The sequence below is a fragment of the Rubrivivax gelatinosus genome (assembly GCF_004340905.1).
GTDB classification, from domain to species: Bacteria; Pseudomonadota; Gammaproteobacteria; order Burkholderiales; family Burkholderiaceae_C; genus Rubrivivax; species Rubrivivax gelatinosus.
Genome location: NZ_SLXD01000010.1, coordinates 1 through 57,061, shown reverse-complemented (window position 1 = coordinate 57,061; position 57,061 = coordinate 1). Strand labels below are relative to the sequence as shown.

Sequence of the window (57,061 nt, the reverse complement as noted above, 5' to 3'; positions counted from 1 at the left end):
CCCAGGCGCGCATCACGACCACGATGCTCGCGGTGCGCCTGCTCGCGGCCTGGGCCGTGCACCTGGGCCCCGGCGGCCTGTCGGCCGAGGCGGTGCTGGTGATCTCGATCGCCGGCAACCTCGTCCAGACCGGGCTGGTGCGCTGGCTGGCGGTGCGCCCGGCGCTGGCCGCGGCCTTGCCGGCCGCGGGAGGCCCGCGCTACGAGGCGCCGCCGATCCGTGCCCTGGCAGCGGCCTCGGGGACCAACTACCTGTCCTACCTCTTCGGCCTGCCGTGGCAGGGGCCGACCGCGACGCTGATCGTCGGCGCCACCGCGGGGGCCGCGGAGACGGCGCTGTTCGCGCTGCTGATGAACCTGATGGAGCGCACGCGCCAGTACCTGCCGCTGCAGCTGCTGCAGAACGCCGTCGAGCCGGCGCTGATCCGGCGTTATGCCGTCGATGGCGACCACGCCGCCGTGGCGCGCCAGGTGGAGCTGCTGCGCCGCGCCAACTTCGGCCTGCTGGCGCTGGTCGCGGTACTGTGCCTGGCCTTCGGCGATCAGGCGATCGGCGCGCTCACCGCGGGCAAGTACGCCGGCGGCGGCACGCTGGCGGCGCTGATGTTCGCGGCGCTGGCGGTGCGCGGCGTCAGCGGCGGCCTGTTCATCAGCGCCAACGTGCTCGGCGAGATGCCCGCGCTGACGCGCATCTACGGCGTCGTCACGCTGGCGGCGCTGCCGCTGCTGGCCTGGGCGGCGCTGCGCTGGGGCGGTTCCGGCGTCATCGTGGTCTCGGTGCTGCCTTCGGTGCTGCTGTGGGCCGGGCTGCGCCTGCGCGGCTGGCGCTGCGCGCTGGGCGTCTGGCGCGTCGACAAGGACCTGCTGTTCGTGCTCTCCGGCGGCCTGGCCTTCGGCGCCGGCGAGCTGGCGCTGCGCGCGCTCGCCGCGCCCTGGGCGCTGCCTTGCGGCGCCTCGGCCTCCACCGTCGCCTACGTCGCGGCGTCGCGCCTGGCGCGTGCGTGGCGCGGCGTCGACCTGCAACGCCTGCGAGAAGGCTTGAAAGGACATGCCGCATGAGCCGGCCCAGTGTCTGCGTCGTCACCTGGTTCTACGACCACCAGCCGGGATTCCTCGACTTCCGCTACCGCATCGAGTGCCTGGCGCGGCGCTTCGACACCACGCTGGTGCTGCGCAGCGCGCGCTTCGTGCCCGAGTTCCAGGATCTGCCGCTGACGCTGCGTATCGTCGAGGAGTCCGGCAGCGGCACGCGCTCGCTGCTGCGCTACCAGTGGCGTGTCGCGCGGCTGCTGCGTCGCGACGTGCCCGACCGCGTGCTGCTGCTGGGCGCGCAGCTGGCGCTGGCCGCCTGGGGCCTGGACCCGGCGCGCACCGCGCTGTACTGGAACGAGCACCCCACGCACACCTTCCATGGCGGCCGCTGGGGCGCGCTGTCGCGGCTGGCGAACGCGGTGCTGGTGCGCGCGGCCTTCGCCGGCGCGCGCCGTGCCGGCACCGTGATGCCGATCGGCGAGGCGCATCGCGAGGACCTGCTGCGCCGCCGCGTCGACCCGGCGCGCTGCCGCCTCGTGCACATGGGCGTGCACGAGCGTTTCGCCGCCGCCGCCGCGCGGGCCCCGGCCCGCGTGCCGGGCCGGCCGCTGGCGCTGATCTACACCGGCACCGTGGCCGAGGACCGCGGCCGCGACGTGATGCTCGAGGGCCTGGCCCTGGCGCGCCGCGCCGGCATCGATTGCACCCTGACCCTCGTCGGCGCCGGGCCGGCCGAGCAGGCCTTCTGCCTGGCGCGCGGACGCGAGCTCGGCATCGCCGGGGCCCTGACGGTGCTGGGCCGGGTGCCGGGCGACGCCATTCCCGGGCTGCTGGCCGCCGCCGACGCCGGGGTCTGCCTCTGGAGGGACCGCGTGTGGTGGCGTTTCAACCCGCCGACCAAGCTCTTCGAGTACCTCGTCGCCGGGCTGCCGGTGCTCGCCAGCCGCATCCGCACCCACACCGACTACGTCGAGGACGGGGTGCACGGCCTGATCTTCGACTACGCGCCCGAAGGCTTTGCCGACGCCATCGCGCGCCTGGCCGCCGACGCGTCGGCGCTGGCGCGGCTGTCGGCCGCGGCAGCGCACGCCGGGGCGCGTTTCCGCTGGCAGGCCATCGAGCCCCAGTTCCTCGAGGCGCTCGACGCCGCCTGACCCGGGCACGACCCCGAAAGGACCTCATGAACCCGACCCAAGACCCCGCCCGCCTGTCGCCCGCCGAGTTCCAGCGCCTGCTCGCCACGCTGCTGGGCGGACGGCGGCGCATCGAGTTCATCGCCAACCCCGGCAATGCCGGCGACGCGCTGATCAATGCCGGCGCCTGGCAGGTGTTCGAACGCCTGGGCCTGGCCAGCCGCGTCGTGCGGCCCGACCCGGCGCGCCGCGGCGACGCCGTGCTCTATCCCGGCGGTGGCAACCTGATCCCGCGCTACGACAACGCCCGCCGCGCGATCGAGGCGCGCATGGCCGCGCCCTTCGACGTCTTCGTCCTGCTGCCGCACACCATCCGCGGCCACGAGGACCTGCTGCAGCGCCTGGACGCGCGCTTCCACGTCTTCTGCCGCGACCTGGAGACCTACGCGCATGTGCGCCGTCACGCCCCGGCCGCACGCGCCTACCTGGCCGACGACCTGGCGCTGCTGCTGGACCCGGACTGGCTGCTGTCGCCGCGACGCCGGCTGGCGCGCTTCGCGCAGCTGCTGTCGAGGCCGTCGCGCGCGCGCGCCTACGGCCACTGGCGCTGGCGCCTGCGGCCGATCCGCCCGGTCGACGGCACGCTGCAGATCCTGCGCGTGGACGTCGAGTCCGCCGGCCATGCCGGCGCCGATCCGCGGCTGGACCTGTCGGCCTGCTACGGCTCGTACTTCGACGCGCCGGGCGAGGCCGAACTCGTCGCCGGCGACTTCCTGCGCGTGCTGCAGGCCGCCGATCGTGTCGTCACCGACCGGCTGCACGTGGGCATCGGCGCCAGCCTGCTCGACAAGGAGGTCGTGCTGCTGGACAACGACTACGGCAAGAACCGGGCGCTCTACGAGCTGTCGATGCGCACGCGTTTCCCGCGCACGCGCTTCGCCGAGCACCGCCCGGCGGCGGCCGCCTCCCCGCTGTCGGTGGCCCATGGCTGAGCCGCGCGCCGTCTCGCGCCGGCTGCTCTACGTCGTCGCCGAGAGCTGGCCGACCTTCCGCCAGGACGTCGCGGTTCTCTTCGGCCGCGCGCTGCCGCGCCTGGGGCTGGAGTCCGACCTCGTCGCGCTGCACGAGGGCCGGCCGCCGCCGCCGCCCTGGGGCGGCGGCGCGGCCTTGTTGCGTGCGGCGCCCGCCGGCACGGCCCGGCGCCGGCTCGGCGCCTTCTGGCACGCGCTGCGTGCGCTGGGCGGCGCCCGGCGCGAGCGCTACGCCGCGTTGCAGGTGCGCGACCTGCCGGTCGTCGCGACGCTGGCGCTGGCGGTCGGCGCCTGGAAGAAGCTGCCGGTGTACTACTGGATGTCCTACCCGATGCCCGAGGGCCAGATCGCGCTGGCGCGCGAGCGCGGGCTGTCGGCTGGCTGGATGAAGTGGGCCTACCCGATGGCCAGCGGCCTCGTCGGCCGGGCGCTGCTGCGCCACGTCGTGCTGCGCCGCGCCGACCATGTCTTCGTGCAGTCCGAGCGCATGCGCGAGGAACTGCACGCGCTGGGCGTGCCCTGGCAGCGTTTGACGCCGGTGCCGATGGGCGTGGACCTGGAGGCCGTGGCCGCGCTGCGCGGGGTGGCGGCGCCGCGCGCCGACGGCGTGCGTGTCATCGGCTACCTCGGGTCGCTGGACCGTCCGCGGCGCATCGAACGGCTGTTCGAGATGCTGGCCAGGGTGCGCGAGCGCCTGCCGCAGGCGCGGCTGCTGATCGTCGGCGGCACCGAGGACGCGGTGCACGAACGCTGGCTGCGCCAGCGCGCGCAGGCGCTCGGCGTCGACGCGGCGATCGACTGGGCCGGCTGGCTGCCGACGGCCGAGGGCTGGGCGCGGCTGGCGGCCGCGGAGGTCGCGCTGTCGCCGTTCCCGCGTGGCCCGCTGCTCGACTCGGCCTCGCCGACCAAGGTGCCGGAGTACCTGGCCCTGGGCCTGCCGGTGGTCTGCAACGACAACCCGGACCAGCAGGCGGTCATCGCCGCCTGCGGGGCCGGCCGCTGCGTGCCCTACACGCCCGAGGCTTTCGCGGCCGCGGTGCTCGAGCTGCTGGCGCTGCCGGCGCAGGAGCGGGCGGCGATGGCCGACGCCGGCCGCCGCTGGGTCGAGCGCCATCGCGACTACCGCCGCATCGCACGCGACGTGGCGGCGGCCTACGCCGCGCTGGGCGTCGGCAGCGCGGCGGCGGCGCTGCCAGCCGGCCGCACGCTCGGCGAGCGCGGGGGCTGAGCGCCTTGAAACCCCACGTCATCCGGACCTTCTACCCGGCCGACCCCGCAGGCGTCGTGCCCGGCGGCGTCGACACCTTCATCCGCGGCCTGGCGAAGTGGGCACCGGACGATCTCGCGTTCGAACTCGTCGGCATGTCCACCGACACCGCGGCGCGGCCGCTGGGGCGCTGGACCGAGTGCGACCTGGGCCGCCGGGCCCTGCGCTGCTTTCCGGTGGTGAGGGTGGCCTCGGCCGGCCAGCGCACCCGCGTGCCGCTGTCGCTGCGTTACGTCTCGGGGCTGCTGGCGCACGGGCGCGCGCTGCGCCGCGGCTTCGACGTCTTCGAGTTCCACCGCATCGAGCCGGCGCTGCTGTTCCTGGCCGATCCGCGGCCGAAGAACGCCTTCTTCCACCAGGACATGGGCGTCATCCGCCACCAGGCGGCCGACATCCTCTGGCGCCGCCTGCCGTCGCTGTACTTCCGTCTCGAGCGCCGCGTCGTGCGTGCGCTGGACTCGGGCTGGTGCGTGCGCGAGGAGGGCGTGCGCGCGATGCGCGAACGCACGCCGGAGAAGGCCCAGGTGCTGCGCTTCGTGCCCACCTGGGTCGACGACGAGACCTTCGTGCCCGCCGACGACGCGGCGCGTGCGGCGCTGCGAGCGGAACTGGCCGCCGCCGACGGGCTGGACCCGGCCGCGGCCTGGGTCGTGACGGTCGGCCGGCTGGACCGGCAGAAGGACCCGCTGCTGATGCTGCATGCCGTCGCCCGTCTGGCCGCGGCCGGCCAGCGGCTGCAGTGGCTGGTGGTAGGCGACGGCGTGCTGCGCGCCGAGCTCGAACGCGGCGCCGCGCAGGCCGGCATCGGCGATCGTGTCGTCTTCCTGGGCATGCGGCCGCCGGCGGCGATCGCGCGCATCCTGGCGGCCAGCGACCTGTACGCGCTGTCCTCGGCCTACGAGGGCATGCCGATGGCGTTGCTGGAGGCGCTGTCCTGCGGCCTGCCGGCCGTCAGCACGCCGGTCGGCGAGGTCGCGCGCGTGCTGCGTCCGGGCGTCAACGGCGAGCTCTGCGAGGCCCATACGCCCGAGGCGCTGGCGCAGGCGCTGGCGCGTGCGCTGGAGCGCCGCGAGCACTACCGCGGCGCGCCGGCCGTCGCCGCGGTGCAGGCCTACCGCCCGGCGCGCGTGCTGGAGCCGGTCTACGAGGGCTACCGGCGGCTGGCGCGGCGTTCAGCCGGTGGCTGAGCGGTCGCCGCGCCAGACCTGGCGCGCGACGCCGGCCAGGAACAGCGTGTTCGTCACCAGGTAGCGTTTCCACAGCCGCCGCGGCTCGCTGAGCAGCCGGTGCAGCCATTCGAGACCGCCGTGGCGCATCCAGGCCGGGGCACGCTGGATGGTGCCGGCATGGAAGTCGAAGGCCGCGCCGACGCCCAGCATCACCGCGCCGATGCGCCCGCGATGGCGCGCCATCCACTGCTCCTGCTTGGGGCAGCCCAGGCTCACCCAGACCGTGCGCGCGCCCGAGGCGTTGATGCGCTCGACGATCGCCGCCTCCTCGTCGGCATTGAGGGCCCGGAACGGCGGCGAGCAGGTGCCGGCGATCACGAGCCGCGGCAGGCGTTCGTGCAGGCGCTCGACCAGCCGCTGCAGCGTCTGCTCGCTGCCGCCGTAGAGGTAGACCGGCTCGCCGCGTCCGGCCGCGGCCTGCAGGTACTCGAGCATGAAGTCCGGCCCGCTGACGCGGCGCTGGCCGGGCAGGCCGGCGCGGCGCATCGCCCAGGCGACCGGCGCACCGTCGGGCGCCGCCAGGTCGGCCCCGGCGACGACGGCGCCGAACGCGGCGTCGCGCGAGGCGGTGACCACCGAGTGCACGTTGCAGAAGCAGACGTAGCGGCTGTCGCCGGCGTCGGCCCAGGCCGCGACGCGGTCCAGGGCCTCGGCCGGCGACAGCGCGTCGATCGGAACGCCGAGCACCGCCTGGCGCCGGCGCTGTGCCGGCGGGCAGGGCGGTGCATGATCTTCGGGGCGGTGGGGCATGTCGGTCCTCGCGGGCCGGCGGGCCGCCGCCCGCGCCTCACTGGCTCAGCGAGCAGCCGGAGGCGTTGACGCTCGACCCCGTGCCGGTGTCGGTGCACAGGTCCTGGCTGTCGGCGATGCCGTCGCGGTCGCTGTCGATCAGCGAGCGATCCAGCGTGAAGATCACCTCGCTGGAGCGCGGCCCGAGCACCCGCGGCCAGGTCACCGCGGCATTGTCACCGAGGCGGAAGAATTGCCCGCACAGCGTGGGGGCGGACGACGTGGTCGGGCATTCGAGCGAGGCGTCCGAGCCGGTGGTGTTGACCAGGATCTCGGTGCGCGAGCTGGCCTCCGACAGCGTCACCGGCACCATCTCGACGTTGGCGATCGACAGCGTCTGGCCGGGCTGGATCTGGGCGAAGTCGATGCGTGCGCCGCGGTCCAGCGTCACCGGGTCGTTGGCCTGCACGCTCTGGGTCACCTTGACGGTGTAGCTCAGCCGCGTCCAGCCGCGCGAGATCGGCACGTAGGCATAGAGCGCGCTCAGCGGCTCGTAGCCGTTGCTGCCGCCGCCGCCGCGGCGCAGCACGAGGTTCAGGATCTGGCCGTCGTAGGCGCCCTGGACGTCCACGCTGATGCGGTACCACTGGTCCTTGGTGACCGAGAAGTAGGGCGTGGACACCAGCCCCGGCGTGCCGCCGGCGACGTAGCGGGCGCAGAAGCCGCGTTCGCAGCTTTCCCTTGTCAGCGTGCCCTTGGGAGAACCGTCGTTGTAGGCCGCCCAGCCGTCCAGAGAACTCGCGAGCTTGCCGTTGGGCACCAGCGTGGCGCCGGCGATGCGTGCGGTGGCGTAGTTGACCGAGGACGCCGCGATCGCCGTCTGATCCTGGCCACGTGCGCTGCCGTCGGGGTAGGTGGCGGCCTGCCAGGCGCCGATGCCGTATTCGACGACGCTCGACGGCGTCTTCTCGGTGCCGATGCGCGAGTACAGCCGGTCGTAGTAGACGTTGGCGTCGTACTGCGCAAACAGCGTCGTGTTGGCGATCGTCGTCTCGTGCAGGAAGCCGGTGGCGTCGGAACTGGTCGGCACGACGCGGTTGCCCTGCACGACGTTGTCGTAGACGTCGCCGCTGGCGCGCGTCGAGTTCTCGTTCTCGTGGAACATGATCTGGCTGCGCCGGTTGCCGTAGAGCGTGTTGCCGACGAGATGGTTGTGCGAGGAGATGTGGACCTTCAGCCCGTGGTCGGCGTTGACGACGGTGTTGCCCTTCACCAGCACCCCGGTCGTGTGTTCGTCCAGGTAGATGCCCTTGGCCTCGCTGACGACGGTGCTCGAGCCCTTGCCGTCGGGCGCGCCGCGCACGTCCGTCACGACGTTGCCCTCGATCGTGCTGTTGTTGCCGCTGCCGCTGGTGTAGATCCCCGCCCCGTCGTCCAGCGTCGTGCAGGCGCCGGTCACGGTGTTGTACGAGGCCTGCGTCGCCGACGCGAAGGTGATGCCGTTGTAGCCGGTGTCGGCCACGGTGTTCTGCGTGATGACGGCACCGGTGCCCGCCGAGATGCCGCCCAGCGTGCGCCGCGGCAGGCTGAGCACGGTGCTGCCGGACATCAGCACGCCGGCCTGCACGACGCGGTTGCCGCTGATCGTGAGGTTCTGGCTGCCGGTGCCGGCGATGCCGTCGCGCTCGGTGCGTGCGATGACGTTGCTCGTCACCGAGGCGCCGACGGCGTTGTAGACGTCGATGCCGATGCCGGCGATGTCCTCGATGCGCATGTTGCGCAGCACCACGTACTTGGCGGAGCGGGCCGACACGGCGGTCCCGGTGTTGCGCAGGTTGACGCCGTCGATCGTCACGTAGGCCAGCGAGTCGAGGTTGATGCCCACCTCGCGCGTCGTCGCACGCATGTTGGCGGCCGGGCTGCCGGAGTCGGGCATCCAGGCGTACAGCACTTTGGTCAGCGGATCCCAGTACCACTCGCCGGCGGAGTCCAGCATCCACATCTGGCCGGCGAGGTAGAAGCCCCAGCCCTTCTTCACCGGGTAGGAGGTGGCGGCCGACAGCGTCAGCCGCGTGCCGCTGACCGAGGCGACCGTCGTCTCGTCCATCGACCAGGCGTTGGGGCGGATGCGGATCGTCGTGCCGGCGGCGATCGACGCGCCGGAGGGCAGCACCAGGTCGCTGCCGGTCGTCACGAACGTGCTGCCGGTCCTGCCGCCGGAGACGACGCTGTTGGCGTCGGCCGCGTTGCGCAGATAGACCGAGTTCGGCGCACTGGCGTCGAAGCCGCGGTTGGGGTGATGCGCCCAGGTCATCGCGCCGGCCGTCGACAGCAGCTGCGTCGGCTTGAGGGCCAGCGTCGTCTTGTAGACCTTGCCGGCGTGCCGCGTCCAGGCACTGGTGGCGATGTAGTTCGCACCGTCGATCGCCGCCGGCGTCGAGCAGCCGGCCGGGTACGAGGCGAACGTGATGCGCGCCGCGGAGCTGCCCGACTTCGCCGGGCGCAGCGTCTCGTTCCACGACGAGCCGCAGGCCAGGCGCACCGTGTCGCCGGGCTGCACGCTGGCGTTGACCTTGGCCAGCGTCTGCCACGGCCCCTTGCCGCTGCCGGCGCTGGTCTGGCTCAGGCCGTCGTTGGCGTCCTTGCCGCTGCGTGCGTCGACGTAGAAGACGCGGCCGGTGCCTTCGCCCGCGATGACCGCCGTGTCGGCGATCACCGCGCCGTAGGTCTTGTCGAGCGTGGTGTCGTCGGCGGCGGGCTCAGGGGCTGCGGGCTGCGGGGCCGCGGCTTCGGGCGCGGGGGTCGCGGCTTCGGAGGACGGCTCGGCTTCGCCGCCGCCGCCACCGCCACAGGCGGCGAGGAGGGCGAGGACCAGGGGGGAGAGGGCGGCCAGGCCGCGAGAGGACTGCGTGTTCACGGGGAGCCTTGAAACTGACGGCCCGCGCTCAGGAGTGGGCGGGTCGTGGGGATGTGGGATCGGTCTGCGCCGCAAGCTCGTTCAGCTGGGCACGTCTTCGGTTTCGGTCTGTGCACCGCGCCGCGTGAGCGAGGGCGCCGTAAGCAACCGTGACGCGCGGTAACGACGGCATGGCGTCGCGTCCCGGCGGTGGCCCAGGCGGCTTGTCAAGTCACGAGTTGCAGCGTGCGTCGCGGGCACCGATCGCGGTGGCCGGCGCGGCGAGCCGGTGCCGATGTCCCTGGGCCGCTGAAGGCTTCCGGCGGCGAGGTGAAACGTTTTGGCTCAGGTCGGCAGCGCTGCGCGATCTACGCTTTGCGCATATCAGGAGAAGCAGATGGCATATCCCGCGAGCACGCCCGCGCGCCCCGACAACGCCCGCCCGCATGCCCCGGCTCAAACCAGGCCACAGAAGTTGCAGAGCGCTGACGCTCCGACCGTGGTCTTCATCAGTTCGGCCGGGCATTCCGGCTCCACGCTGCTGGACATGATGATCGGCAACCTGAGCTACGCCGAGTCGCTCGGCGAGCTGATGGTGATGCCCGGGGAGATCGCGCTGGGCTCGCCCTGCACCTGCGGCGCGTCGCTGCTGGAGTGCCCGCTGTGGTCGCGCGTGCTGGCACGCTGGTCGCAGCGCCACGGCCGCCCGCCCGGGGACATCCGGCTGGGCTGGATGGCGCACTCCCAGCACGCGAGCCGGGCGTTCCGCCTGGCGCGGGCGGCCAGCCACGGCTGGCGCTGGCTGCAGCTGCGTGCCGGCGTTCCGGCACTCGGCCTGGCCGAGCCGGTGTACCGCCGCGGCCTGGAGCAGACGCTCGAGCTGTACGACGACGTCGCCGAATGCAGCGGCAAGCGCGTGCTGGTGAACTCGTCCAAGCCGTACCTGGTGGCCGTCGACCACGCCCGGCTGCTGGGGGCACGCTGCCGGGTCATCAATCTCGTGCGCGACGGCCGCGCCGTCTACGCCAGCTTCCTGCGCCACGGCTTCGCGCCGCGTGCGGCGTTGCACGCCTGGCAGCACCACTACGACCGGGCGCTGCCGCTGTTCGAGCGCTACGTCGGGCCCGGGCAGCTGCTCACGGTGCGCTACGAGGACCTCGTGACGCGGCCGCAGGAGACGATGTCCCGCGTCTGCGGCTTTCTTGGCGAGCCGTTCGAGCCCTCGGCGCTGGAGTTCTCCGCGCCGCACCACAACGTCAACGGCAACGACATCCGCTTCCGCCCGCGCCACGAGCTGCGGCTGGACGAGCGCTGGCGGCGCGAGCTGTCGGCCTCGCAGCTGGAGTTCTTCATGCAGCACGCCGGGCGCACGATGCTGCGCATGGGCTATGGCGCCGACGTGACGCCGCCCGCGGCGCCACGCGCGGCCTGACTCACTCGGCGGCGATCTCGAAGAACAGCGCCGGGCCCTCGGGCAGGCGCGCGGTGTCGATGGAGAGTTCGACCCCGCCGTCGACGCCGCGCAGCGGCAGCGCCGTGCGGCGCTGGCCGTCCAGGCCCAGGGGCCAGGCCTTCAGGCCGGCGGCTGCCAGCCCGTGCAGGCGCAGCGTCGCGGCCACCGGCTGCACGCGCGGCGGGAAGCTGCCGATCGCCTGCAGCGTCGTGCGCTGCGCGTCGCTGAAGCGCATGCCGGTGTTCAGGGCGTCGGTCACGGCCCACAGCAGCAGCCGGCGGCTGCGCACGATCGGCTGGCCGTCCAGCGACGCGGCGGCGAACAGTGCCGGCGCGCTGGCGTCGCGGACCTCGAGCGCCCCGGCCCTCGCCGAACCGCCGTCGAGCACCACGGCGGCGCTGCGCGGCGTGTTCACGACGATGCGGCGCGCCGGCGCGTCAAAGCGCAGTTCGCCGGTATCGCTCTCGAAGACGCGGGACGGCGGGCGCGAGGCGTTGTCCGGCGCGACGACGCCGGCGCGGCGCAGCGCGCCCAGCGGGTCTCGCAGTGCCCCGGCATCGTCCGCCGCGCGTTCGCCGACGGCCAGCGGCAGCGTCAGTTCTCCGGCCGCGGCACGCGCCGGGCTGCCGAAGTCCAGCCCGATGGGCGCCACCAGCGCCAGGCTGCTCAAGGCTTCGGGCACCTGCTGGCGCCACAGGCCGCGTTCGAACACCGCCTCGGCGTCCAGGCGCAGCCGCACGCGGTGCGCCGAGGCGGAGACGTCGCCGCGCCGGTACAGCAGCGCGGCCAGCCTCTCGCCGGCGCGGGCGACCGGGTCGGCGCCGATGCCGAACGGATAGATCGCGCTGCGGCGCGAGAAGCGCGAAGCCTCGTAGCGCGGCTGGATCGGCGTCTCCCCGAACTGGCACAGCGCGCTCCAGCCCTGGTGCGCCGCCACGGCCGGCACGAGCGCGGCCGCTTCATGGCGGTGCCGGTTCCAGAACGGCTGGCCGTATTCGGAGACGATCATCGGTTTGCCCCACTGGCGCGCGACCGCCAGCGAACGCACCATGCGCGCCCCGTTGTCGAACAGGCTGTCCTGCCGAAGCTGCGAGCCGGCCTGACCGTGGCGCGTCGGAACGCCCTGGTAGGCGTGCATGTCGATCGTCGCCAGCGCCTGGCGCGTGAGATCGCCGCCGTAGAAACTCCAGCTGTCGTAGCCGGTCGTCAGGCCCTTGAAGCCGCGCTCGCGCACGTGTTCGTCCATGCGGCGGAAGGCCCGCTGCTGCAGTTCGGTGATGAAGCGCGCGAAGTCGCGCGCACGGGCACCGGCGCCGCGCGCGTCGGCCGGCATCTCGATGCCCGCGTCGAGCGATTCCGCCGGGCCGGCTTGTGCGCCCCAGGCCCGGCGCAATCCGGTGTCGCTGCCGTAACGCTCGCGCAGCCAGGTGCGAAACGCGGGCTGCAGTGCCTCGGGGTAGCGCGCGCGCCGCTCGGCCGCGGCCATGAAGTCGGCCTCGCCCTCGTTGACGAGGATGACGCCGAGCATCGCCGGGTCGGCCAGCGGCACGGTGCCGGTGTAGCGGTTGCGCACGCCCCACAGGCGGTCGACGACCGTGGCCCAGTGCTCGAAGCCGGCGTCGCCGGTCAGCACGTCCCACTTGGCGTGGTGGCGCGACTGGTAGCGGTTGGCCGGCGCGTCGCCGTAGGCGGCGTTGTTCGAGGTCAGGCCGTCGACCAGCCAGTAGATGCCGGCGGCCTTCAGCTCGGACATCAGGTACTGCAGACGGTCGAACTGCTCCGGATCGAAGTCGAAGTCGCGCGTGCGCCGCGTCATCAGATGGGCGTCGACGTAGTGCAGCCGCACCAGGTTGTAGCCGGTGCGCCTGAGTTGCGCGGCCAGCGCGCGCGCCTCGTCCTTGTCGGGCACGCCGCCGTTGTCGGGGTTGAACACCATCGACGCGCAGAGGAAACGCTGAGGCTCCTCGACGCGCTCGAAGCGCAGGCGCCCCTGGGCATCGGCGCGCACCCAGCCGTCGCGGCCGGCCGGGCCCTCGCGAACCAGGGCGCTGAAGTCCAGCGCGCTGCCGGCGCGCACCTGCAGGTCGACGTCGCGAAGCGCCGGCCAGTCGTCCTGGGCGCAGGCGCCCCAGGCGGCCAGCCAGAGCAACAGGCCGGCTGCGGCGCGCGGCCGTCGCGAAGGGGGCAAGGGCATCGGGCACGTCCTCCACGGGCGCGAAGGCGCCGCGAGCCGGACTATCGGGCCGTCGCCCCGGTGCCGTGTGACGACCTGTCCGGCCTGGCGTCATCCGTGCGCAAAGTCGGTGTCGGCGCAAGCCTGCGACCGGCGCGGCGACCATAATCGCGGCCGCGAAAGATCCCAGGAGCCCGGAGTGAAAGTCACCGTCGTCGGTACCGGTTATGTCGGCCTCGTCACAGGCGCCTGCCTGTCCGAGATGGGCAACCACGTCGTCTGCCTCGATGTCGACGAACGCAAGATCCGCATCCTCAACGAGGGCGGGATCCCGATCCACGAGCCCGGGCTCGAGGAGATCGTGCGCCGCAACGTCGCCGCCGGCCGGCTCCAGTTCACGACCGACATCCCGAGCGCCGTGGCGCACGGCACGCTGCAGTTCATCGGTGTCGGCACGCCGCCCGACGAGGACGGCTCGGCCGACCTGCAGTACGTGCTCGCCGCGGCGCGCAACATCGGCCGCCACATGACCGACCACAAGGTCATCGTCGACAAGAGCACGGTGCCGGTGGGCACCGCCGCCAAGGTGCGCGACGCGGTGCGCGAGGTGCTCGCCGAGCGCGGCGTCGACATCGAGTTCTCGGTCGTCTCCAACCCCGAGTTCCTGAAGGAAGGCGCGGCGGTCGAGGACTGCATGCGCCCGGACCGCATCGTCGTCGGCGCCGACGACGAACGTGCGGTGCTGCTGATGCGCGCGCTGTACACGCCGTTCATGCGCAACCACGACCGCCTGCTGGTGATGGACCTGCCGAGCGCCGAGTTCACCAAGTACGCCGCCAACGCGATGCTGGCCACGCGCATCAGCTTCATGAACGAGCTCTCGCGCCTGGCCGAGAAGGTCGGCGCCGACATCGAGAGCGTGCGCAAGGGCATCGGCAGCGACCCGCGCATCGGCACCCACTTCCTCTACGCCGGCACCGGCTACGGCGGCAGCTGCTTCCCCAAGGACGTGAAGGCGCTGATCCACACCGGGCGCGAGAACGGCATGCGGCTGGAGGTGCTCGAGGCCGTGGAGTCGGTCAACGACCGCCAGAAGCTGGTGCTGGTCGACAAGATCGTCGCGCGCTACGGCGAGGACCTCGCCGGCCGCAGCTTCGCGCTCTGGGGCCTGGCTTTCAAGCCCAACACCGACGACATGCGCGAGGCGCCCAGCCGCGTCATCGTCGAGGCGCTGCTGGCGCGCGGCGCGCGTGTGCGCGCCTACGACCCGGTGGCGATGGACGAGGCGCGCCGCGTGATGGACGGCCTGCAGGGCATCGAGTTCGTCACCACGCAGGCCGAGGCGCTGGCCGGTGCCGACGCGCTGGTCGTCGTCACCGAGTGGAAGGAGTTCCGCAACCCCGACTTCGACGGCATCAAGGCGGCGCTCAAGCAGCCGGTGATCTTCGACGGCCGCAACCTCTACGACCCGGCCTACATGAAGTCGCTCGGTTTCGAGTACCGCGCGATCGGCCGCGCCGGGGCCTGACCCCGGCCGTCGGGCCCGGCGCGGTGCCGGGCCCATGCCGGATCAGCCGGCGGTGCGCCCGTAGGTGTCCTCGAAGCGCACGATGTCGTCCTCTCCGAGGTAGCTGCCGGACTGCACCTCGATGATCTCCAGCGGCAGCTTGCCGGGGTTGCGCAGCCGGTGCGTCTCGCCCAGCGGGATGTAGGTGCTCTGGTTCTCGCTCAGCAGGATGACCTTCTCGCCCACCGTCACCTCGGCGGTGCCGCTGACGACGATCCAGTGCTCGGCGCGGTGGTGGTGCATCTGCAGGCTCAGGGACGCACCCGGCTTGACCATGATGCGCTTGACCTGGTGGCGCGGCCCCGAGTCGATGCTGTCGTACCAGCCCCAGGGGCGGTGCACCTTGCGGTGCAGCGTGTGCTCGCCGCGGCACTGGCTGCCCAGCTGCGACACGATCTGCTTGACCTCCTGGCTGCGTTCGCGGTCGGCCACCAGCACCGCGTCGGGGGTCTCGACGATGACGACGTTGTCCAGGCCGACGGCGCCGACGAGCCGGCTGGTGGCGTGCACCAGCGTGCCGCGGCTGTCGCGCACGATCGCGTCGCCGACGGCGGCGTTGCCGTGTTCGTCCTTGGCCGCGACCTGCCAGACGGCTTCCCAGGCGCCGAGGTCGTTCCAGCCGGCGTCGAGCTCGACCATGCGGATGTCCTGGCCGCTGCCGGGGCACTTCTCCATCACCGCGTAGTCCACCGACTCGGCCGGCACGGTGGCGAACTCGGCCTTGCCTGGGCGCACGAAGCGCTGGTCGGCGCTGCGTGCCGCCCAGGCGGCGCGGCAGGCCGCTGCGATGTCCGGCCGCCAGCGCTCCAGCGCCGCCATCCAGACGCTGGCCTTGAGCACGAACATGCCGGCGTTCCAGAAGTAGCCGCCGTCGGCGAGGTAGCGTGCCGCGGTCCCGGCGTCGGGCTTCTCGACGAACTGCGCGACGACACGCGCGCCGGTGCTGCGTTCGGTTCGGATGTAGCCGTAGCCGGTCTCGGGCCGGTCGGGCGTGATGCCGAGGATGACGATCGCGCCCTGCGCCGCGACCTCGATCGCGCTGCCCATCGCGGCGGCGAAAGCGGCTTCGTCGGCCAGCGTCTGGTCGGCCGGGGTGACGACGAGCACCGGGTCGGCGCCGCCTTCGAGCGCCTGCAGCGCCGCCAGCGTCAGCGCCGGGGCGGTGTTGCGGCCGGTCGGCTCCAGCAGCACGGCCGCCGGATCGAGGCCGAGTTCACGCAGCTGGTCGAGCACCAGGAACCGATGTTCCTCGTTGCCGACGACCAGCGGCGCCGAGGCCTTGATGCCGCCCTGGCCCAGCGCCTGCAGCCGTGCGACCGCCTGCTGGAACAGGCTGGTGGCGCCCGACAGGACGAGGAACTGCTTCGGATAACCGGCGCGCGACAGCGGCCACAGCCGCGTGCCCGAGCCGCCGGCCATGACGACCGGCTGGACGGAGATGCTCATGCTTCGAAACCCCGAGGATTGTTCTGTTGCCAGCGCCAGCTGTCCGCACACATGCGGTCCAGGCCGTGGCGGGCCTCCCAGCCGAGCAGGTCACGGGCGAGCGAGGGGTCTGCGTAGCAGGCCGCCACGTCGCCGGGCCGGCGCGGCACCACCCGATAGGGTATCGCACGGCCGCTGGCGCGAGCGAACGCGGCGACCACTTCGAGCACCGAGTAGCCCCGGCCGGTGCCCAGGTTCACGGTGAACGAGCCCGTCGTCTCCAGCAGCCGGCGCAGCGCCGCGACATGGCCTTCGGCGAGGTCGCAGACGTGGATGTAGTCGCGCACCCCGGTGCCGTCGGGCGTCGGGTAGTCGTCGCCGAAGACCTGCAGCGCCTCGCGCCGGCCGACGGCGACCTGCGTCACGTAGGGCATCAGGTTGTTCGGGATGCCGCGCGGGTCCTCGCCGATGCGCCCGCTCTCGTGCGCGCCGACCGGGTTGAAGTAGCGCAGGCAGGCGGTCTGCCAGGACGGGTCGGCGGCGCCGAGGTCGCGCAGGATCTGCTCGCCGATCAGCTTGGTCTGGCCGTAGGGGTTGGTCGCGGTGAGCCGCGAGTCCTCGCGGATCGGCAGCGACTCGGGATCGCCGTAGACGGTGGCGCTGGAGCTGAAGACGAAGCGCGAACTGCCGTGGCGGCGCATCGCCCGGCAGACGGTCAGCAGGCCGCCGATGTTGTTGGCGTAGTACTCCAGCGGCTTGGCTGTCGACTCGCCGACCGCCTTGAAGGCCGCGAAGTGCACCGTGGCGTCGATGCGGTGGCGGCGGAAGAGGGTGTCCACCGCCTCGGCGTCGCAGACGTCGGCGCGCTCGAAGACTGGCGGCCTGCCGCCGATCTCGTGCAGCCGTTCGAGCACGACCGGCGAGCTGTTGGAGAAGTCGTCGACGCCGACGACGTCGAAGCCCGCGGCCTGCAGGGCCAGCCAGGTGTGCGAGGCGATGTAGCCGGTCGCACCGGTGAGGAGGATGGTTGCCATGGCTTATTGCAGCACGAGTTGCGCCGAGCAACCCAGCACCGTCGCATGGTAGGCGCTGCTCAGGCGCGCGTCGGAGTTGCTGCCGCGGCGCTCCCGGCTGGCGTCGCAGGCCAGCGTCAGGCCGCGCGTGGCCTGCCAGCGGGCGCCCAGGCCGACGTGGCTGCCGCTGTCGCGGCCCTCGGCCACGTCGATGGCCAGCGGCGAGCCGCGCAGCGTGCGCCGGAACAGCAGCACGCGGGCGTCGAGCGCGACCTTGCCGGTCAGCTCGTGCTGCACCTGCAGCCGCAGCGAGTCCGTCGTGCGGCTGAAGACCGAGGTCTGGACCTCGGAGTCCTGCCCCTCGTCGCGCGCCAGGCGCAGGTCCATGCGCGTGCGCCCGCCGGGATCCCACTTCCACACCAGCGCCCCCGACGTGGCGCTGAAGTCGCGATAGTCCAGCACTTCGTGGCGCGTGCGCGCCCGGCTCAGACGCAGATCCAGGCTGCTGCTGCCGCCCGGCGCCCAGCCGATGCTGAAGTCGACGGCGTCGCGGTCGCGGCGGTCCTCGGGGTCGGCCAGCAGGCCGGCGAACAGGTGCGGATACTCGCTGTGCGTGCGCCGCACGCCCAGGCCGAAGCTCGTGCTGCCGCCCGGGCGCCAGCGCAGGCCGGCCAGCGCGTGGCGCTGGCGGTACTCGCGGAAGGCCATCGAGTCGGCCGAGTAGTCGACGGCCTTGACGCCGGCACCGAGCTCGAAGGTCAGCGGCGTGACGCTGCCGAGCCGGGCGACGAAGTCGGCCTGGCGGGAGTTCTCGTAGTTCGCCTGCGAGAGCGCGTCGCCTTCGGCGGTGCGCACGTCCTGGCGCAGCGTGCGCGCCGCCTGGGTGCTCAGTTCGCCCGAGAGCCGGCCCGCGGTTTCCCAGTCCAGCCCCAGGTCCAGCGCGTAGGTGGTGCCGTCGAAGTCGTCGTTGTCGCGATAGCGCGTGGCGCTGACGGTGGCACTGCCGTGCAGCCGCTGGCGGCTGATCGGCTGGTCGATGCCGGCGACCAGCGAGGTGTTCGAGACGGTGTCGCTGCGGCTGCGGCCGTCGGGTGGCGCCTCGCCGTCGCGCGTGCGCAGCAGGTTCGAGTCGTGCGTCAGGCTCTGCGCGACGCCCAGGTAGTACGGGCTGGTCTCGGCGCCGGCCGCGCAGGCGGCGAAGGCGAACGCGAGCGGCAGCAGGCGGTGTGGGGCCATGGTCGTCTCCGGAAGGGTCGGCGGGCGGCTCAGTACGCGTTGCGGTCGAAGAACACCAGCTTCACGGTGCGCGCGATGATCTGCAGGTCCAGCCCCAGCGACCAGTTGCGCAGGTACTCGAGGTCGTACTCGACGCGGGCGCGCATCTTGTCGACGGTGTCGGTCTCGCCGCGGTGGCCGTTGACCTGTGCCCAGCCGGTGATGCCCGGCTTGACCTTGTGGCGCACCATGTAGGCCTTGATGATCTCGCGGTACTGCTCGTTGTGCGCCACCGCATGCGGGCGGGGGCCGACGATGCTCATGCGGCCCTGCAGCACGTTGACGAACTGCGGCAGCTCGTCCAGCGAGGTGCGGCGGATGAAGGCGCCGAAGCGCGTGATGCGCGGGTCGTCCTTGGTCGCCTGCTTGACGACCGGGCCGTTGTCCATCGAGCGCATCGAGCGGAACTTGTAGACCACGATCTCCTCGCCGGCCAGGCCGTTGCGGCGCTGGCGGAAGATCACCGGGCCTGGCGAGCTGAGCTTCACGCCCACGGCCAGCACCGCGAGGATCGGCGAGATCAGCACCAGGATGGCCGAGGCCAGCACGATGTCGCTGACGCGTTTGACCAGCATGTTGGCGCCGGTGAACGGCGTCTCGCAGATGCCGACCACCGGCACGCCGTTCATGTCCATCAGCCGGCCCTGGATGATGCTGATGCCGAACACGTCGGGCACGTAGAACAGCGAGGCCGTCGTGCCCTGCAGCTGTTCGAGCAGCGCGACGATGCGCGGCTGCGAGCCCAGCGGCAGCGTGATGTAGACCTCGTCGACGCGGTGCTCGCGCACGTAGGCGGCGACGTCGGCCAGCCCGCCCAGGCGCTGCGTGGCCGCGTCGGCGTCGATGCGCTCGTCGAAGCGGTCGTCGAAATAGCCCCGGAAGGACAGGCCGATGTCGCCCCGCGCCTGGAACGCGTGCGAGACCTTCACGCCCAGCGGCCCGGCGCCGACGACGATCGCATGGCGCCGGTTCTCGGGCAGCGCGGCGACGCGGCGCGTGAGCTTGCGCCCGCCGTAGAACGCCAGCCACTGCAGCGTCGGCGTCAGGACGGCCCACACCGCCAGGACCCCGGGGTCGAAGAACGACAGGCTGCGCGTCGCGAAGCCGCACAGGGCGAGGATCACCAGCAGGCTGGCCCACGACACGCTGATGTCCACCGCCGCGTTCAGCGGCCGGTCGCCGAAGCGGTTTCGCCCCGGGAAGGTGAGGGCGAACACGAGCAGGCACAGCGTCAGGTCCGCGCGCAGCACCGGCTCGTCGAACCAGGTGGCGGCTGCGAGATAGACCCCGACGGTGAGGGTCGGCTCCAGGAAGGCCGCGACCATCGAGGTCACGGACTGCGGAGCGCTGTAGAAGATGCGTTTGGTGCTTCGGTCTTCGAACATTCGTGGGCCGGAAGGCCTTGCCGTCGAAAAGGGGGCCAGGCGACGGGCACGAAGGCCCAGACCGGCATCTTTTACCCGGCCCGGCCGCCAATACGCGTCGCAAGCTGCAACGGCGCAAGATCGGTGCCGGGTGGCCGCTGCCTACAATGCGACGATGCTGCAAACCCTCAACAGCCTGCTCGCTCCGGCCGTGCTGGAACGGCTGACGCTGGTCATCAACCACGTGCTGTCCAGTGAATCGGTCGCCACCGATCGCCTCAAGCCGCACGCCGGCCGCACGCTCGAGCTGGCGGCCAGCGCCTGGCCGTCGCTGCTGCCGCCCCCGCCGGTGCTCGCCTTCCGCATCACGCCCGCCGGGTTGCTCGAATGGTGCGGCCTGGACCGCCCCGCCTCCTGCGACCTCGCGCTGCGTGTCGATGCCGCCAACCCGGCGCTGCTGCTGGCGCGTTCGCTCGGCGGCGAGCTGCCGCCGGTGGCCATCGACGGCGACGCCCAGCTCGCCGGTGACGTCAACTGGCTGATGCAGAACCTGCGCTGGGACGTCGCTGCCGACCTCGAGCGTTTCTTCGGCCCGGTCGTCGCGCAGCAGCTGCATCGCCTGGGGTCGGCGCTCGCGCACGCGCTGCGGACGGCGGTGCAGGGCCTGGGCCGCGCGCGTCCGCGTTCGCGCTGAACTTCCGTCTCCCGGATCCACGATGCGGCGTGTCGCCCGCCTGATCTTCATCGTCTTCACCGTCCTGCGTTTCGGCCTGGACGAGGTGGCGCTGTCGGCCTTCCGCCAGCCCTGGGTGCGCATGCTGGTGCGCCTGGTCACCGTCGGCCGCCGCCTGGACGAGCCCCGCGGCGTGCGCCTGCGCCGCGCCTTCGAGCGCCTGGGGCCGATCTTCGTGAAGTTCGGCCAGGTGCTGTCCACGCGCCGCGACCTGCTGCCGCTGGACATCGCCGACGAACTGGCCCGGCTGCAGGATCGCGTGCCGCCGTTCCCGCCGGCGGTCGCGCGCTCGCTGGTCGAACGGGCTTTCGGCCGTGGCATCGACGACATCTTCAGCCACTTCGAGACCGACCCGGTGGCCAGCGCGTCGATCGCGCAGGTGCACTTCGCGACGCTCAAGGACGGCCGCGAGGTCGCCGTCAAGGTGCTGCGCCCGGGCATGCTCGACGTCATCGACGACGACCTGACGCTGCTGCACACGCTGGCGCGCTGGGTCGAGCGAGCGTCGGCCGACGGCAAGCGGCTGCGCCCGCGCGAGGTCGTCGCCGAGTTCGACGTCTACCTGCACGACGAGCTGGACCTGGTGCGCGAGGCCAGCAACGCCGCCCAGCTGCGGCGCAACATGGACGGGCTGGAGCTGCTGCTGGTGCCCGAGATGATCTGGGACTACTGCACGTCCTCGGTCATCGTCATGGAGCGCATGTACGGCGTGCCGATCAGCCAGGTCGAACGCCTGCGCGAGGCCGGTGTCGACTTCAAGAAGCTGGCGCGCGACGGTGTCACGATCTTCTTCACCCAGGTCTTCCGCGACGGCTTCTTCCACGCCGACATGCACCCGGGCAACATCCAGGTGAGCCTGGCGAACGAGACCTTCGGCCGCTACATCGCGCTGGACTTCGGGATCATCGGCACGCTGACGGAGACCGACAAGGAGTACCTGGCTTACAACTTCTTGGCTTTCTTCCGCCGCGATTACAAACGCGTGGCCGAGTTGCATGTCGAGAGCGGCTGGGTGCCGGCCAACACGCGGGTCGACGCGCTCGAAGGCGCGATCCGCGCGGTCTGCGAGCCGCATTTCGACCGGCCGCTGAAGGACCTGTCGCTCGGCCAGGTGCTGATGCGGCTGTTCCAGGCCTCGCGCCGTTTCAACGTCGAGATCCAGCCGCAGCTCGTGCTGCTGCAGAAGACGCTGCTCAACATCGAGGGTCTGGGGCGCCAGCTCGATCCGGATCTGGACCTGTGGACCACCGCCAAGCCCTTCCTCGAACGCTGGATGAACGAGCAGATCGGCTGGCGCGGCCTGCTCGACCGGCTGCAGCAGGAGGCACCGCACTACGCGCAGCTCGTGCCGGAGCTGCCGCGCCTGGTGCATGCGGCGCTCAAACGGCCGCCCGATCCGGGGCCTTCTCCGGTGCTGCTGGCGCTGCTGTCCGAGCAGCGGCGCACCAACCGCCTGCTGCAGGCGGTGCTCTGGGCGCTGGTGGGCTTCGTCGTCGGGCTCGTCGTCACGCGCGTCATGCTGCACGCGGCCGGCGGCTGAAGCCGGGCCAGGCCCCGGTGCCGAGACGTTAGAATCAACGCTTTGCTTTTCAAATCAAGGGTTTAGCCATGCCGATCTATGCGTACCGCTGCGCTGCCTGCGGGCACGCCCGGGACGTGCTGCAGAAGATCTCCGATCCTCTGCTGACGGTCTGCCCGGCGTGCGGCGCCGAGGCCTTCCAGAAACAGGTCACGGCCGCGGGTTTCCAGTTGAAGGGCTCGGGCTGGTACGTCACCGACTTCCGCGGTGGCGATGCCGGCAAGACCGCCGCCACCAAGACCGAGAGCGCGCCGGCCGAAGCCGCGGCCAAGCCGGCCGACAAGCCGGCCGAGGCAGCGGCCGCCGCGCCGGCGCCCGCGCCCACCCCCACGCCGACGGCGGGCAGCTGAAGGCGCGCGAAAGCCACCCGTGAAAAAGTATCTCGTCGCCGGCCTGCTGGTCTGGCTGCCGCTGACGGTCACGATCTGGGTCCTCTCGTGGCTGCTGGGCGCGCTCGACGGCGTCTTCGTCAGCCTGCTTTCGGCGACGCAGGTCGTGCTGCCGCAGTCCACGCACCAGACCGTCGAGTTCCTGCGCGGCGTGCCCGGGCTGGGCGTGGCGGTGGTGCTGCTGGTGCTGCTGCTGTCGGGCGTGTTCGCGGCCAACTTCGTCGGCCAGTGGTGGCTGCGCCAGTGGGACGCGCTGATGGCGCGCATCCCGATCGTCAAGTCGATCTACAGCTCGGTCAAGCAGGTCTCGGACACGCTGTTCTCGTCCAGCGGCAACGCCTTTCGCGAGGCGGTGCTGGTGCAGTACCCGCGCCAGGGCTCGTGGACCATCGCCTTCGTCACCGGCAAGCCCGGCGGCGAGGTCGCCGGCCACCTGCCGGGCGACTTCGTCAGCGTCTACGTGCCGACGACCCCCAACCCGACCTCGGGCTTCTTCCTGATGATGCCGCGTGCCGACGTGCACGAGCTGAAGATGAGCGTCGACGAGGCGCTGAAGTACGTGATCTCGATGGGCGTCGTCGCCCCGCCCGGCACCGAGCCGCCCGCGCTGCGAAATTGACGGGGCCGGCCACCGCGGCACGCGGCCGGTCCTGAGGGCTCCCGTTGCGGCCCCGCCCCCGACGCCACCTGATTCCCCGAAGAATTCCCCGAATACCTGGAGTGTCCCGATGAGAACGACCTATTGCGGCCTGGTCAGCGAAACGCTGATGGACCAGACCGTCACGCTGATGGGCTGGGCCCACCGCCGCCGCGACCACGGCGGCGTGATCTTCATCGACCTGCGCGACCGCGAAGGCCTGGTGCAGATCGTCTGCGATCCCGACCGCCCCGAGATGTTCGCGGCCGCCGAGGGCGTGCGCAACGAGTTCTGCCTGAAGATCGTCGGCAAGGTGCGCGCGCGTCCGGCCGGCACCGAGAACACCAACCTCACCAGCGGCAAGATCGAGGTCCTGGCCTACGAGCTGGAAGTGCTGAACCCCAGCGTCACGCCGCCGTTCCAGCTCGACGACGACAACCTGTCGGAGACCGTGCGCCTGACGCACCGCGTGCTGGACCTGCGCCGCCCGACGATGCAGAAGAACCTGATGCTGCGCTACCGCGTCGCGATGGAGGTGCGCAAGTACCTCGACGAGCAGGGCTTCGTCGACATCGAGACGCCGATGCTGACCAAGAGCACGCCCGAAGGCGCGCGCGACTACCTTGTGCCCAGCCGCGTGCACGACGGCATGTTCTTCGCGCTGCCGCAGTCGCCCCAGCTCTTCAAGCAGTTGCTGATGGTCGCGGGCTTCGACCGCTACTACCAGATCACCAAGTGCTTCCGCGACGAGGACCTGCGCGCCGACCGCCAGCCCGAGTTCACGCAGATCGACATCGAGACCTCGTTCCTGGATGAGGCCGAGATCCGCGCGATCACCGAAGGCATGGTGCGCACCGTGTTCCGCAAGGCGCTGGGCATCGAGCTGCCGGTCTACGGCGAGCTGACCTACGCCGAGGCGATGCACCGCTACGGCTCGGACAAGCCCGACCTGCGCGTCAAGCTCGAGTTCACCGAGCTCACCGACGTGATGAAGACCGTCGACTTCAAGGTCTTCGCCGGCCCGGCGACGATGAAGGGCGGCCGCGTCGCGGCGCTGCGCATTCCCGGTGGCGGCGAGATGAGCCGCAGCGAGATCGACGCCTACACCGAGTTCGTCAAGATCTACGGTGCCAAGGGTCTCGCGTGGATCAAGGTCAACGACGCCGGCAAGGGCCGCGACGGCCTGCAGAGCCCGGTCGTCAAGAACCTGCACGACGCCGCGATCGCCGAGATCCTGGCGCGCACCGGCGCCTGCAACGGCGACCTGATCTTCTTCGGCGCCGACAAGGCCAAGGTCGTCAACGACGCCCTGGGCGCGCTGCGCGTGAAGATCGGCCACAGCGAGTTCGGCCGCAACCACGGCCTGTTCGAGGACAAGTGGGCGCCGCTGTGGGTCGTCGACTTCCCGATGTTCGAGCACGACGAGGACGCCGGCCGCTGGAACGCCGTGCACCACCCGTTCACCGCGCCCAAGGACGGCCACGAGGACCTGATGGACACCGACCCCGGTGCCTGCATCGCCAAGGCCTACGACATGGTGCTCAACGGCTGGGAACTCGGCGGCGGCTCGGTGCGTATCCACCGCGCCGAGGTGCAGAGCAAGGTCTTCAAGGCGCTGAACATCAGCGCCGAGGACGCCAAGGTGAAGTTCGGCTTCCTGCTCGACGCGCTGCAGTACGGCGCGCCGCCGCACGGCGGCCTGGCCTTCGGCCTGGACCGCCTGGTCACGCTGATGACCAAGGCCGAGTCGATCCGCGATGTCATCGCTTTCCCGAAGACCCAGCGCGCCCAGTGCCTGCTGACCGGCGCGCCGAGCAACGTCGACGAAGCCCAGCTGCGCGAGCTGCACATCCGTCTGCGCAACCCGGCGCAGGCCTGAGGCCTCGCGTCTCCAGCGAAAAGGCGGCCCTCGGGCCGCCTTTTTTCATGCTGGCGCCCTTCAGCGCGTGCCGTCGCAGCGCACGCAGACCTTCAGCCCCTCGGGCAGCCGGATGCGGATGAACTCGGTGTCGTCCGAGGCCAGCGTACGGCCGCCGCCGTAGGGGAAGTTGTTGTCGTTGATGACCAGCAGCGTGCGCGCGTCCAGCGGCAGCACGTCCTCGATCGTCGTGTACGGCAGCGAGAAGGTCGTGCTGCCGTCGCGGTTCAGGTCGTCGGGGTCGGCGATGGCCATCAGGTCGACGAGCTCGGTCTTCTTCACCGTGCCGCCGGCCTCGACGCCCTCGATGTCGATCAGGTAGAGCTTCTTGAACGGCGTGCCGCTGGTGGCGGTCGAGCCGTTGCGTTCGATGACGATGAAGCGGTGATCGTCGACCGCGGTCATGTCGCCGATCGCGGTGCCTTGCGCGTCCAGCGGATAGACGTAACGCACGCCGGTCCAGCGGCGGCTGGCGAGGTCGAACTCGTTGATGCGCAGCGTCTTGTCGGCGTCGCCCGTGACCGTCTTCTCCAGCAGCGCGTAGAGCTTCTTGCCGTCGTGCGACAGCGCCATGCCCTCGAAGCCGCCGGAGCCGCCGAGGTTGGCCGTCGCCTGGCCGGCCAGCACCTCGGGGTTCTGCGGCGAATAGACGCCCGGCAGCGGGATCGGCGCGCCCAGCAAGCGGCCGCGGGCGTCGGTCTCGAGCAAAAACGGCCCGAACTCGTCGCCGAACCAGTAGTGCCCGTCGGCCGTGCGGCGCACGGACTCGATGTCGAAGTCGGCGCCGGTCAGCAGCCGGCCGGCGCGGATGGCGGGGTCGACCGCCGGGTTGGTGTCGACGCCGTAGTAGTGCTCCAGGTCGGCCTGGATCGTCCAGCCGACCTTGTTGTCGGGGTCGCGCAGCGTGATGCGGGTCGTGGCGTCGAAGGCCTTGACCGGACGGCCGCTCCACCAGTCGGCCGGGTGCACGATGCCGCGACCGCCGCGCGCGGTGCGCCATTCGGGGCGCACCGTGTAGACGCGCAGCAGCGTGTCGGCCGAGTTGGTCTGCGCGCCGAAGCCGTTGTCGGTCATGACGCGCAAGCTGCCGGCCGCCGGCCCCGGCAGCACCGCCGAGAAGCCCTGCACCGGCTGGCCGGCGAAGGGCGGCAGGTTGGTGCCGTAGGGGTTGGGCGAGGCGAACTGGCCCGAGACCGGGCCGTCGGCGAAGGTGGCGGCGGGCAGCAGGGCCCAGCCGGTCAGCGTCTGCGCCTGGGTGGCGGGGGCGAAGGCGGCGGCCAGCGTGGTGATCGCGGCGGCCAGCAGGGTCTGGTTCATCGGTCCTCCTGGTGGGGCGTCCGCCGGAGGGCGGCTCGCGGCGCGATGCTGGTGGCCTGCCGTGACGCGCCGGTGTCGCCGCCGTGAAGCCCTCCGGCCGAGCCGCCGGCACCCGCGGGAGCGCTGGCTATACTGCTTCGCCCCCGGCGGCGCGCCGCCGTCCGGCGCGGCCCGAGGACGCCCGCAGATGACCACCCCCCCAGACCCCGCCGTGCACGACCACGAGGCCGGCCCGCGCGACGCCGCGACGCAGGACAGCACGCGCACCGACGACACCCGCATCGCTGCCGTGCGCGCGCTGGTCTCGCCGGCCGTGCTGCTCGACGAGCTGCCGGCCACCGACGCCGTGCAGACCGTCGTCGATGCCGCCCGCCGCGCGATCGGCGACGTGCTGCACGGCCGCGACGACCGCCTCGTCGCGGTCGTCGGCCCGTGTTCGATCCACGACTACGAGGCCGCGATGGAGTACGCGCGCCGTCTCGTGCCGCTTGCCGACGAGCTGGCCGGCGAGATCGTGATGGTGATGCGCGTCTACTTCGAGAAGCCGCGCACCACGGTGGGCTGGAAGGGTTTCGTCAACGACCCGCGCCTGGACGGCAGCTTCCGCATCAACGAAGGTCTGCGCCGCGCGCGCGAGCTGCTGCTGGACGTCAGCGCGCTGGGCCTGCCGGCGGCCACCGAGTTCCTGGACCTGCTGTCGCCGCAGTACCTGGCCGACCTGATCGCCTGGGGCGCCATCGGCGCACGCACCACCGAGAGCCAGAGCCACCGCCAGCTCGCCAGCGGGCTGTCCTGCCCGGTGGGCTTCAAGAACGGCACCGACGGCGGCGTGCAGGTCGCGGCCGACGCGCTGATGGCCGCCAGCGCGCCGCACAGCTTCATGGGCATGACCAAGATGGGCGTGGCGGCGATCTTCGAGACCCGCGGCAACCCCGACGGCCACGTCATCCTGCGCGGCGGCAAGGTGCCCAACTTCGACGCCGACGCCGTGCAGGCCGCCTGCGCCGTGCTGCGCCGCGCCGGGCTGCGCGAGCAGGTGATGGTCGACTGCTCGCACGCCAACTCGGCCAAGCAGCCGCGCCGGCAGATCGAGGTCGCCGCCGACGTCGGCCGCCAGATCGTCGGCGGCGACCACCGCATCGTCGGCGTGATGGTCGAGAGCCATCTGCACGAAGGCCGCCAGGACCAGGCGCCGGGCAGCCCGCTGGCCCACGGCGTGTCGATCACCGACGCCTGCCTGGGCTGGGACGACACCGTGCCGCTGCTGCGCGGCCTCGCCGAGGCCGTGCGCGCGCGTCGCGCACGATGACGCGGCCGCCCAAGATCCCGGTGTCGGTGCTGGTGGTCATCCACCGGCTCGACGGCCAGGTGCTGCTGATCGAGCGCGCCCAGCCGGCCGGGTTCTGGCAGAGCGTCACCGGCTCGATCGACTTCGAGGGCGAGCCGCTGGCGGCCGCGGCGCGGCGCGAGGTCGCCGAGGAGACCGGCATCACCGGCGGCGAGCTGGTCGACTGGCAGCTGTCCAACGTCTACGAGATCTACCCGGTGTGGCGCCACCGCTATGCGCCGGGCGTGACGCACAACACCGAGCACGTCTTCGGCCTCACCGTGCCGGCGGGCACGCCGGTGGCCCTGAACCCGCGCGAGCACCGCGCCGCGTGCTGGCTGCCGTGGCGCGAAGCCGCCGACCGCTGCTTCTCGCCCAGCAACGCCGAAGCCATACTCCAACTGCCCCGTTTCGTGACTCTCGCGTGAACCGGCTGAACCCGCTGCAGTCGACGCTGATGCCTCCGGCCACCGGGCTGGAGGCCTTGCGCGTGGCGACCTACAACATCCACAAGGGCGTGCGCGGCGTCGGCCGCGGCAAGCGTCTGGAGATCCACAACCTGGGGCTGGCGGTCGAGTCCTTCGACGCCGACATGGTCTTCCTGCAGGAAGTGCGGCTGTTCAACACGCGTGAATCGCGTCACTTCCAGCGCACCTGGTTCGGCTGGCCGGAGCAGGGCCAGGCCGACTTCCTCGCCCCCGAGGGCTACGACGTCGCCTACCGCACCAACGCCGTCACGCGCCACGGCGAACACGGCAACGCGCTGCTGTCGCGCTGGCCGATCGGCGACATCGGCCACCACGACGTCAGCGACCACCGTTTCGAGCAGCGTGGCCTGCTGCACGTGCCGGTGCAGTGGCAGGGCGTGACGGTGCATGCCGTCGTCGCCCACCTGGGCCTCGTGCACGCCAGCCGGCTGCGCCAGGTCGCGCGGCTGGCCGAGTTCATCGACGCGGCCGTGCCGCCGGGCGAGATGCTGATCGTCGCCGGCGACTTCAACGACTGGAACGAACGCCTGGACTCGCCGATGGCCACCATCGGCCTGGAGCGTGCGGTCGCGCCCCGGTCCACGCGCCAGCAGCGCCTGACCTTCCCGTCGCTGGCGCCGGTGTTCGCGCTCGACCGCTTCTACCTGCGCGGCCTGCGCTGCGTCTCGACGATGGTGCCGCGCGGCATGGCCTGGGCGCGCATGTCCGACCACCTGCCGCTGGTCGCGGAACTGGAGCCGGCCTGATGCCGGTGCCGCTGGACGATCCCTCGGCCTGGGCCTGGTCGGGGGTGCCCCGGCCACGCTTCGTCGGCGGCAACGACGTGCGCCTGCTGCAGGGCGGGGACGAACTCTTTCCGCACATGGTCGCGGCGATCGACGCCGCGCGCGAGGAAGTCTGGCTGGCGACCTACATCTTCCATTGCGACGCGGCCGCGCGCGAGGTCGCTGCCGCGCTGTCGGCGGCCGCCGGCCGGGGGGTCGAGGTGCATGTCGTCGTCGACGGCTTCGGCTCGCTGCAGACCATGGCGACGCTGCGCGAGTGGCTGCTGCCCGGCGGCGTGCGGCTGGAGGTCTTCCGTCCGCTGGACCGCTGGTGGGCCTGGCTGCAGCCGGGGCAGCTGCGTCGCCTGCACCAGAAGCTGTGCGTCGTCGACGCCGAGGTCGCCTACGTCGGCGGCATCAACGTGATCGACGACCGCCACGACCTGCACCACGGCTGGGGCGACGCGCCGCGGCTGGACTACGCCGTCGAGCTGCGCGGCCCGATCGCCCGGCAGGTGCGCGACACCGCGCGTGCGATGTGGGCCCGTGCCCACCTCGGCCACTTCTGGGGCGAGGAGCTGCGTGCGCTGGCGCGCAGCGCGGCGCCGGTCGAGCAGACGGTGCAGCTGCTGCGCCAGCTGCGTGCGCGGCCGCAGCCGGTGAGCGGCGACGACGGCGGCGAGCCGGTGCGTGCGGCCTTCGTCGTGCGCGACAACCTGCGCCAGCGCCGCGCCATCGAACGCAGCTATGTCGAGGCGATCCGCGGCGCGCGCGAGCGCGTGGACATCGCGGTGCCCTACTTCTACCCCGGCCAGACCTTCCGCCGCGCGCTGCGCCGCGCCGCCGCGCGCGGCGTGCGTGTGCGCCTGCTGCTGCAGGGCAAGATCGACTACCGCATCGCCGCGCTGGCCGCACGTGCGCTCTACGACGAGCTGCGCGCCCACGGCGTGCGCATCTACGAGTACACGCCGGCCTTCCTGCACGCCAAGGTGGCCGTCGTCGACGACGACTGGGCGACGGTGGGCAGCTCCAACATCGACCCGCTGTCGCTGCTCCTGAACCTGGAGGCCAATGTCGTCGTGCGCGACCCGCTGTTCGCGCGTGCGCTGGCCGACCGGCTGGACACCGCCATCGACGCTTCGCACGAGGTCGTGAGCCAGCCCGCCGGGCGCGGCTGGCGCGCCTGGCTGCACCGCGGGTTCGTCGCCTGGTGCGCCGGCGTCTACCTGCGGCTGGCCGGCATCGGCGGGCGCTACTGAAGGCGTCGCCGCAGCGACACGGGCGCCCCGGCGCCAGCGCCTGCCTCAATGGAAGCACGCGGCGAAGTGTTTAGCATCGCCCGCACCCCACAGGAGGACTCTGCGATGACCCGATTCCCGTCCGTCCGTCTCGCCGTCGCCGCCGCCGCGCTGCTCGCCTTCGGCGCCTCGGCCCAGGCCAAGACCCTGGTCTACTGCTCCGAAGGTTCGCCCGAGAACTTCACCCCGGCGCTCAACACCACCGGCACCAGCTTCGACGCCGCGCGCCCGGTCTACGACCGGCTGACGCACTTCGTGCGCGGCAGCACCGAGGTCGAGCCCGGCCTGGCCGAGAGCTGGACGGTGTCGCCCGACGCCAAGGTCTTCACCTTCAAGCTGCGCAAGGGCGTCAAGTTCCACGCCGGCGTCAACGGCTTCACGCCGACACGCGAGTTCAACGCCGACGACGTGCTGTTCTCGTTCGAGCGCCAGTGGAAGGCCGATCACCCCTACGCCAAGGTCTCGGGCGGCAAGTACGACTACTTCGCCGACATGGGCCTGGCACAGGACCTCCAGGCGCTGGAGAAGCTCGATTCGCACACGGTGCGCATGACGCTCAAGCGCCCGAACGTCACGATGCTGGCCAACCTGGCGATGGACTTCGCTGCGGTCCACTCGGCCGAGTACGCCGACTTCCTCGCCCGGTCCAACCGCAAGGAGCAGTTCGACCAGGTGCCGGTGGGCACCGGGCCGTTCAGCTTCGTCGCATACCAGAAGGACGCGGTGATCCGCTACAAGGCGAATCCGGCCTACTGGGGTGCCGAGAAGGCGAGGGTCGACAGCCTGGTGTTCGCGATCACGCCCGACCCGACGGCGCGCTACAGCAAGCTCAAGGCCGGCGAATGCCATTTCGTCATCGCGCCGCGGCCGGCCGACCTGCCCGAGATGCAGAAGGACCCGAAGCTGCAGGTCATCAGCAAGCCGGGCCTGAACATCGCCTACTGGGCCTTCAACCACCAGAAGCCGCCGTTCGACAAGAAGGACGTGCGCCTGGCCTTCAACATGGCGATCGACAAGGCGGCGATCATCCGCGACGTCTACCTCGGCGCCGGCCAGCCGGCCAAGAACCTGATCCCGCCGACGCTCTGGGCCTACGACGACAAGATCAAGCCGATCGCCTACGACCCGGCCAAGGCCCGCGAACTGCTGGCCAAGGCGGGCGTGAAGACGCCGCTGGAGATCGACCTCTGGTACATGCCGGTGCAGCGGCCTTACAACCCGAACTCCAAGCGCATCGCCGAGATGATGCAGGCCGACCTGGCCAAGATCGGCGTCAACGCCAAGCTCGTCACCTTCGAGTGGGGCGAGTACCGCAAGCGCATGCAGCAGGGCGAGCACATGACCGGCATGCTGGGCTGGACCGGCGACAACGGCGACCCCGACAACTTCTTCTTCCTGCACGGCTGCGACGCCGCGCGCGCCGGCGGCCAGAACCTCAGCAAGTGGTGCAACAAGGACTTCGACGACCGCCTGGAGAAGGCGCGCACGATGGCCGACCAGAAGGCGCGCCTGAAGCTCTACCAGGAGATGCAGGCCATCGAGGCCGCCGAGGTGCCCGACATGAAGATCGCGCACTCGGTGGTCTACGAGGTGATGCGCAAGGAGGTCACGGGCTTCAAGCAGAGCCCGTTCGGCTCGCACGAGTTCACCGGCGTCGGTTTGAAGTGATGTCCCACTGAGCCTTGCCGGCCCCCTCTCCCGCTGGCGCGGGAGAGGGGGAAAGGCCCCCGCAGTCCCCCATGTTCCGCTTCCTCCTGCGCCGCCTGGCGCTGACGCTGCCGACCTTCGTCGCGCTGATGTTCGTGACCTTCGTCGCGATCCGCCTGGTGCCGGGCGATCCGGTCGAGGTGCGGGTCGGCGAGCGCGGCATCAGCCCCGAGCGGCTGGCGATGTTCCGCCACGAGCTGGGCCTGGACCAGCCGGTCTGGAAGCAGTTCCTCGACTACTGCGGCCAGCTGCTGCAGGGCGACTTCGGCACCTCGCTGGCGACCAACCAGAAGGTGCTGACCGAGTTCGCGGCGCTGTTCCCGGCGACGCTGGAACTGGCCGCCGCCGGCATGCTGCTGGCGGTGCTGCTGGGCATCCCGGCCGGCACCATCGCCGCGGCGCGCCGCGGCAGCGTCTACGACCAGGTGCTGATGGGCCTGTCGGTGACCGGCTACTCGATGCCGATCTTCTGGTGGGGCCTGCTGCTGATCATGTTCGTCGCCGAGCGCTGGGGGCTGACCCCGGTGTCCGGCCGCATCGACCTGATCCAGTTCTACTTCGAGCCGGTGACCGGCTTCATGGTCATCGACGCCTGGCTCTCGGGCCAGGCGGGCGCGGTGAAGGACGCGCTGCACCACCTGGTGCTGCCGGCCATCGTGCTCGGCACCATCCCGCTGGCGGTCATCGCGCGCATGACACGCTCGGCGATGCTGGAGGTGCTGGGCGAGGACTACGTGCGCACCGCACGCGCCAAGGGCCTGCCGCCGTGGCGTGTCGTCGGCCTGCACGCCTTGCGCAACGCGATGATCCCGGTGGTGACCATCGTCGGCCTGCAGGTCGGCACGCTGATGGCCGGCGCGGTGCTGACCGAGACGATCTTCTCCTGGCCGGGGGTCGGCAAGTGGCTGATCGAGTCGATCTCGCGCCGCGACTACCCGGCGCTGCAGGGCGGCGTGATGCTGATCTCGGCGGTCGTCATCGGCGTCAACCTGCTCGTCGACCTGGCCTACGGGCTGCTGAACCCGAGGATCCGGCATGGCTGAGGCTGCCGTCGCTGCCGCTCCAGTCGGCGAGCTGTCGCCGCTGCGCGCCTTCTGGGCCGCGTTCCGCGAGAACCGCGGCGCGGTGGCGGGCCTGGTCGTCGTCGCCTTCGTCGTGCTGCTGGCGCTGGGTGCGGACTTCATCGCGCCGTACTCGCCGACCGAGCAGTTCCGCGAGGCGGTGCGGATGCCGCCGATGTGGGCCGACGGCGGCAGCGCGCAGTTCGTGCTGGGCACCGACAGCCTGGGCCGCGACATGCTCAGCCGCCTGATCCACGGCGCGCGCGTGTCGCTGTTCATCGGCATCGCGGTGATGGGCGTGTCCTTCGTGCTCGGCGTGCTGCTGGGCCTGGCCTGCGTGTCCTTCAAGGGGCCGCTGGGGCTGGCGGTGGACACCGCGGTGACGCGGCTGATGGACCTGATCATGGCCGTGCCCAGCCTGGTGCTGGCGATCCTGGTCGTCGCGGTGCTCGGGCCCAACCTGGTCAACACCATCGTCGCGGTGACCATCGTCTACCTGCCGCGCTACGTGCGCCTGGTGCGCGCCTCGGCGCTGGCCGAGCTCGGCAAGGACTACGTCGTCGCCGCGCGCGTGGCCGGTGTCGGCCCGGTGCGGCTGATGTTCCGCACGGTGCTGCCCAACTGCCTGTCGCCGCTGATCGTGCAGGCGGCACTCGGCGTCAGCGACGCCATCCTCGAAGCCGCCGCGCTGGGCTTCCTCGGCCTGGGCGCGCAGCCGCCGACCGCCGAGTGGGGCACGATGCTCGCCGACGCGCGCGAGTTCATCCGCTCCGACCCCTGGATGGTCACGCTGCCCGGTCTGGCGATCCTCGTCACCGTGGTCTCGATCAACCTGATGGGCGACGGGCTGCGCGACGCGCTCGATCCGAAGATGAGGCGGTCGTGAACGGCGGCGCTCTTTTCGTGGAACACGTGCGCCGGCATCCAGCGTTGGCGCGCCGGGCGGCGTTCCACTGTCGTGTGCAGGCGGAGCGGGCGGCAGCCGCCGGGGGTGACTGGAGGCGGCGAGCAGCGCAGGCTTCGCGGTCGGCGCGCGTCAGCGCGCATCGTGATCTGACTCGCGGCCGACTGTTTGAGCGGAGCTCACGCAGTGAGCGCAGCGAGTTGGGCCGCGCGACCGCGAAGCCGAGCAGCGCAGCGCAGTCGGCCCGCAGGGCCGACCGCCGAGGCGGAACCCCCGGCGGCTGCCGCCCGCTCCGCCCGCCGCAAGGCTCGCGAACGCTGCCGAACCAAATCTCATGAGCCTCCTCGACATCCGCAACCTGCGCGTGCGCTTCGCCACGCGCCACGGCGCCTTCACCGCCGTCGACGGCATCGACCTCGTCGTCGAGCGCGACGAGGTGCTGGCCGTGGTCGGCGAGTCGGGCTCGGGCAAGTCGGTGGCGATGCTGGCCGTGATGGGCCTGCTGCCGTGGACGGCCACCGTCACCGCCGACCGCATGGCCTTCGACGGCCAGGATCTGCGCACGCTCGGCGCCAGGCAGCGCCGCGCACTCGTCGGCCGCGACGTGGCGATGGTGTTCCAGGAGCCGATGTCCTCGCTGAACCCGTGTTTCACGGTCGGCTGGCAGGTCGGCGAGGCGCTGGCCACGCACCTCGGGCTGGACCGCGCGGCGCGCAAGCGGCGCGTCGTCGAGCTGCTCGAGCAGGTCGGCATCCCCGACGCCGCGCGCCGCGCCACGGCCTTTCCGCACCAGCTGTCGGGCGGCATGTGCCAGCGCGTGATGATCGCGATGGCGCTGGCCTGCCAGCCGCGGCTGCTGATCGCCGACGAGCCGACGACCGCGCTGGACGTGACGATCCAGGCGCAGATCCTGGACCTGCTGCTGGCGCTGCAGCGCGACACCGGCATGGCGCTGGTGCTGATCACGCACGACCTGGGCGTCGTCGCCGAGACCGCGGACCGCGTCGTCGTGCAGTACGCCGGGCGCCAGGTCGAGGCCGCGCCGGTCGACGCGCTGTTCGCCGATCCGCACCACCCCTACACCGCGGCGCTGCTGGCGGCACTGCCCGAGCGCGCCGCCGCCGGCCAGCGCCTGGCGGCGATCCCCGGCCTCGTGCCGGGCCAGTTCGACCGCCCCGAGGGCTGCCTGTTCGCGCCGCGCTGCCCGCACGTGCAGCCGCGCTGCGCGACGCCACCGGGCCCTGCGCCCGCCGAACTGGGCCGCGCGCTGTGCCACTTTCCGCTGATCCGGGGAGTGCCGACGTGAGCGCCGTGCTGGTCGCCGAGGACCTGCAGCGCCGCTACGAGGTGCGCCGCGGGCTGTTCGCCAAGCCGGGCGTCGTGCACGCGCTGGCCGGCGTCTCGTTCGCCGTCGAGGCCGGGCGCACGCTGGCCGTGGTCGGCGAGTCCGGCTGCGGCAAGAGCACCCTGGCGCGGGTGCTGACGATGATCGAGCCGCCCTCGGGCGGCCGGCTGCTGGTCGACGGCCAGGACGTCGCCGGCGCCGACGCCGAGCGCCGCCGGGCGCTGCGCCGCGCGGTGCAGATCGTCTTCCAGAACCCCTACGGCTCGCTGAACCCGCGCCAGACGGTGGGCGCCGCGCTGACCGAGCCGCTCGAGGTGCAGGGCGAGGGCGACGCCGCGTCGCGCGAGGCGGCAGCGCGCGAGATGCTTCGCCGCGTCGGCCTGCGCGACGAGCACTACGGCCGCTGGCCGCACATGTTCAGCGGCGGCCAGCGCCAGCGCATCGCGATCGCGCGCGCGCTGATGCTGCGCCCGCGGGTGCTGGTGCTCGACGAGCCGGTCTCGGCGCTCGACGTCTCGGTGCGCGCGCAGGTGCTCAACCTGCTGGCCGACCTGCAGGCCGAGCTCGGCGTGGCCTACGTCTTCATCTCGCACGACCTGGGCGTGGTGCGCCACATGGCCGACGAGGTGATGGTGATGTACCTGGGCCGCGCGGTGGAGCAGGGCGCACGCGAGGCACTGTTCGACGCGCCGCAGCACCCCTACACGCAGGCCCTGCTGTCGGCCACGCCGACCATCGACCCGGCGGCACGCCGCCAGCGCATCGTGCTGGCCGGCGAGCTGCCGTCGCCGCTGTCGCCGCCGGCCGGCTGCGCCTTCCACGCGCGCTGCCCGATCGCCGAGCCGCGCTGCGCCGCCGAACGCCCGGCGCTGGCCGAGGTGGCGGCGCGGCGCGTGGCCTGCTGGGTGCGCGAGGAAGGGCGCTGACTCAGCGGACGGGCGGCGGGCCGAAGCGGTTGGCCCCGGCGGTGCCGCGCACGAAGCCGTTGTCCAGCAGCATCCAGATCTGGCCGATCACCGGGATCAGGCCGACGGCCACCCACCATCCCGAGCGGTTGCGGTCGCGCCAGCGTTTGGCCGACACGGCGATGCCGGGCCAGACCAGCAGCATGTTGAGCAGCGCGTCGCGGTGTTCGGCCTCGATGCGTGCGATGTCCAGCAGCGCGCGCCCCAGCAGCCCCAGGCCGCCGAGCGCGACGACGCCGTACAGCCAGAAGGTGCGGCGCGAGACGCGCCCGCGCGGGTCCAGCATCACGCGCAGCGGGTTGGCGCTATCGTCGTCGTCCAGCAGACGGAGTTCTCGGGGGCCGCTCATGAGTCGATTGTCGTCGGGCCGGACCAAGGCCGGCGCCGCAACGAGGCGGGCGCACGACACTGCGGCCGCCGCAGCGCCGCGCCGATGACCGAGGACCTGCTCGTCCAGCGCCCCGAAGGCCTGTACTGCCCGGCCGGCGACTTCCACGTCGACCCGTGGCGGCCGGTGGCGCGCGCGGTCATCACCCACGCTCACGCCGACCACGCGCGCCGCGGCCACGGCGCCTACCTGGCGCAGGCCGACGGCGCCGGCGTGCTGCGTGCGCGCCTGGGCGACATCGCGCTGCAGACCCTGGGCTGGGGCGAAGCCGTCGACATCGGCGGCGTGCGCGTCAGCCTGCACCCGGCCGGCCACGTGCTCGGTTCGGCCCAGGTGCGGCTGGAGCACCGCGGCCAGGTCTGGGTGGCCTCGGGCGACTACTTCGCCAGCGCCCACGCCGACGAACGCAACCCGACCTGCCCGCCGTTCGAGCCGCAGCGCTGCCACTGCTTCATCACCGAGAGCACCTTCGGCCTGCCGATCTACCGCTGGCGGCGCCAGGCCGAGGTCTTCGCCGAGATCGACGCCTGGTGGCGCGCCAACGCCGAAGCCGGGCGCGCCAGCCTGCTGCTGGGCTACAGCTTTGGCAAGGCGCAGCGCCTGCTGGCCGGGGTCGATCCGACGATCGGCCCCATCGTCACCCACGGCGCCGTCGAGTCGGTCAACGAGGCCTACCGTGCCGCCGGCGTCCCGCTGCCGGCCACGCAGGCCATCGACGCACTCGACAAGGCGGCACTGTCGCGGGCGCTGGTCGTCGCGCCGCCGGCGGTGCACGGCAGCGCCTGGGCGCGCCGGCTGGGCGACTGCGCCGACGCCTTCGCCAGCGGCTGGATGCAGCTGCGCGGCGCGCGCCGGCGCCAGGGCGTGGACCGCGGTTTCGTGCTCAGCGACCACGCCGACTGGCCCGGGCTGCAGCGTGCCATCGTCGCCACCGGCGCCGAACGTGTGCTCGTCACGCACGGCTACGAGGCGGTGATGGTGCGCTGGCTCTGCGAGCAGGGGCTGGACGCCGACAGCCTGCGCACCGAATACGGCGGCGACGAAGCTGACGCTTCGTCATGACCTCCATACAGCTCCCCCGAGCCCCCTCCGGGAGGGTGCTCCAGCTCGTTCGACGGCACCCTCCAGCCTCCCTCCGCGAGGGAGGCTCCAGCCAGTCCGACGAGGGGCGCTGCGGTTCGGCCTGCGCCTTGGCGCTCGCGGCTGAACGGCCGATCTAGAGCGTCAGCACGATGCGGCGCGTGCCCGGCTCGGGCTGCTCGACGTCGTAGTCGAAGCCCAGCCGCCCGGCCAGGTCCAGCATGCGGCGGTTCTCGCTGAGCACGGTGGCCACCAGGCGCTGCGTGCCACGCGCCTTCAGGTAGGCGATCAGCTTGCGCATCAGGCGCTCGCCCAGCCTCCCGCCCTTGATGTCCGAACGCACGACGATGCCGAACTCGGCCTCGACGTTGTCCGGGTCGCAGAGCGCACGCACCACGCCCAGCGTCTCCTCGCCCGGGCCGTCGGCCTTGGGCGCGGTGGCGACGAAGGCCATCTCGCGTTCGTAGTCGATCTGCGTCAGGCGGGCGAGTTCGCTGTGTTCGATGCTGCGCCGGCTGTAGAAGACGCGCATGCGCACGTCGTTGGGGTCCAGCCTGGAAAGGAACTCCAGGTGCTGCGCTTCGTCCTCGGGCCGGATCGGGCGCAGCGTCAGCTGCCGGTCCTGCCAGGCGACGGTCTCGCTGAGGTCGGCCGGGTAGGGCCGGATCGCGAAGCGCCGGCTGCCGCCGGGGCCGCGCGCGTCGACGCGGATGCGGGCGTCCAGCGCCAGCACGCCGTGCGCGTCGGCGACGAGCGGGTTGAGGTCGAGTTCGGCGATGCGCGGCTCGTCGGCCAGCAGTTGCGAGACGCGCACCAGCACGTCGCAGACGGCGTCGACGTCGGCCGCCGGCACGTCGCGCCAGCCGGCCAGCAGCCGGGCGACACGCGTGCGCTCGACCAGCGCGCGCGCCAGCGGCCGGTTCAGCGGCGGCAGCGCGACGGCGCGGTCGGCGACGACCTCGACCGCGGTGCCGCCGGCGCCGAACAGGATCACCGGGCCGAACAGCGGGTCCAGCGTCGCGCCGACGATCAGCTCCAGCCCGCTGGCGCGGCGCACCATGGTCTGCACCGAGAAGCCGGTGATCGCGGCGCCCGGCTGGCGCTCGCGCACGCGGCGCAGCATCGAGCTGGCGGCGTCGCGCACCGAGGCGGCGTCGTCGAGGTCGAGCGCGACGCCGCCGATGTCGCTCTTGTGGCCGAGCTCGGGCGCGACGATCTTCAGCGCCACCGGGAAACCCAGCGCCTGCGCCGCGGCGACGGCGGCCTCGGGCTCGGGCGCGACCGAGTGCGTCGCGACGACCGGCACGCCGACGGCGGCCAGCACCGCCTTGGCCTCGGGCTCGGTGAGCCACTCGCGGCCTTCGGCGAGCGCGGCGTCGATCGGCGCGTGCACCTGGGCGGCATGCCACAGCGGCTCGGGTGGCGCGGCCGGCGGCGTCTGGATCAGCAGCTCCTGGTTGCGGCGGTAGGTCTGTAGCATGCCCAGCGCACGCACCGCGTCCTCGGGCGTGTCGTAGGTCGGCAGGCCGGCGGCGTGGCACAGCGCACGCGCTTCGCGCACCGCGTCGCCGCCGAGCCAGCAGGTCATCGGCTGCAGCGGTGAGCGCTGCAGCGCCGGGATCACCGCGCGTGCGACCTCGGCCGCCGGCACGATGGCCGTCGGTGCGTGCACGAAGAGCAGCGTGCCCGGCGAGGCGTCGGTGTGCAGCGCGGCCAGCGCGTCGACATAACGCTGCACCGGCGCGTCGCCGACGATGTCCACCGGGTTGGCGCGCGACCAGCGCGGCGGCAGCACGCGGTCGAGCGCGGCGTAGACCGCGGCGCTGGGTTCGGCCAGCGTCACGTCGGCGGCCTGCGCCGCGTCGGCGGCCAGTACGCCGGCGCCGCCGCCGTTGGTCAGCACGGTCAGGCGCTCGCGCCCGGCGGCCGCCGCGCCGCGCAGCGTCAGCCGCGGGTGCGACAGCGTCTCGGCAGCGGCGAAGAGTTCCTGCAGCGTCTGCACACGCAGCATGCCGGCGCGGCGGATCGCGGCGTCGAACACCAGGTCGGACGTCGCCAGCACGCCGGTGTGCGAGGCCGCGGCTCGCTGCCCGGCCTGGGTGCGACCGGCCTTGACGATCAGCACCGGCTTGTTGCGCGCGGCCGCGCGCGCTGCCGACATGAACTTGCGCGCGTCGGTCACCGTCTCGACGTAGAGCAGGATGGCGCGGGTGTGGGCGTCGCTGGCGAGGTAGTCGATCAGGTCGCCGAAGTCGACGTCGAGCTGCTCGCCCAGCGCCGCGAACAGCGAGAAACCGACGCCGCGCGCCGCCGCCCAGTCCAGCAGTGCGGTGACCAGCGCGCCCGACTGCGAGACGAAGGCCAGCGAGCCCGGCGCCGCAGTGACGTGGGCGAAGCTGGCGTTGAGCTTGAGCCGCGGGTTCAGGAGCCCCAGGCAGTCAGGGCCCAGCACACGCAGCAGGTGCGGGCGGGCGGCGTCCTGCACTGCGCTGCGCTGCCGCGGCGACAGCCCGGCGGTCATCACGATGGCCGCGCGCGTGCCGCGTCGGCCGAGTTCGGCCACCAGCTTGGCGACGGTGTCCGGCGGCGTGCACAGCACGGCGAGCTCGGGCGCCTCGGGCAGGTCGGCGGCGCGTGCGTAGGCACGTTCGCCGCCCAGCACCGGCCGGCGCGGGTTGACGGCCCAGACCGGGCCGTCGAAGCCGCTGCCGGCGGCGTTGGCCCAGACGGTGGCCCCGAGGCTGGCAGGGCGATCGGAGGCGCCGAACACCGCCACCGAGCGGGGTTCGAACAACGAATCCAGATGGCGGGTGCTCATGCGGCCAGTCTAGGGTTAACCTAAGCGCGAGAGTTGACCCAAAACCCGAAGGTCCCGGTGATGAAGATCCTGTTGCCCGTCGATGGCACCCCGTCCGCCCTGTTCGCCGTGCAGCATGCGCTGCGCCTGCGCCAGGAAGGCCTGGACGCGAGCTACGTGCTCGCCAACGTTCAGACCCCGCCGTCTCTTTACGAGGTGATGACCGCCCACGATCCGGTGGTGCTCGACGACGTGCGCCGCGCCGCCGGTGCCGACCTGCTGGCCCCGGCCGAGGCGCTGCTCGAGGCCGCCGGCGCGTCCTGGGAGAGCGAGGTGGCCGGCGGCGAGCCGGGCCACGTGCTCGTCGACCTGGTCGAGACCTACGGCTGCGACGCCGTGATCATGGGCGCGCAGGAAGAAGGCGAGGGCGTGGGCCCGGTGGCGATGGCGCTGCTCGAGCACTGCCCGGTGCCGGTGACCGTCGTGCGCCCGCCGGTTCCGGTCGAGCCCCAGGCCGACATGGAGCCCTGAGCCGGGACATGCAAGGCCGGAAGGCCTTGCGTGCCAGGCTCAGGCCGGAGCGCGATTCCACGCGCGAGGGCTGAGCCGGGCGGAGCCGGCCGCCGCAACATGCGCCAGTTCGCCGCGCTGTACCTGCAGCTCGACGCCAGCACCGCCACCGGCGACAAGGTGGCGGCGCTGGCGCGTTACTTCGCCGAGGCGCCGGCCGAAGACGCCGCCTGGGCGGTCTACTTCCTCGCCGGCGGCCGGCCGCGCCAGTTGGTGCCGGCGGCGGTGCTGCGCGCCTCCGCGCAGCAGCTCGCCGGGCTCGACGACTGGCTGTTCGAAGCCTGCTACCAGGCCGTCGGCGACCTGGCTGAGACCATCGCCCACGTGCTGCCGGCCCCCGAACGTGCGGCCGACGGCGGTCTGGCCGAATGGGTGGAGCAGCGCCTGCTGCCGCTGCGTGGCCTGGCCCCGGCCGAGCAGGCCGCGCGCCTGGCCGAACACTGGGCGGCGCTGGACGCCACCGGCCGCTTCCTGCACGTCAAGCTGATCGGCGGGGGCTTCCGCGTCGGCGTCAGCCGGCTGCTGGTGCAGCGTGCGCTGGCCCAGGCCTCGGGGCTGGACGCCCAGCGCATCGCCCAGCGCATGATGGGCTACACCGACGCGCGCGCCACGCCCAGCGCCGAGCGCTACCGGGCGCTGGTCGCCCAGGGCGAAGACGCCACCACCGACGCCGGCCGCCCGTACCCCTTCTTCCTCGCCCACCCGCTGCAGGCCGAGCCGCAGACGCTGGGGCCGGTGGCCGACTGGCTGGCCGAATGGAAGTACGACGGCATCCGCGCCCAGCTCGTGCGCCGCGCCGGCGGCTGCTGGATCTGGTCGCGTGGCGAGGAGCTGCTCACCGAGCGGTTCCCGGAGGTCGTGGCCGCCGCGGCCGGCTTGCCCGAAGGCACGGTGCTCGACGGCGAGATCCTGGCCTGGCATCCCGGCGACGAGCGCCCGGCGCCGTTCGCGCGGCTGCAGCAGCGCATCGGCCGCAAGACGCTGACGAAGAAGGTGCTGGCCGACGCGCCGGTGGTCTTCATCGCCTACGACCTGCTCGAAGCCGGCGGCGCCGACCTGCGCGCCCGGCCGCAGCACGAGCGCCGCGCGCGGCTGGAAGCCCTGCTGGCGGCGACGCCGCTGCGGGTCTCGCCCGAAGTGACGGCGCCGGACTGGGCAGGCCTGGCCGCGTGGCGCGCCCAGGCGCGTGAACGTGGTGTCGAAGGGCTGATGCTCAAGCAGCGCTGCGCGGCCTACGGGGTCGGCCGCACCAAGGCGGACGGCGTCTGGTGGAAGTGGAAGATCGAGCCGTACGCGCTCGACTGCGTGCTGGTCTACGCCCAGGCCGGCCACGGCCGGCGCGCCAGCGTCTACACCGACTACAGCTTCGCCGTCTGGAACCGCGCGCCGCGCGACGCCGCCGAAGCCGAGGCCGCCGTCGAGGCGGTCGTGGCCGCGTCCGGGCGCCGGTCCGCCGAGGAGCCCGATCCCGACGCGCTGCGCCTGGTGCCCTTCGCCAAGGCGTATTCGGGCCTCAGCGACGCCGAGTTCGCCGCCGTCGACCGCGTGATCCGCCAGACCACGCTGGAGAAGTTCGGCCCGGTGCGCAGCGTGCGGCCGACGCTGGTCTTCGAGCTCGGCTTCGAGGGCCTGGCCGAGAGCGCCCGGCACAAGAGCGGCATCGCGGTGCGTTTCCCGCGCATGCTGCGGCTGCGCCCCGACAAGCCGCTGCACGAGGCCGACACGCTGGCCACGCTGCGTGCGCTGCTGCCGCCGGCGCGCTGATCAGCTCTTGCCGCGCGGCACACGCCCCATCACGAAGAACTCGTCGTTCGGCCGCATGCCGATGACGTTGGCGATGCGGTTGGACAGGCCGAAGAAGGCGGTGATCGCGGCGATGTCCCAGGCGTCCTCGGCATCGAAGCCGTGCGCCGCCAGGGCCTCGAAGTCGGCTTCGCCGATCTCGTGCGAGGCGCTGCAGACCTTCAGCGCGAAGTCCAGCATTGCACGCTGGCGCGGCGGGATGTCGGCCTTCAGGGGGTTCACCGCCACCTGGTCGGCGAGCAGCGGCTTCTTCTCGTAGATGCGCAGGATCGCGCCGTGCGCGACGACGCAGTACAGGCACTGGTTGCGTGCCGAGGTGGCGACGACGATCATCTCTCGCTCGCCCTTGGTCAGGCTGCCGGTGTCCTTGGACATCAGCGCGTCGTGGTAGGCGAAGAAGGCGCGCCACTCGGCCGGCCGGTGGGCCAGCGCGAGGAAGACGTTGGGCACGAAGCCGGCCTTCTCCTGCACCTCGAGGATGCGGGTGCGCAGGTCTTCGGGCAGGTCCTTCAGTTCGGGCACGGGGTAGCGGGACACGGGGCTCATCGGCGGCATCGGCGGGGGGTGGCGACGCTTCAGTCTGGAGGCCTCCGCGGCGCGCCGCCACCCGGGCCGACCCGCGGCTTGTACCGCCGCGCACAGGGGCCACTGCGATGGCTGCCTACAATGGCGCGTTTTCCGGTTGCCGACGCGAAGCCGTTACCCGCTTTGAACACAGTCCTCGAAGACCGGTCCAGCAGCCCCGCCTGGCCGCGCCGCCGTTTCCTCACCGCCCTGGCCGCCGCCGGTACCGCCTTTCCGGCGGCCGCGCAGTTCCGCGTCGACGTCTCCGGCGTCGGCGCGCGCCAGATCCCGATCGCCATCGCGCCCTTCCGCGACGAAGGCTCGCTGCCGGCCGCCGTCTCAGGCATCGTCGGCGCCGACCTCGCGCGCAGCGGCATGTTCCGCGTCGACGGCTCGCCCGTGGCGCTGGACGAACGCAGCGTCGTCACCGCCGCCGAATGGCGCACACGCGGTGTCGATGCCGTCGTCGGTGGCTCGGTCACGCGCCTGGCCGACGGCCGCCTGGACATCCGCTTCTCGCTCTGGGACATCGTCAAGGGCGAGCAGCTGGTGTCGCAGAGCAAGCTGGTGCTGGCCGCCGACCTGCGCCTGAGTGCGCACCGCATCGCCGACGCGATCCACGAAGCGCTCACCGGCGAGCGCGGTGTCAACGCCACGCGCATCGTCTACGTCGTCAAGTCCGGCAGGCGCTACACGCTCAACGTCACCGACGCCGACGGTGAAGGCGGCCAGGTCGCGCTGGCGAGCCCCGAGTCGATCATCTCGCCGGCCTGGTCGCCCGACGGCCGCGAACTTGCCTACGTCTCGTTCGAGACGCAAAAGGCGGTCGTCTGGGTGCAGGACCTGGTCACCGGGGGCCGGCGCAAGCTGGCCGATTTCCGCGGCTCCAACAGTGCGCCGGCCTGGTCGCCCGACGGTCGTGAACTCGCGGTGACGCTGTCGCGCGACGGCCTGTCGCAGCTCTACGCGATGCCGCGCTCCGGCGGCACGCCGCGCCGCCTGACCAGCAGTTCGGCGATCGACACCGAGCCGGTGTACGCGCCCGACGGCCGCTCGATCTTCTTCGTCAGCGACCGCGGCGGTGGCCCGCAGATCTACCGCCTGCCGCTGGACGGCGGCGGCGCGCAGCGCGTCACCTTCACCGGCGGCTACAACATCAGCCCGGCGGTGAGCCCGGATGGCAAGTCCCTTGCTTACATCTCGCGCCAAGGTGATGCCTTCAAGCTGATGACGCTCGATCTCGCGACGGGGGGTGTGCGCACGCTCACCGACACGCGCGACGACGAGAGCCCGAGTTTTGCGCCCAACGGCAAGTTGATCGTCTACGCGACGCGTCAGCAAGGCCGTGACGTGCTGATGACGACCACGCTCGACGGTTCGTTCAAGACGCGGCTGGTGACCAGCGGCGCCGACATGCGCGAGCCCGCCTGGGGGCCGTTCGAACGCTGACCGTGTCGGCCGGTTGCGCCCCGCCGACGTTGTTCTTCCTGTTACCGTTTCCTAAGAGGAGTATTCCCATGACCCGATTCCACCGCCTGCCGCTCGTTTCCGCGCTGTCTGCCGCGGCCGTGCTGCTGGCCGCCTGCGGCACCACGACCGATCTGGCCGACACCAAGGCCCCGGTCGAGACGCGCCAGCCCGCCGCCGACGCGAATGCCAACGCGAACGCGACGCCGCAGTCGAAGGTGGCCACCGTCGAACTGTCGGCGCGTGACGCCGCCGCCGCTGCCGCGGCCAAGGCGCGCACCGTGTACTTCGACTTCGACAGCTACGTCGTCAAGGACGAGTACAAGCCCGTCATCGACGCCAACGCCAAGTTCCTGACGCTGGACAAGGCCGTTCGCCTGAGCGCCGAAGGCCACACCGACGAACGCGGCGGCCGCGAATACAACCTGGCCCTGGGCCAGAAGCGTGCCGAAGCCGTCGTCAAGGCGCTGCAGGTGATGGGCGCGACGGCCGGCCAGGTCGAAGCGGTCAGCTTCGGCAAGGAACGTCCGGCCGATCCGGGCCATGACGAAGCCGCCTGGTCCAAGAACCGCCGCGTCGAGCTGAAGGACAAGTGATGACCCACCCCCGTAGCGCCTTCGGCGCTCCCCCTCAAGGGGGCGCCGCCAGCGACCCGGCGGAGCCGGGCCGCGGCGGCAGCTTGGTCCGCCGCGACACGTCCGCCGTCGTTCGCTATGGGCTACGGGGTGCGTTCAAGCGCCTGCCCGGGGCCGCCGCGGTGGCCCTGGCGGCGCTGGTCGTCGTCAGCATGCCGGCGCAGGCCGGTCTGTTCGAGGACGACGAGGCGCGCAAGGCGATCCTCGACCTGCGCCAGCGCGTGCGCAGCGTCGAGGACCAGTCTGCCGCCACGGCGGCGCAGCAGAACGAGACCATCGAGTCGCTGCGCCGCACCATTCTTTCGCTGAACAACGACCTGGAGACGCTGCGTGCCGAGCTCGCGAAGCTGCGCGGCAGCAACGAGCAGCTGGTGCGCGACGTCACCGAACTGCAGCGCCACCAGAAGGACGCCAGCCAGGTGCTCGACGACCGGCTGCGCAAGCTCGAGCCGGCCAAGGTCAGCATCGACGGGCGCGAGTTCGAGGTCACGCCCGACGAACGTGCTGCCTACGAGGAAGCCATGGGCGTGCTGCGCACCGGCGACTTCGACAAGGCATCCTCCGCGCTGGCGGGGTTCCTGACGCGCTACCCGTCCAGCGGCTACGCCGACTCGGCGCGCTTCTGGCTCGGCAACGCGCAGTACGGCAAGCGCGACTACAAGGGGGCGGTCGCCAGTTTCCGCGCCTTCGTCGCCGCGGCGCCGCAGCACCCGCGTGCGCCCGAGGCCCTGCTGGCACTGGCCAACAGCCAGGCCGAGGCCAAGGACACGCGCGGCGCCCGCCGCACGATCGAGGAACTGCTGAAGACCTATCCCAAGTCCGAGGCGGCGGTGGCCGGCAAGGAGCGCCTGGCGTCGCTGAAGTGAGCGCCGTGCTCGACGATGCCGCCGCCGACCTGGAGCGGCGTTTCGGCGGGCTGCGGCGCCTGTACGGTGACGCCGGCTACGAACGGCTGCGCGCGGCGCGCGTGGCCGTCGTCGGTGTCGGCGGCGTCGGTTCCTGGGCCGTCGAGGCCCTGGCACGCTGCGGCGTCGCCCGCCTCGTGCTGATCGACCTGGACCAGGTCGCCGAATCCAACGTCAACCGCCAGATCCAGGCGCTGGGCGCCACGCTCGGCATGGCCAAGGTCGACGCGCTGGCCGCGCGCATCACCGACATCCACCCCGGCTGCGAGGTCGTGCGTGTGGAGGAGTTCGTCGAACCCGACCACTGGCCGGCGCTGCTGCCGTGCGCGGTCGACGTGCTGATCGATGCCTGCGACCAGACGCGTGCCAAGGCCGCGCTGGCGGCCTGGGGCATCACCACGGGCGTGCCGGTGATCTGCGTCGGCGCGGCCGGCGGCAAACGCGAGCCGCAGCGTGTCGAGGTCGCCGACCTGTCCGAGACCACGCACGACCCGCTGCTCGCCGGGCTGCGCCAGCGCCTGCGCCGCGATGGTGTCGTGCCGCGCAAGGGGGCGGCACGCCTGAGCTGCGTCTTCTCGCGTGAACCGGTGGCCCAGCCGCAGGCCGGTGCGTGCTCGACCGACGGCAGCCTGAACTGCGCAGGCTACGGCTCGGTGGTCACGGTGACGGCCACCTTCGGCCTCGTCGCGGCGGCGCAGGCAGTCGAGCGCATCGTGCATGCAAAAAAGTGCTTGCAGAGCTGAATGAGCGCTGCATATAATGCGAGGCTCCGCAGACGACGGGGTCGTTAGCTCAGTCGGTAGAGCAGCGGACTTTTAATCCGTTGGTCGCGTGTTCGAGTCACGCACGACCCACCAAGCGAACAGCGGATATCGAATTCAGGGCTCTTAGCTCAGTTGGTAGAGCAGCGGACTCTTAATCCGTTGGTCGAGTGTTCGAGTCACTCAGGGCCCACCAACACCAAGCCGCTTGGCGCGAAAGCTTCAAGCGGCTTTTTGTTTTGCTTCTTGCGAATGGCGCGCGCCGACTGCGAACTCGGCCATTCGACGCCCACTTCTCCGACCTCATGAGATAATAAGACGCATTATCATTGGTCCGTTCAAGGCGGGCCGGCATTCGCCCGCCTGTACGCCAGCTGGCGCCACGGCATTCCTTGAGCACCCCGAGAATTGCCGTGCTGGAGCGTTATCACCGCGAACTGCTTCAGTTTCTGCGTCGTCAGGTCGGTGACGTCGAGACGGCTGCCGACCTGACCCAGGAAAGCTGCCTGCGAGTCCTGAGCCTGCAGTCGTCGGGGCAGCCAGTGCTGGACCTGCGTGCGCTGCTATACCGCACCGCCCGCAATCTCGTGATCGACCAGCGCCGGCGCGCGTCCCATCGCCAGCACGAGGACATCGACACGCTGGCGGAGACCGAGCAGCCGCTGGCGCCGCGCCATCTGCAGCCAGAGGAGATGCTGTCTTGCACGCAGCAGGTCCGTGCGCTGGTGCGTGCCATCGAGTCCTTGCCGCCCCGTTGCCGCGAGGCCTTCGTGCTCAACCGCTTCGAGGGTCTTTCGCACCAGGAGGTGGCCGACCGCATGTCCATCAGCCGCAACATGGTGGCGCAGCACGTCGCGCGCGCGCTCGTCGTCTGCCAGGCCGGGCTGGACCGGGCAGCGGGCGGGCCCGCGGTTCGCGAGCCGCTGGAGTGAGCGCCGCAAACATCGTCCCCGGTGCCGTGCCTGACCTCCACCTGCCGGCAACTCGTGCGTCTACATCCAGTAGAACGTCTCACCCATGAACGCCTCTTCCTCGTCTCGCGCCGCAGACGATGCCCCCGATCCCCGCGAACACGATGGCCAACCGGCCGCAGCGCGCACGCTGGAAGAAGACGCCGCGCTGTGGGCCGTGCGACGCCAGGACGGGCTGACGGCGCAGGAGGAGGCCGAACTGCAGGACTGGCTCGCCGGTGACCCGGAGCGTGGAGCGCGGCTCGGGCAGCTCACCGCCCTGTGGGGCCGTCTCGGTGATCTGCCGGCCGATGAAGTGTCCGCGCTGAAGGCGTCATCGACACCGGCGCCGTCCGCGATGCAGGGTCCTCCGCCCATGAAGCGCAGCTGGGCGCGCGCCAGTCGGCCGGCGGCCGGTGGACGCTGGTTGGCGCAAGCGGCGCTGGCCGGACTGACGGCAATGGCGCTCGGCGGCGGCTGGCTGGGTTTTGGCTATTGGCAACAGCAGCCCCGCTTCGTCCAGGCGTTGACCACCGCGCGCGGCCAGCAGATCTCCGCCACCTTGCCCGACGCCAGCGCACTGCAACTGGATACTGCAACCCGTCTGGACGTGGCGTACTACCGCGACCGCCGCGAGGCGCGGCTGGCCCGCGGCCAGGCCTTGTTCCAGGTGACACCGGATGCGGCGCGTCCGTTCCACGTGTTCGCCGGGCCGATGCGGATCACCGTCGTCGGAACACGCTTCTCGGTTCGCCATACCCAGGACGGCCCCAGTCCGGGTCAGGTCAGCGTGGTGGTGGAGGAAGGACACGTGCGCGTGGCCAGGATCCGGGAGGACACGACGGCGCAGCGCGGTTTCGCCGCAGGCGAGCCCGACTCCGTGGACCTGGTCGCCGGCCAGGCCGCCGTGGCTGATGCACAGGGCCGCATCGGCACGGTCACGCGCACTTCCGCGGCGACAGCGGCGGCCTGGCGCCGCGGCCGCCTGGTTCTCGATGACACGCCGCTGGCCGCCGCCGTGGCCGAGTTCGAGCGCTACGGCGACACCGGCATCGTCATCACCAACCCGGCGGTGGCCGCGCTGCGTTTGAACGGCAGCTTCGACCTGCAGCAGGTCGGTGTCTTCAAGCGCGCCTTGCCGCAGGCGCTGCCGGTGCGCCTGCGTGCGCTTCCCGACGGCAGGACCGAGGTCGTGGCGGCACCCTGAGCGCCCCGCCCGGAGCCGCGACGGCGGCGCTTGACGGGCCGCCGCGTGGGGATGACATCAAGTGTTCCGCAGGTCGTGCGTCTTCATTGGTAGTGATTCTTGTTCAGGTACCAAAGGAGACCTTCTCGATGCCGCAGTTCCGTGTTCCGCTGGCTCCCACCGCACTGGCCGCAGCGCTGTTCCTGTCAGGGCTGGCCGTCCCCGCTGTGCAGGCGCAGACCGCCGCCGCGACCCAACAGAACCTTCACGCCATCGAACTCCCGGCCCAGCCGCTGGGTGATGCGCTGAACGAACTGGCCCGCCAGGCCGGTTTGCAACTGCTGGTGCGGCGTGAACTGGTGCAGGGCAAACAGGCACCGGCCGTGAGCGGCCGGCTCAGTACCGACCAGGCACTGGAGCGTCTGCTGGCGGGCAGCGGCTTGACGGCGGCGAGCGACGGCCCGGCGGTCGTCGTGCGCCCGGCTCCGCCGGCGAAGGGCGAGCCGGCCGTCCTGCCGACGCTGAGGGCGCGCGCCAGCGTCGAGCGTGAAGACGCGCGCGGGCCGGTTCGGGGCCACGTCGCGCGACGCAGTGCAACGGCCAGCAAGACCGACAGCGAACTGCTCGACATCCCCCAGACGGTGTCGATCGTCAGCGCGCAGCAGATGGCCGACCAGGGCGCACGCTCGATCACGTCCGCCCTGGGCTACACCCCGGGCGTCGTGGCCCAGTACGGCGACAGCGACGTGCGCCACGACTGGCTCACGGTGCGCGGCTTCACGCCCGCACGCTATCTGGACGGGCTGCGCCTGCCTTTCGGTGCGCGCGGATACGCCCAGCCCCGCATCGAGTCCTTCGGGCTGGAGCGGGTGGAAGTGCTCAAGGGGCCGGCGTCGGTGCTGTACGGTCAGGCGGCTCCGGGCGGGCTGGTCAACATGGTGCGCAAACGGCCGACGGGCGAGACCTCGCGCGAGATCCAGCTGCAGTACGGCAGCTACCGACGCAAGCAGGCCGCGGTCGATGTCGGCGGCAGCCTTGCCGGTGCAGGTGAGCCGGCGTACAGGGTGGTCGGCGTCGTCTCGGACGGCGGCACGCAGTTCGATCACGTCGAAGAGCGCAAGCGCTACCTCGCGCCGTCGCTGAGCCTGCACGCGGGCGACACCACCCGGCTGACGCTGCAGGCCGAATACCAGAAGATCGATTCCCCCGGGGGCGGCGGCGCTCCGGCACTGCCGCTCAACGGCACCCTCGACAGCAGCCTCTACCCGAAACTCTCGCGCAGCACCTTCGTCGGCGAACCTGGTTACGACCGCTTCGAGAACGAGCAGTGGTTCGTCGGCTACGAGTTCGAACACCGGCTGGACGCCGGGTGGGTGCTGCGCCAGAACCTGCGCTACGGCGACGTCGACACCGACACGCAGCGGGTGCAGGCGTTCTGTCTCAGCGCCGAGAGCTGTGATCCGTCGGCCCTGCTGCGTTATGCCTGGGCGTTCCCGGAACGCTCGAGGCTGCTGACCGTCGACAACCAGGCGGTGAGGACGCTGGAAACGGGCGCTGTGCACCACACCCTGCTGCTGGGCGTGGACTATGCGCGCGAGAGGAGCGCGTTCGAGGAGTCCCAGCTCAGCGTCCTGTGGACGCCGTTCAACGCCTACAGCCCGACCTACGGCACGGCGGTCAGTCGTCCGGCAGCGAGCATGCTGATCGACCAGAAGTCCTCCCAGATCGGCGTCTACGCCCAGGACCAGATCGGCATCGGTGCGCTCAAGCTCACGGTGGGGGGGCGCTACGACCGAGCCGACATCGACACCGACACCCGGCAGGTGACCGCGGGGACTTCGTCGCAGGTGCGGCAACGCGACCACGAGCTCACGGGCCGCGTCGGCGCCGTCTATCGCCTGGACAACGGCGTCGCTCCGTATGCCAGCTATTCGACCTCGTTCCAGCCCGCCGGCGGCACCGACCGCAACGGCGAGGCCTTCGATCCGACGACGGGCAGGCAGATCGAGGCCGGCGTCAAGGTTCAGCCGCCCGGCTCGCGTTCGCTGTTCACCTTCTCCGTCTACCAACTGACGCAACAGAACGTCTTGACGCCGGATCCCGTCAACACCAACTACAGCACGCAGTCGGGCGAGGTGCGCATGCGCGGTGTCGAGATCGAGGGCAAGTTCCAGCTCCTGGACCGGCTGTCGATGATCACCTCGTACGCATACACGGACAGCGAAATCACCAAAGACAACCCCGGCTCCTCAGGCAGCAGCAACGAAGGCAACCATGCCGCCTTCGTGCCGCGCGACCAGGCCTCGCTGTGGGCCGACTACGGCCTCGGGGGCGACTTCGCGGGACTGAATCTCGGCGGCGGCATCCGCTACGTGGGGCGCACCTGGGGCAACAACGCGAACACGACCGAGATCCCGGGGTACTCGGTCACCGACTTCGCCGTGCGCTACGACCTCGGCCGGCGCAACCGAAGCCTGCAGGGCCTGCTGCTGGCGCTGAACATCAGCAACCTGTTCGACAAGCACTACGTCAGCACCTGCCTGTCCACCACCACCGCCTGCTATTGGGGCGAAGGGCGCAAGCTGAGCGGAACCCTGAACTACCGCTGGTGACGTCGCTGGCGGCTGCGCGCGCGCCGTGCCGGCCGAATCGGGCTCCAGCGCGGTGCGCCGAGAGCAATGGGCCGAGCAGGATGGGCATCATCCCCAGCACCGGCAGCGCGACTGAGCCGAGCGTCTGCGCGCCGAGGCCAGCGTCTGGATCAGGCGCTGCGCTTCGCGCCGTGCCTGCGCTTCAGGAAGTGCGGCTCGGCTCGCACGCCGAGGTCAGCGCCGCTCAGGCCAGCGCCAGCAGATGGCGCAGATGCTGCTCCGAGGCGCGGAACTGCGTGTCCTCCTCGGCCGTGAACTCGTGGTGCAGGATGCGCTGCACGCCGCCGCGGCCGACGACGCAGGGCACGCTCATCACCAGGTCGGTTACGCCGTACTCGCCCTGCAGCAGCACGCCCAGCGGCAGGATCGACTGCTCGTTGCACTCGATCGCGCGGATGATGCGGAACACGCTGGCGGCGATGCCGTGGTTGGTGTTGCCCTTGCGCTCGAAGATGCGGAAACCCGCCTCCAGTGTGCGCCGACGGATGTCCTCGCGGTCCACCGGCGGCAGGCCGTTCAGGCGGCAGAAGGTGTCGACCTCGGCGCCGCAGACGCGGCACAGGCTCCAGGGGATGAAGCCGGTGGCGCCGTGGTCGCCCAGCATGTAGCCGTAGAGGTTCTTCGGGTCGATCTTCACGTGCTCGGCCAGGATGCGCAGGAAACGCGCGGTGTCGATCAGCGTGCCGGCCGACAGCAGGCGCTCGCGCGGGTAGTTCGACGCACGCAGCATCACCTGGGTCATCACGTCGACCGGGTTGGTGACGTTGATGACCACGGCGCCCGGCGAGTGGCGTTCCACGCGGCCGATGATGTCCTGCAGGATCCGGCTGTTGACGCGCACCAGGTCGTCGCGCGTCTGGCCCTTCTGCAGCTGGGCGCCGGCGGTGATGACGACGATGTCGCTGTCCGCCGTCTCCGGATACTCGCCGACGACCAGCCGCGGGTTCTTCGCGTAGGTGAACGGCGTCGTGTGGGAGAAGTCCCAGATCTCGGCCTCGGCACGTTCGCGCAGCTTGTCGACGGCGACGATCTCGGTCACCTCGCTCATGTGCACCAGCAGACCGACGATCTCGGTGCCGACGGCACCCATTCCGATCACGGAAACCTTCATCTCGTTGTCCTGTCGTGGCGGCCTCGGCCGCCGGGGTTCGATGGAATGCGGGCAAGCATTGCCCGTGCCGCGACGCCGTTCATGCGCTGGAGACGACCTCGTGCAGGTGGCGCACGAACTCGGCCACCAGCGCCCCCGGCCGCGGCTGGGCGGTCCTGACGCGCACGCCGACCGCCGGCAGCGCCGGCAGGCGCGTGTCGGGCGCCAGGATGCGCAGGTCCGGTGGCACCGCCGACTGCGTCAGCACGGCGATCGCCTGGCCCGAACGCACGACGGCCAGCAGCCCGGCCATGCCGGCGCTGGCGTAGGCCACGCGGTAGGCGACGCCGGCGGCGTCCAGGCGTTCGCAGGCGGCGCGGTGGTCCAGCGTGTCGGGGTCGGACAAGGCCAGGCGCAGCGGCTCGCGTGCCGCGCCTTCGTCGTCGCGCAGGCCGACCCAGACCAGCGGCTCGCGGCGCAGCGCCGGTTCGGCGCCGTCGGCGGTGGAGACCAGCGCCAGGTCCAGCTCGTGGCGGCGCAGCCGTTCCTCCAGCCGCGGGCTGGGCGCGCAGACGACGTCGACCACGGCCTGCGGGTGCCGCCCGGCGAAGCCGCGCAGGATGCGCGGCAGAAAGGCCGCGGCGTAGTCGTCGGGGCAGCCGAAACGCAGCGTGCCGGTGAGGCCGGCCCCGGTCAGCTCGGCCAGCGCCGCGTCGTGCTGCTGCAGCAGCGTGCGCGCATGGCCCAGCAGGCGCTCGCCGTGGTGCGTCAGCGTCACGCCGCGTGCACCGCGGTGCAGCAGCGGCTGGCCGATCAGCGTCTCCAGCTTCTTGACCTGCATGCTCGCCGCGGCCTGGGTGCGGCCGATGCGCGCGGCGGCGCGGCCCAGCGTGCGCGTCTCGGCGACGGCGACGAAGCAGCGCAGCAGGTCGGGGTCCAGGTCTCGGCTCAAGCCATCAGTATGGCTGATGGCTGCCGTCAGAAAGATTAGCTTTTCTTGATGCTGAGGCTTGCTTAGGCTGGTCGCCATCCGAGCTTCCCTGCGCCCCGCGCCATGTCCCGCAACGACGACCCGCAGTTCTGGCAGAACGCCCGCCGCCACCTCGTGCGCTACGGCGGGCGCTTCGAGCCGATGATCATCGAACGCGCCCACGGCAGCTTCGTCTACGACGCCGACGGCCGCGCGATCCTGGACTTCACCTCGGGCCAGATGAGCGCGCTGCTCGGCCACGGCCACCCGGAGATCGCCGAGGTCGTCGCCGACCACGCACAGCGCCTGGACCACCTGTTCAGCGGCATGCTGAGCCGCCCGGTCGTCGAGCTGGCGAGCAAGCTCGCCGGCGTCGCACCGGCCGGGCTGGAGCGTGCGCTGCTGCTGACCACCGGCGCCGAGTCCAACGAAGCCGCGCTGCGCCTGGCCAAGCTGTACACCGGGCGCCACGAGGTCGTCGGCTTCGCCCAGTCCTGGCACGGCATGACCGGCGGCGCCGCGTCGGCCACCTACAGCGCCGGGCGCCGCGGTTACGGCCCGGCGGCGGTCGGTTCGTTCGCGATTCCCGCGCCGTACCCCTACCGCCCGCGTTTCGAGCGCGGCGGCGTCTACGACTGGCAGGCCGAACTCGACTACGCCTTCGACCTCGTCGACCGCCAGTCCTGCGGCAGCCTGGCGGCCTTCATCGCCGAGCCCATCCTCAGCTCGGGCGGCATCCTCGAGCTGCCGCCGGGCTACCTGGCGGCGCTGAAGGCCAGGTGCGTCGAACGCGGCATGCTGCTGATCCTCGACGAGGCCCAGACCGGCATCGGCCGCACCGGGCTGATGTTCGCCTGCCAGCGCGACGGCGTGACGCCGGACATCATGACGCTGTCCAAGACCCTGGGCGCCGGCCTGCCGCTGGCCGCGGTGCTGACGACGGCCGAGATCGAGCAGACCTGCCACGAACGCGGTTTCCTCTTCTACACGACGCACGTCTCCGACCCGCTGCCGGCCGCCGTCGGAGCCAAGGTGCTGGACATCGTCGCGCGCGACCATCTCGTCGAACGTGCACGGATCGCCGGCGCGCGCCTGGAAGCCGGCCTGCGTGCACTGCAGCGCGACTTCGAGTGCATCGGCGACGTGCGCGGCCGCGGCCTGCTGCTCGGCCTGGAGCTGGTGAAGGACCGCGCCACGCGCGAAGCCGCGCCCGAGCTTGGCGCCGCGATCACGCGCGAGTGCATGACGCTGGGCCTGAGCATGAACATCGTGCAGCTGCCCGGCATGGGCGGCGTGTTCCGCATCGCGCCGCCCTTGACCGTCAGCGACACCGAGATCGACCTCGGGCTGGACCTGCTGCGCCAGGCGATCACGCGGGTGCTGGCCAAGGGCGTCTGAAGGCCCGGCGGGCTCAGCGCCTGCCGCGCCGGCGGATCGTCGTGCTCGGCAGTTCGCCGAAGGCCTTGCGGTAACGGGCGGCGAACAGGCTCATGTGCGCGAAGCCCCAGCGCAGCGCGATCCCGGAGACCGATGCCGGCATCTCCGGGTCCAGCAGATCCTGGCGAACGCGTTCCAGCCGGATCTGGCGCAGACAGGCCGACGGTGTGGTCTCGCGGAAGCGCTGGAATCCTTCCTGCAGCGCGCGCACGCTGACCGACGCCGCCGCGGCGACGTCGGCGATCGAGATCGGCTGCGAGGCGTTCTCGCGCATGTAGTCGATCGCCCGGACGACGTGACGGGGCGCTGGCGGCAGGCGCCGCAGCGTGCGCAGGCGCTCGGTGACGCTGCTCGGCACGCCGGCCAGCAGCAGATGCAGGATGGACTGGCGCAGGTTCAGCAGCGCGATCGGTGCGTGCTGCAGCGTCGCTTCGTCCGACAGGCCGCGGTGGAGGACCTCCGCCAGCTTCATCGCCAGCTGCAGCGTCGGCGCGCTGGCGGGATGCAGCGGCGCGAAGCGCAGGCGCTCGCGCGGCACGGTGCCCAACTGTTCGGCGACGCACGCCGCCATCAGCTCGCTGTCGATGCCGACGCTGCGAAGGTCCGGCGTATCCGAAAGGGTGACGCGGCGGATGCTTCGGCCGTCGACGACCAGACCGTGGCCTTTGTCGTGGACCAGGCTTGCCCCGGTCCAGGTCTCGACCGAATGGCGGCCGCGCACCGCAATCGCGAAGTAGTAGCCGTCGCCGGGTTCGTCGCTTTCGAGCACGAGTCCGCTGTGGCTGCGCATCCGGCAGGCGCGTATGCCTTCGATGCTCGCCATCGACAGCTGCAGATGGAATCGTGGTGCCGGTGTCCAGACCCGCATCGGGCTATAGGTGCTGGACAGCATTGCTGCGGCCTCGTCGGCATCGGTGGTCTGCAGTTCGAGCCGCTGCGGCACTGCCGCGCTCATGGCCTGATACCGGCTGCGGTGATCGTGGGATCGGGCTCTGCTCGTGCGTCTGTGGGCTTGTCTGCTGTGACCATTCGGTTCGCGATAAAGGGCTGCAGGTTCGACTGCTGATGTCTGCCGGGCGGTATGGCCCCAGATCGGCAGGAAACGCCGTCGGAAATATCGGGAAAGCGCGCCGGGTAGCAAATGAACGCGCCGATTGCCACTGTCTCGCGCTCGTGCCGTCAATCCATGGCGTTCACTGACGTTTATCCAAAGGTAATTGACAAGCCTTTCGCTGGTGACATCTCCAGCGTCTCTCTCCTGTGGTCTGCAGCCACGGATCAACCGTCAGAAAAGGGGCGATGATGAAAATGAAACTCGCGACAAAGCTCTTGTCGGGCTTTATTAGCATTTGCGCGCTGGGTGCCTTGGTGAGCGCCGTCGGCATTCGCAACATGGCGACGATGCACGAGTCGACGGACCGGATGTACTCATTCGACCTGCTCGGGCTGTCCCATACCAAGGAGGCGAACATCAACCTGCTGTACATCAGCCGGGAACTGAGGAATGCCTTGCTGGCGTCGTCCGAGGAGCAGCGCGGTGCGGCGCTGCAGAAGGTCGATGCGAATCTCACGCGGGTGCGCCAGAACATGGAGCTGGCGAAGCCGCTGTTCACGACGGAAAGCGGCCGGGCAGCCTTCTCGGAACTCGAACGCAACTGGTCGGAGTACGTGGCCGCGGTCGACAAGCTGCGGGCCTCCTGATTAGCAACGTGCCTCAGCAGTCTCACGCAGTGAGCCAGTGAACTTCTACGCTGGCAGCACCGCTCACGAGGAGACGCTGATGGCGATG

At 71.7% G+C, this 57,061-nt stretch carries 47 protein-coding genes and 2 tRNA genes (1 of these 49 cut by a window edge); 35 read left to right on the top strand and 14 right to left on the bottom strand.

Going from position 1 to position 57,061, the window contains the following annotated elements; genetic code table 11:
• The 5 genes in view from EV684_RS15765 to EV684_RS15745 are tightly spaced (at most 26 nt apart) and all read left to right on the top strand, a layout consistent with a single transcriptional unit that may run on beyond the window.
• On the top strand, positions 1–1,058 hold the 3' portion of the coding sequence (locus EV684_RS15765) for a hypothetical protein (RefSeq protein ID WP_132648246.1). The gene continues 424 nt to the left of window position 1, outside the view; 1,058 of the gene's 1,482 nt are visible here — the last part of the coding sequence; its start codon lies beyond the left edge, outside the window; the stop codon is at positions 1,056–1,058.
• Positions 1,055–2,185 (top strand): glycosyltransferase family 4 protein, encoded by a 1,131-nt coding sequence (locus tag EV684_RS15760; RefSeq protein WP_132648245.1) that lies wholly within the window; start codon positions 1,055–1,057, stop codon positions 2,183–2,185. Before EV684_RS15765 ends, EV684_RS15760 begins: the two co-directional genes overlap by 4 nt.
• Before the next feature lie 26 nt (positions 2,186–2,211).
• Positions 2,212–3,156, top strand: a complete 945-nt coding sequence (locus tag EV684_RS15755; protein ID WP_132648244.1) for a polysaccharide pyruvyl transferase family protein — start codon at positions 2,212–2,214, stop codon at positions 3,154–3,156.
• Positions 3,149–4,423, top strand: a complete 1,275-nt coding sequence (locus EV684_RS15750) for a glycosyltransferase (RefSeq protein WP_132648243.1) — start codon at positions 3,149–3,151, stop codon at positions 4,421–4,423. Before EV684_RS15755 ends, EV684_RS15750 begins: the two co-directional genes overlap by 8 nt.
• A gap of 5 nt (positions 4,424–4,428) precedes the next feature.
• Positions 4,429–5,649, top strand: coding sequence for a glycosyltransferase (locus EV684_RS15745; RefSeq protein ID WP_132648242.1), 1,221 nt, complete (start codon positions 4,429–4,431; stop codon positions 5,647–5,649).
• Here EV684_RS15745 and EV684_RS15740 read toward each other — a convergent pair.
• Together EV684_RS15740 and EV684_RS24550 are read right to left on the bottom strand one after the other, a co-directional pair.
• Positions 5,635–6,441, bottom strand: coding sequence for a WecB/TagA/CpsF family glycosyltransferase (locus EV684_RS15740; protein WP_132648241.1), 807 nt, complete (start codon positions 6,439–6,441; stop codon positions 5,635–5,637). The genes EV684_RS15745 and EV684_RS15740 overlap by 15 nt on opposite strands.
• A 37-nt stretch (positions 6,442–6,478) precedes the next feature.
• Positions 6,479–9,337 (bottom strand): right-handed parallel beta-helix repeat-containing protein, encoded by a 2,859-nt coding sequence (locus tag EV684_RS24550; RefSeq protein WP_132648240.1) that lies wholly within the window; start codon positions 9,335–9,337, stop codon positions 6,479–6,481.
• A gap of 478 nt (positions 9,338–9,815) precedes the next feature.
• Here EV684_RS24550 and EV684_RS15730 point away from each other — a divergent pair, with 478 nt between their 5' ends.
• Complete coding sequence (locus EV684_RS15730) at positions 9,816–10,748, top strand: sulfotransferase family protein (protein ID WP_165908508.1); 933 nt, start codon at positions 9,816–9,818, stop codon at positions 10,746–10,748.
• Position 10,749: 1 nt separating this feature from the next.
• Here the strand turns inward: EV684_RS15730 and EV684_RS15725 are convergent, their stop codons facing one another.
• Positions 10,750–12,963 carry a beta-galactosidase gene (locus EV684_RS15725; RefSeq protein WP_132648238.1) on the bottom strand — a complete coding sequence of 738 codons (2,214 nt, stop codon included), beginning with the start codon at positions 12,961–12,963 and terminating at the stop codon, positions 10,750–10,752.
• A gap of 178 nt (positions 12,964–13,141) precedes the next feature.
• Between EV684_RS15725 and EV684_RS15720 the strand changes: the two genes are divergently transcribed.
• Complete coding sequence (locus tag EV684_RS15720) at positions 13,142–14,470, top strand: UDP-glucose dehydrogenase family protein (RefSeq protein ID WP_132648237.1); 1,329 nt, start codon at positions 13,142–13,144, stop codon at positions 14,468–14,470.
• A gap of 42 nt (positions 14,471–14,512) precedes the next feature.
• On the opposite strand, the gene EV684_RS15715 is transcribed toward EV684_RS15720, so the two are convergent.
• Genes EV684_RS15715 through EV684_RS15700 form a run of 4 tightly spaced genes read right to left on the bottom strand, consistent with a single transcriptional unit; the run spans position 14,513 to position 19,607 of the window.
• On the bottom strand, positions 14,513–15,955 hold the full coding sequence (locus EV684_RS15715) for a mannose-1-phosphate guanylyltransferase/mannose-6-phosphate isomerase (protein WP_132648236.1): 1,443 nt from the start codon (positions 15,953–15,955) through the stop codon (positions 14,513–14,515).
• Positions 15,952–16,968: a UDP-glucose 4-epimerase GalE gene (gene galE / locus EV684_RS15710; RefSeq protein ID WP_132648235.1), complete on the bottom strand. Its 1,017-nt coding sequence runs from the start codon at positions 16,966–16,968 to the stop codon at positions 15,952–15,954. The genes EV684_RS15715 and galE overlap by 4 nt, the downstream gene beginning before the upstream one ends.
• 3 nt (positions 16,969–16,971) lie before the next feature.
• Entirely contained in the window at positions 16,972–18,183 is a 1,212-nt protein-coding gene (locus tag EV684_RS15705; protein WP_132648234.1) for a porin family protein, read from the bottom strand.
• A gap of 29 nt (positions 18,184–18,212) precedes the next feature.
• Positions 18,213–19,607 carry an undecaprenyl-phosphate glucose phosphotransferase gene (locus EV684_RS15700; protein WP_242478507.1) on the bottom strand — a complete coding sequence of 465 codons (1,395 nt, stop codon included), beginning with the start codon at positions 19,605–19,607 and terminating at the stop codon, positions 18,213–18,215.
• A gap of 154 nt (positions 19,608–19,761) precedes the next feature.
• Between EV684_RS15700 and EV684_RS15695 the strand changes: the two genes are divergently transcribed.
• The 5 genes from EV684_RS15695 (at position 19,762) to aspS (ending at position 24,803) form a co-directional block, all read left to right on the top strand.
• The gene (locus EV684_RS15695) at positions 19,762–20,280 is read left to right on the top strand and encodes a hypothetical protein (protein WP_132648233.1); all 519 of its coding nucleotides are present in this window, start codon (positions 19,762–19,764) and stop codon (positions 20,278–20,280) included.
• Between the two features lie 22 nt (positions 20,281–20,302).
• The gene (ubiB, locus tag EV684_RS15690) at positions 20,303–21,859 is read left to right on the top strand and encodes a ubiquinone biosynthesis regulatory protein kinase UbiB (protein ID WP_132648232.1); all 1,557 of its coding nucleotides are present in this window, start codon (positions 20,303–20,305) and stop codon (positions 21,857–21,859) included.
• A gap of 68 nt (positions 21,860–21,927) precedes the next feature.
• Positions 21,928–22,248: an FmdB family zinc ribbon protein gene (locus EV684_RS15685; protein WP_132648231.1), complete on the top strand. Its 321-nt coding sequence runs from the start codon at positions 21,928–21,930 to the stop codon at positions 22,246–22,248.
• 19 nt (positions 22,249–22,267) lie between these two features.
• Positions 22,268–22,906, top strand: coding sequence for a DUF502 domain-containing protein (locus EV684_RS15680; RefSeq protein ID WP_132648230.1), 639 nt, complete (start codon positions 22,268–22,270; stop codon positions 22,904–22,906).
• Between the two features lie 109 nt (positions 22,907–23,015).
• Positions 23,016–24,803: an aspartate--tRNA ligase gene (aspS, locus tag EV684_RS15675; protein ID WP_132648229.1), complete on the top strand. Its 1,788-nt coding sequence runs from the start codon at positions 23,016–23,018 to the stop codon at positions 24,801–24,803.
• A gap of 60 nt (positions 24,804–24,863) precedes the next feature.
• Here aspS and EV684_RS15670 read toward each other — a convergent pair whose 3' ends face one another.
• The gene (locus tag EV684_RS15670) at positions 24,864–26,159 is read right to left on the bottom strand and encodes an esterase-like activity of phytase family protein (protein ID WP_132648228.1); all 1,296 of its coding nucleotides are present in this window, start codon (positions 26,157–26,159) and stop codon (positions 24,864–24,866) included.
• Positions 26,160–26,346: 187 nt separating this feature from the next.
• Here EV684_RS15670 and EV684_RS15665 point away from each other — a divergent pair, with 187 nt between their 5' ends.
• The 9 genes from EV684_RS15665 to EV684_RS15625 all read left to right on the top strand — a co-directional run bounded on the left by EV684_RS15665 (position 26,347) and on the right by EV684_RS15625 (position 35,979).
• A complete protein-coding gene (locus EV684_RS15665) occupies positions 26,347–27,468 on the top strand; it encodes a 3-deoxy-7-phosphoheptulonate synthase (protein WP_207184436.1) in 1,122 nt (373 codons plus the stop codon).
• Positions 27,465–27,914, top strand: a complete 450-nt coding sequence (gene nudB / locus EV684_RS15660; RefSeq protein ID WP_132648227.1) for a dihydroneopterin triphosphate diphosphatase — start codon at positions 27,465–27,467, stop codon at positions 27,912–27,914. The genes EV684_RS15665 and nudB overlap by 4 nt, the downstream gene beginning before the upstream one ends.
• On the top strand, positions 27,911–28,720 hold the full coding sequence (locus EV684_RS15655) for an endonuclease/exonuclease/phosphatase family protein (RefSeq protein WP_132648226.1): 810 nt from the start codon (positions 27,911–27,913) through the stop codon (positions 28,718–28,720). The genes nudB and EV684_RS15655 overlap by 4 nt, the downstream gene beginning before the upstream one ends.
• Positions 28,720–29,997: a cardiolipin synthase ClsB gene (gene clsB, locus EV684_RS15650; protein WP_132648225.1), complete on the top strand. Its 1,278-nt coding sequence runs from the start codon at positions 28,720–28,722 to the stop codon at positions 29,995–29,997. Before EV684_RS15655 ends, clsB begins: the two co-directional genes overlap by 1 nt.
• 105 nt (positions 29,998–30,102) lie before the next feature.
• Positions 30,103–31,704, top strand: a complete 1,602-nt coding sequence (locus EV684_RS15645) for an ABC transporter substrate-binding protein (RefSeq protein WP_132648224.1) — start codon at positions 30,103–30,105, stop codon at positions 31,702–31,704.
• A 71-nt stretch (positions 31,705–31,775) separates the two neighbouring features.
• Positions 31,776–32,786: an ABC transporter permease subunit gene (locus tag EV684_RS15640; RefSeq protein WP_132648223.1), complete on the top strand. Its 1,011-nt coding sequence runs from the start codon at positions 31,776–31,778 to the stop codon at positions 32,784–32,786.
• Positions 32,779–33,690, top strand: coding sequence for an ABC transporter permease subunit (locus EV684_RS15635; RefSeq protein WP_132648222.1), 912 nt, complete (start codon positions 32,779–32,781; stop codon positions 33,688–33,690). Before EV684_RS15640 ends, EV684_RS15635 begins: the two co-directional genes overlap by 8 nt.
• Before the next feature lie 352 nt (positions 33,691–34,042).
• Positions 34,043–35,014: an ABC transporter ATP-binding protein gene (locus tag EV684_RS15630; RefSeq protein WP_132648221.1), complete on the top strand. Its 972-nt coding sequence runs from the start codon at positions 34,043–34,045 to the stop codon at positions 35,012–35,014.
• Positions 35,011–35,979: a dipeptide ABC transporter ATP-binding protein gene (locus tag EV684_RS15625; protein WP_132648220.1), complete on the top strand. Its 969-nt coding sequence runs from the start codon at positions 35,011–35,013 to the stop codon at positions 35,977–35,979. The genes EV684_RS15630 and EV684_RS15625 overlap by 4 nt, the downstream gene beginning before the upstream one ends.
• A gap of 1 nt (position 35,980) precedes the next feature.
• On the opposite strand, the gene EV684_RS15620 is transcribed toward EV684_RS15625, so the two are convergent.
• A complete protein-coding gene (locus EV684_RS15620; RefSeq protein ID WP_132648219.1) occupies positions 35,981–36,367 on the bottom strand; it encodes a DUF805 domain-containing protein in 387 nt (128 codons plus the stop codon).
• 84 nt (positions 36,368–36,451) lie between these two features.
• Here EV684_RS15620 and EV684_RS15615 point away from each other — a divergent pair, with 84 nt between their 5' ends.
• Entirely contained in the window at positions 36,452–37,468 is a 1,017-nt protein-coding gene (locus EV684_RS15615) for a ligase-associated DNA damage response exonuclease (protein WP_132648218.1), read from the top strand.
• A 154-nt stretch (positions 37,469–37,622) separates the two neighbouring features.
• Here the strand turns inward: EV684_RS15615 and EV684_RS15610 are convergent, their stop codons facing one another.
• A complete protein-coding gene (locus EV684_RS15610; protein ID WP_132648217.1) occupies positions 37,623–40,304 on the bottom strand; it encodes a bifunctional acetate--CoA ligase family protein/GNAT family N-acetyltransferase in 2,682 nt (893 codons plus the stop codon).
• A gap of 60 nt (positions 40,305–40,364) precedes the next feature.
• On the opposite strand from EV684_RS15610, the gene EV684_RS15605 reads away from it, so the two are divergent.
• Entirely contained in the window at positions 40,365–40,814 is a 450-nt protein-coding gene (locus EV684_RS15605) for a universal stress protein (RefSeq protein WP_132648216.1), read from the top strand.
• A gap of 99 nt (positions 40,815–40,913) precedes the next feature.
• Entirely contained in the window at positions 40,914–42,617 is a 1,704-nt protein-coding gene (locus EV684_RS15600; RefSeq protein ID WP_132648215.1) for an ATP-dependent DNA ligase, read from the top strand.
• Here the strand turns inward: EV684_RS15600 and EV684_RS15595 are convergent, their stop codons facing one another.
• Positions 42,618–43,202 carry a peroxidase-related enzyme gene (locus tag EV684_RS15595; RefSeq protein ID WP_132648214.1) on the bottom strand — a complete coding sequence of 195 codons (585 nt, stop codon included), beginning with the start codon at positions 43,200–43,202 and terminating at the stop codon, positions 42,618–42,620.
• A gap of 162 nt (positions 43,203–43,364) precedes the next feature.
• Here EV684_RS15595 and tolB point away from each other — a divergent pair, with 162 nt between their 5' ends.
• The 9 genes from tolB to EV684_RS15550 all read left to right on the top strand — a co-directional run bounded on the left by tolB (position 43,365) and on the right by EV684_RS15550 (position 51,736).
• Positions 43,365–44,669 (top strand): Tol-Pal system beta propeller repeat protein TolB, encoded by a 1,305-nt coding sequence (gene tolB, locus EV684_RS15590; RefSeq protein WP_132648213.1) that lies wholly within the window; start codon positions 43,365–43,367, stop codon positions 44,667–44,669.
• 68 nt (positions 44,670–44,737) lie between these two features.
• Positions 44,738–45,283 (top strand): peptidoglycan-associated lipoprotein Pal, encoded by a 546-nt coding sequence (pal, locus tag EV684_RS15585; protein WP_132648212.1) that lies wholly within the window; start codon positions 44,738–44,740, stop codon positions 45,281–45,283.
• A 161-nt stretch (positions 45,284–45,444) separates the two neighbouring features.
• Positions 45,445–46,188 carry a tol-pal system protein YbgF gene (ybgF, locus tag EV684_RS15580; RefSeq protein ID WP_132648409.1) on the top strand — a complete coding sequence of 248 codons (744 nt, stop codon included), beginning with the start codon at positions 45,445–45,447 and terminating at the stop codon, positions 46,186–46,188.
• Positions 46,185–46,970: a tRNA threonylcarbamoyladenosine dehydratase gene (locus tag EV684_RS15575; RefSeq protein WP_132648211.1), complete on the top strand. Its 786-nt coding sequence runs from the start codon at positions 46,185–46,187 to the stop codon at positions 46,968–46,970. The genes ybgF and EV684_RS15575 overlap by 4 nt, the downstream gene beginning before the upstream one ends.
• Before the next feature lie 38 nt (positions 46,971–47,008).
• Positions 47,009–47,084, top strand: a tRNA-Lys gene (locus tag EV684_RS15570).
• A 24-nt stretch (positions 47,085–47,108) separates the two neighbouring features.
• Positions 47,109–47,184 (top strand) — tRNA-Lys (locus tag EV684_RS15565).
• A gap of 217 nt (positions 47,185–47,401) precedes the next feature.
• A complete protein-coding gene (locus EV684_RS15560) occupies positions 47,402–47,920 on the top strand; it encodes an RNA polymerase sigma factor (protein WP_132648210.1) in 519 nt (172 codons plus the stop codon).
• An 85-nt stretch (positions 47,921–48,005) separates the two neighbouring features.
• Positions 48,006–49,145, top strand: coding sequence for a FecR family protein (locus EV684_RS15555; RefSeq protein ID WP_132648209.1), 1,140 nt, complete (start codon positions 48,006–48,008; stop codon positions 49,143–49,145).
• Between the two features lie 128 nt (positions 49,146–49,273).
• Positions 49,274–51,736: a TonB-dependent siderophore receptor gene (locus tag EV684_RS15550; protein ID WP_132648208.1), complete on the top strand. Its 2,463-nt coding sequence runs from the start codon at positions 49,274–49,276 to the stop codon at positions 51,734–51,736.
• Positions 51,737–51,959: 223 nt separating this feature from the next.
• Here EV684_RS15550 and EV684_RS15545 read toward each other — a convergent pair whose 3' ends face one another.
• Together EV684_RS15545 and EV684_RS15540 are read right to left on the bottom strand one after the other, a co-directional pair.
• Entirely contained in the window at positions 51,960–52,886 is a 927-nt protein-coding gene (locus tag EV684_RS15545; protein WP_132648207.1) for a malate dehydrogenase, read from the bottom strand.
• Between the two features lie 79 nt (positions 52,887–52,965).
• On the bottom strand, positions 52,966–53,817 hold the full coding sequence (locus tag EV684_RS15540) for a LysR substrate-binding domain-containing protein (RefSeq protein WP_132648206.1): 852 nt from the start codon (positions 53,815–53,817) through the stop codon (positions 52,966–52,968).
• A 102-nt stretch (positions 53,818–53,919) separates the two neighbouring features.
• Between EV684_RS15540 and EV684_RS15535 the strand changes: the two genes are divergently transcribed.
• A complete protein-coding gene (locus tag EV684_RS15535) occupies positions 53,920–55,233 on the top strand; it encodes an aspartate aminotransferase family protein (protein ID WP_132648205.1) in 1,314 nt (437 codons plus the stop codon).
• A 13-nt stretch (positions 55,234–55,246) separates the two neighbouring features.
• Here the strand turns inward: EV684_RS15535 and EV684_RS15530 are convergent, their stop codons facing one another.
• Positions 55,247–56,413 (bottom strand): AraC family transcriptional regulator, encoded by a 1,167-nt coding sequence (locus EV684_RS15530; RefSeq protein ID WP_132648204.1) that lies wholly within the window; start codon positions 56,411–56,413, stop codon positions 55,247–55,249.
• A gap of 161 nt (positions 56,414–56,574) precedes the next feature.
• Here EV684_RS15530 and EV684_RS15525 point away from each other — a divergent pair, with 161 nt between their 5' ends.
• Positions 56,575–56,973: an MCP four helix bundle domain-containing protein gene (locus tag EV684_RS15525; protein WP_165908507.1), complete on the top strand. Its 399-nt coding sequence runs from the start codon at positions 56,575–56,577 to the stop codon at positions 56,971–56,973.
• Positions 56,974–57,061: the final 88 nt, after the last annotated feature.

What these genes read in the sequence shown, in the direction of transcription:
- EV684_RS15760 (WP_132648245.1), top strand. Translation starts at nt 1,055, where the DNA reads ATGAGCCGGCCCAGTGTCTGCGTCGTCACCTGGTTCTACGACCACCAG.
- EV684_RS15755 (WP_132648244.1), top strand. Translation starts at nt 2,212, where the DNA reads ATGAACCCGACCCAAGACCCCGCCCGCCTGTCGCCCGCCGAGTTCCAG.
- EV684_RS15750 (WP_132648243.1), top strand. Translation starts at nt 3,149, where the DNA reads ATGGCTGAGCCGCGCGCCGTCTCGCGCCGGCTGCTCTACGTCGTCGCC.
- EV684_RS15740 (WP_132648241.1), bottom strand. Translation starts at nt 6,441, where the DNA reads ATGCCCCACCGCCCCGAAGATCATGCACCGCCCTGCCCGCCGGCACAG.
- EV684_RS15725 (WP_132648238.1), bottom strand. Translation starts at nt 12,963, where the DNA reads ATGCCCTTGCCCCCTTCGCGACGGCCGCGCGCCGCAGCCGGCCTGTTG.
- EV684_RS15715 (WP_132648236.1), bottom strand. Translation starts at nt 15,955, where the DNA reads ATGAGCATCTCCGTCCAGCCGGTCGTCATGGCCGGCGGCTCGGGCACG.
- galE (WP_132648235.1), bottom strand. Translation starts at nt 16,968, where the DNA reads ATGGCAACCATCCTCCTCACCGGTGCGACCGGCTACATCGCCTCGCAC.
- EV684_RS15705 (WP_132648234.1), bottom strand. Translation starts at nt 18,183, where the DNA reads ATGGCCCCACACCGCCTGCTGCCGCTCGCGTTCGCCTTCGCCGCCTGC.
- EV684_RS15700 (WP_242478507.1), bottom strand. Translation starts at nt 19,607, where the DNA reads ATGTTCGAAGACCGAAGCACCAAACGCATCTTCTACAGCGCTCCGCAG.
- EV684_RS15695 (WP_132648233.1), top strand. Translation starts at nt 19,762, where the DNA reads ATGCTGCAAACCCTCAACAGCCTGCTCGCTCCGGCCGTGCTGGAACGG.
- ubiB (WP_132648232.1), top strand. Translation starts at nt 20,303, where the DNA reads ATGCGGCGTGTCGCCCGCCTGATCTTCATCGTCTTCACCGTCCTGCGT.
- EV684_RS15685 (WP_132648231.1), top strand. Translation starts at nt 21,928, where the DNA reads ATGCCGATCTATGCGTACCGCTGCGCTGCCTGCGGGCACGCCCGGGAC.
- aspS (WP_132648229.1), top strand. Translation starts at nt 23,016, where the DNA reads ATGAGAACGACCTATTGCGGCCTGGTCAGCGAAACGCTGATGGACCAG.
- EV684_RS15670 (WP_132648228.1), bottom strand. Translation starts at nt 26,159, where the DNA reads ATGAACCAGACCCTGCTGGCCGCCGCGATCACCACGCTGGCCGCCGCC.
- EV684_RS15665 (WP_207184436.1), top strand. Translation starts at nt 26,347, where the DNA reads ATGACCACCCCCCCAGACCCCGCCGTGCACGACCACGAGGCCGGCCCG.
- nudB (WP_132648227.1), top strand. Translation starts at nt 27,465, where the DNA reads ATGACGCGGCCGCCCAAGATCCCGGTGTCGGTGCTGGTGGTCATCCAC.
- clsB (WP_132648225.1), top strand. Translation starts at nt 28,720, where the DNA reads ATGCCGGTGCCGCTGGACGATCCCTCGGCCTGGGCCTGGTCGGGGGTG.
- EV684_RS15645 (WP_132648224.1), top strand. Translation starts at nt 30,103, where the DNA reads ATGACCCGATTCCCGTCCGTCCGTCTCGCCGTCGCCGCCGCCGCGCTG.
- EV684_RS15640 (WP_132648223.1), top strand. Translation starts at nt 31,776, where the DNA reads ATGTTCCGCTTCCTCCTGCGCCGCCTGGCGCTGACGCTGCCGACCTTC.
- EV684_RS15635 (WP_132648222.1), top strand. Translation starts at nt 32,779, where the DNA reads ATGGCTGAGGCTGCCGTCGCTGCCGCTCCAGTCGGCGAGCTGTCGCCG.
- EV684_RS15630 (WP_132648221.1), top strand. Translation starts at nt 34,043, where the DNA reads ATGAGCCTCCTCGACATCCGCAACCTGCGCGTGCGCTTCGCCACGCGC.
- EV684_RS15620 (WP_132648219.1), bottom strand. Translation starts at nt 36,367, where the DNA reads ATGAGCGGCCCCCGAGAACTCCGTCTGCTGGACGACGACGATAGCGCC.
- EV684_RS15615 (WP_132648218.1), top strand. Translation starts at nt 36,452, where the DNA reads ATGACCGAGGACCTGCTCGTCCAGCGCCCCGAAGGCCTGTACTGCCCG.
- EV684_RS15610 (WP_132648217.1), bottom strand. Translation starts at nt 40,304, where the DNA reads ATGAGCACCCGCCATCTGGATTCGTTGTTCGAACCCCGCTCGGTGGCG.
- EV684_RS15605 (WP_132648216.1), top strand. Translation starts at nt 40,365, where the DNA reads ATGAAGATCCTGTTGCCCGTCGATGGCACCCCGTCCGCCCTGTTCGCC.
- EV684_RS15600 (WP_132648215.1), top strand. Translation starts at nt 40,914, where the DNA reads ATGCGCCAGTTCGCCGCGCTGTACCTGCAGCTCGACGCCAGCACCGCC.
- EV684_RS15595 (WP_132648214.1), bottom strand. Translation starts at nt 43,202, where the DNA reads ATGAGCCCCGTGTCCCGCTACCCCGTGCCCGAACTGAAGGACCTGCCC.
- pal (WP_132648212.1), top strand. Translation starts at nt 44,738, where the DNA reads ATGACCCGATTCCACCGCCTGCCGCTCGTTTCCGCGCTGTCTGCCGCG.
- EV684_RS15555 (WP_132648209.1), top strand. Translation starts at nt 48,006, where the DNA reads ATGAACGCCTCTTCCTCGTCTCGCGCCGCAGACGATGCCCCCGATCCC.
- EV684_RS15550 (WP_132648208.1), top strand. Translation starts at nt 49,274, where the DNA reads ATGCCGCAGTTCCGTGTTCCGCTGGCTCCCACCGCACTGGCCGCAGCG.
- EV684_RS15545 (WP_132648207.1), bottom strand. Translation starts at nt 52,886, where the DNA reads ATGAAGGTTTCCGTGATCGGAATGGGTGCCGTCGGCACCGAGATCGTC.
- EV684_RS15535 (WP_132648205.1), top strand. Translation starts at nt 53,920, where the DNA reads ATGTCCCGCAACGACGACCCGCAGTTCTGGCAGAACGCCCGCCGCCAC.
- EV684_RS15525 (WP_165908507.1), top strand. Translation starts at nt 56,575, where the DNA reads ATGAAAATGAAACTCGCGACAAAGCTCTTGTCGGGCTTTATTAGCATT.